This is a genomic window from Chryseobacterium sp. HMWF035 (assembly GCF_003094695.1).
Taxonomy (GTDB): Bacteria; Bacteroidota; Bacteroidia; order Flavobacteriales; family Weeksellaceae; genus Chryseobacterium; species Chryseobacterium gambrini.
In genome coordinates this window covers 1-57,671 of the sequence record NZ_QEHP01000019.1, presented here as the reverse complement: position 1 = coordinate 57,671, position 57,671 = coordinate 1, and the positions used below count along the sequence as shown (strand labels likewise).

59 protein-coding genes (1 of these 59 running past the window's edge) are annotated in these 57,671 nt (G+C 36.4%); 15 read left to right on the top strand and 44 right to left on the bottom strand.

Annotation, left to right across the window (positions count from 1 at the left end):
- From DD829_RS03650 to DD829_RS23340, 28 genes are all read right to left on the bottom strand, one after another.
- Nucleotides 1-676, bottom strand: the 5' portion of a protein-coding gene (locus DD829_RS03650; protein WP_123906797.1) for a hypothetical protein. The gene continues 410 nt to the left of window position 1, outside the view; the window shows 676 of its 1,086 coding nt (coding positions 1-676); it begins with the start codon at nt 674-676; its stop codon lies off the left edge, out of view.
- A gap of 81 nt (nt 677-757) precedes the next feature.
- The gene (locus DD829_RS03645) at nt 758-1,465 is read right to left on the bottom strand and encodes a hypothetical protein (protein WP_116547531.1); all 708 of its coding nucleotides are present in this window, start codon (nt 1,463-1,465) and stop codon (nt 758-760) included.
- Nucleotides 1,443-1,988: an RNA polymerase sigma factor gene (locus DD829_RS03640; RefSeq protein ID WP_108408611.1), complete on the bottom strand. Its 546-nt coding sequence runs from the start codon at nt 1,986-1,988 to the stop codon at nt 1,443-1,445. Before DD829_RS03640 ends, DD829_RS03645 begins: the two co-directional genes overlap by 23 nt.
- A 115-nt stretch (nt 1,989-2,103) precedes the next feature.
- Complete coding sequence (locus DD829_RS03635) at nt 2,104-3,486, bottom strand: nucleoside permease (protein WP_108408610.1); 1,383 nt, start codon at nt 3,484-3,486, stop codon at nt 2,104-2,106.
- Between the two features lie 21 nt (nt 3,487-3,507).
- Nucleotides 3,508-4,107 carry a bifunctional nuclease family protein gene (locus tag DD829_RS03630; protein ID WP_076390080.1) on the bottom strand — a complete coding sequence of 200 codons (600 nt, stop codon included), beginning with the start codon at nt 4,105-4,107 and terminating at the stop codon, nt 3,508-3,510.
- Nucleotides 4,108-4,315: 208 nt separating this feature from the next.
- Nucleotides 4,316-5,263, bottom strand: coding sequence for an electron transfer flavoprotein subunit alpha/FixB family protein (locus tag DD829_RS03625; protein WP_076390079.1), 948 nt, complete (start codon nt 5,261-5,263; stop codon nt 4,316-4,318).
- A 129-nt stretch (nt 5,264-5,392) separates the two neighbouring features.
- Nucleotides 5,393-6,139 carry an electron transfer flavoprotein subunit beta/FixA family protein gene (locus tag DD829_RS03620; RefSeq protein WP_076390078.1) on the bottom strand — a complete coding sequence of 249 codons (747 nt, stop codon included), beginning with the start codon at nt 6,137-6,139 and terminating at the stop codon, nt 5,393-5,395.
- 184 nt (nt 6,140-6,323) lie between these two features.
- Nucleotides 6,324-7,031 carry an SDR family oxidoreductase gene (locus DD829_RS03615; RefSeq protein WP_108410335.1) on the bottom strand — a complete coding sequence of 236 codons (708 nt, stop codon included), beginning with the start codon at nt 7,029-7,031 and terminating at the stop codon, nt 6,324-6,326.
- Nucleotides 7,032-7,172: 141 nt separating this feature from the next.
- Nucleotides 7,173-8,090 carry a T9SS-dependent choice-of-anchor J family protein gene (locus DD829_RS03610; RefSeq protein ID WP_116547530.1) on the bottom strand — a complete coding sequence of 306 codons (918 nt, stop codon included), beginning with the start codon at nt 8,088-8,090 and terminating at the stop codon, nt 7,173-7,175.
- A 159-nt stretch (nt 8,091-8,249) separates the two neighbouring features.
- Nucleotides 8,250-9,254 carry a T9SS type A sorting domain-containing protein gene (locus DD829_RS03605; RefSeq protein WP_108410652.1) on the bottom strand — a complete coding sequence of 335 codons (1,005 nt, stop codon included), beginning with the start codon at nt 9,252-9,254 and terminating at the stop codon, nt 8,250-8,252.
- Nucleotides 9,255-9,343: 89 nt separating this feature from the next.
- Entirely contained in the window at nt 9,344-10,723 is a 1,380-nt protein-coding gene (locus DD829_RS03600) for a dipeptidase (protein WP_116547529.1), read from the bottom strand.
- Nucleotides 10,724-11,025: 302 nt separating this feature from the next.
- Nucleotides 11,026-11,298, bottom strand: a complete 273-nt coding sequence (locus DD829_RS03595; protein WP_108410379.1) for a hypothetical protein — start codon at nt 11,296-11,298, stop codon at nt 11,026-11,028.
- A gap of 120 nt (nt 11,299-11,418) precedes the next feature.
- Complete coding sequence (locus tag DD829_RS03590; RefSeq protein WP_108410380.1) at nt 11,419-12,567, bottom strand: THUMP-like domain-containing protein; 1,149 nt, start codon at nt 12,565-12,567, stop codon at nt 11,419-11,421.
- Nucleotides 12,568-12,573: 6 nt separating this feature from the next.
- The gene (locus DD829_RS03585; RefSeq protein WP_116547528.1) at nt 12,574-13,014 is read right to left on the bottom strand and encodes a DinB family protein; all 441 of its coding nucleotides are present in this window, start codon (nt 13,012-13,014) and stop codon (nt 12,574-12,576) included.
- Between the two features lie 6 nt (nt 13,015-13,020).
- Nucleotides 13,021-13,467 (bottom strand): hypothetical protein, encoded by a 447-nt coding sequence (locus DD829_RS03580; protein WP_108411484.1) that lies wholly within the window; start codon nt 13,465-13,467, stop codon nt 13,021-13,023.
- 14 nt (nt 13,468-13,481) lie between these two features.
- On the bottom strand, nt 13,482-14,633 hold the full coding sequence (locus DD829_RS03575) for a methylmalonyl-CoA mutase family protein (protein WP_108411485.1): 1,152 nt from the start codon (nt 14,631-14,633) through the stop codon (nt 13,482-13,484).
- A gap of 173 nt (nt 14,634-14,806) precedes the next feature.
- On the bottom strand, nt 14,807-15,160 hold the full coding sequence (locus tag DD829_RS03570) for an FtsB family cell division protein (RefSeq protein WP_087710363.1): 354 nt from the start codon (nt 15,158-15,160) through the stop codon (nt 14,807-14,809).
- A gap of 2 nt (nt 15,161-15,162) precedes the next feature.
- Nucleotides 15,163-15,777, bottom strand: a complete 615-nt coding sequence (gene udk, locus DD829_RS03565) for a uridine kinase (RefSeq protein ID WP_076390068.1) — start codon at nt 15,775-15,777, stop codon at nt 15,163-15,165.
- 129 nt (nt 15,778-15,906) lie between these two features.
- Complete coding sequence (locus DD829_RS03560) at nt 15,907-17,745, bottom strand: T9SS type A sorting domain-containing protein (RefSeq protein WP_116547527.1); 1,839 nt, start codon at nt 17,743-17,745, stop codon at nt 15,907-15,909.
- A 132-nt stretch (nt 17,746-17,877) separates the two neighbouring features.
- A complete protein-coding gene (locus DD829_RS03555; RefSeq protein ID WP_087710365.1) occupies nt 17,878-18,183 on the bottom strand; it encodes an ATP-dependent Clp protease adaptor ClpS in 306 nt (101 codons plus the stop codon).
- 21 nt (nt 18,184-18,204) lie between these two features.
- On the bottom strand, nt 18,205-19,563 hold the full coding sequence (locus tag DD829_RS03550) for a hemolysin family protein (RefSeq protein ID WP_076390065.1): 1,359 nt from the start codon (nt 19,561-19,563) through the stop codon (nt 18,205-18,207).
- A 102-nt stretch (nt 19,564-19,665) separates the two neighbouring features.
- Entirely contained in the window at nt 19,666-20,529 is an 864-nt protein-coding gene (atpG, locus tag DD829_RS03545) for an ATP synthase F1 subunit gamma (protein ID WP_108409972.1), read from the bottom strand.
- 85 nt (nt 20,530-20,614) lie between these two features.
- Nucleotides 20,615-22,192, bottom strand: coding sequence for a F0F1 ATP synthase subunit alpha (atpA, locus tag DD829_RS03540; protein WP_076390063.1), 1,578 nt, complete (start codon nt 22,190-22,192; stop codon nt 20,615-20,617).
- Between the two features lie 18 nt (nt 22,193-22,210).
- A complete protein-coding gene (gene atpH / locus DD829_RS03535) occupies nt 22,211-22,750 on the bottom strand; it encodes an ATP synthase F1 subunit delta (protein ID WP_076390062.1) in 540 nt (179 codons plus the stop codon).
- Between the two features lie 2 nt (nt 22,751-22,752).
- Nucleotides 22,753-23,250, bottom strand: coding sequence for a F0F1 ATP synthase subunit B (locus DD829_RS03530; protein WP_108409973.1), 498 nt, complete (start codon nt 23,248-23,250; stop codon nt 22,753-22,755).
- Between the two features lie 86 nt (nt 23,251-23,336).
- Nucleotides 23,337-23,531, bottom strand: a complete 195-nt coding sequence (gene atpE / locus DD829_RS03525) for an ATP synthase F0 subunit C (protein WP_002979108.1) — start codon at nt 23,529-23,531, stop codon at nt 23,337-23,339.
- A gap of 50 nt (nt 23,532-23,581) precedes the next feature.
- A complete protein-coding gene (atpB, locus tag DD829_RS03520; protein ID WP_108409974.1) occupies nt 23,582-24,685 on the bottom strand; it encodes a F0F1 ATP synthase subunit A in 1,104 nt (367 codons plus the stop codon).
- Nucleotides 24,686-24,744: 59 nt separating this feature from the next.
- Complete coding sequence (locus DD829_RS23340; protein WP_123906796.1) at nt 24,745-24,972, bottom strand: hypothetical protein; 228 nt, start codon at nt 24,970-24,972, stop codon at nt 24,745-24,747.
- A gap of 339 nt (nt 24,973-25,311) precedes the next feature.
- Between DD829_RS23340 and ffh the strand changes: the two genes are divergently transcribed.
- Nucleotides 25,312-26,673, top strand: coding sequence for a signal recognition particle protein (gene ffh, locus DD829_RS03510; RefSeq protein WP_100375478.1), 1,362 nt, complete (start codon nt 25,312-25,314; stop codon nt 26,671-26,673).
- A 31-nt stretch (nt 26,674-26,704) separates the two neighbouring features.
- Entirely contained in the window at nt 26,705-26,977 is a 273-nt protein-coding gene (locus DD829_RS03505) for a TM2 domain-containing protein (RefSeq protein ID WP_108411359.1), read from the top strand.
- Nucleotides 26,978-27,055: 78 nt separating this feature from the next.
- Here the strand turns inward: DD829_RS03505 and DD829_RS03500 are convergent, their stop codons facing one another.
- From DD829_RS03500 to DD829_RS03480, 5 genes are all read right to left on the bottom strand, one after another.
- On the bottom strand, nt 27,056-27,679 hold the full coding sequence (locus DD829_RS03500; protein ID WP_116547526.1) for an OmpW family outer membrane protein: 624 nt from the start codon (nt 27,677-27,679) through the stop codon (nt 27,056-27,058).
- Between the two features lie 88 nt (nt 27,680-27,767).
- Nucleotides 27,768-28,376, bottom strand: coding sequence for an outer membrane protein (locus tag DD829_RS03495; protein ID WP_108411205.1), 609 nt, complete (start codon nt 28,374-28,376; stop codon nt 27,768-27,770).
- 211 nt (nt 28,377-28,587) lie between these two features.
- Entirely contained in the window at nt 28,588-29,097 is a 510-nt protein-coding gene (locus DD829_RS03490) for a hypothetical protein (RefSeq protein ID WP_116547534.1), read from the bottom strand.
- Between the two features lie 120 nt (nt 29,098-29,217).
- A complete protein-coding gene (locus tag DD829_RS03485) occupies nt 29,218-29,886 on the bottom strand; it encodes a porin family protein (protein ID WP_108410031.1) in 669 nt (222 codons plus the stop codon).
- A gap of 134 nt (nt 29,887-30,020) precedes the next feature.
- On the bottom strand, nt 30,021-30,980 hold the full coding sequence (locus DD829_RS03480) for a PhoH family protein (RefSeq protein WP_087710390.1): 960 nt from the start codon (nt 30,978-30,980) through the stop codon (nt 30,021-30,023).
- 135 nt (nt 30,981-31,115) lie between these two features.
- Here DD829_RS03480 and DD829_RS03475 point away from each other — a divergent pair, with 135 nt between their 5' ends.
- The 7 genes from DD829_RS03475 to rplI all read left to right on the top strand — a co-directional run bounded on the left by DD829_RS03475 (nt 31,116) and on the right by rplI (nt 37,066).
- On the top strand, nt 31,116-31,943 hold the full coding sequence (locus DD829_RS03475; RefSeq protein WP_076390051.1) for an S-adenosyl-l-methionine hydroxide adenosyltransferase family protein: 828 nt from the start codon (nt 31,116-31,118) through the stop codon (nt 31,941-31,943).
- Between the two features lie 63 nt (nt 31,944-32,006).
- Nucleotides 32,007-33,317 carry a dihydrolipoamide acetyltransferase family protein gene (locus DD829_RS03470; RefSeq protein ID WP_108409183.1) on the top strand — a complete coding sequence of 437 codons (1,311 nt, stop codon included), beginning with the start codon at nt 32,007-32,009 and terminating at the stop codon, nt 33,315-33,317.
- 235 nt (nt 33,318-33,552) lie between these two features.
- Nucleotides 33,553-34,176, top strand: coding sequence for a hypothetical protein (locus tag DD829_RS03465; RefSeq protein WP_108409182.1), 624 nt, complete (start codon nt 33,553-33,555; stop codon nt 34,174-34,176).
- 40 nt (nt 34,177-34,216) lie between these two features.
- Nucleotides 34,217-35,575 (top strand): chloride channel protein, encoded by a 1,359-nt coding sequence (locus DD829_RS03460; protein ID WP_108409181.1) that lies wholly within the window; start codon nt 34,217-34,219, stop codon nt 35,573-35,575.
- A gap of 171 nt (nt 35,576-35,746) precedes the next feature.
- Complete coding sequence (rpsF, locus tag DD829_RS03455; protein WP_066434819.1) at nt 35,747-36,088, top strand: 30S ribosomal protein S6; 342 nt, start codon at nt 35,747-35,749, stop codon at nt 36,086-36,088.
- A 31-nt stretch (nt 36,089-36,119) separates the two neighbouring features.
- Nucleotides 36,120-36,422: a 30S ribosomal protein S18 gene (gene rpsR, locus DD829_RS03450; RefSeq protein WP_002979091.1), complete on the top strand. Its 303-nt coding sequence runs from the start codon at nt 36,120-36,122 to the stop codon at nt 36,420-36,422.
- Nucleotides 36,423-36,556: 134 nt separating this feature from the next.
- Nucleotides 36,557-37,066: a 50S ribosomal protein L9 gene (rplI, locus tag DD829_RS03445; protein ID WP_108409180.1), complete on the top strand. Its 510-nt coding sequence runs from the start codon at nt 36,557-36,559 to the stop codon at nt 37,064-37,066.
- Nucleotides 37,067-37,532: 466 nt separating this feature from the next.
- On the opposite strand, the gene DD829_RS03440 is transcribed toward rplI, so the two are convergent.
- Entirely contained in the window at nt 37,533-38,336 is an 804-nt protein-coding gene (locus DD829_RS03440) for a helix-turn-helix domain-containing protein (RefSeq protein WP_108409179.1), read from the bottom strand.
- Between the two features lie 137 nt (nt 38,337-38,473).
- Between DD829_RS03440 and DD829_RS03435 the strand changes: the two genes are divergently transcribed.
- From DD829_RS03435 to DD829_RS03425, 3 genes are all read left to right on the top strand, one after another.
- Entirely contained in the window at nt 38,474-39,811 is a 1,338-nt protein-coding gene (locus DD829_RS03435) for a TolC family protein (protein ID WP_228408116.1), read from the top strand.
- Between the two features lie 4 nt (nt 39,812-39,815).
- A complete protein-coding gene (locus DD829_RS03430) occupies nt 39,816-40,862 on the top strand; it encodes an HlyD family secretion protein (RefSeq protein ID WP_108409184.1) in 1,047 nt (348 codons plus the stop codon).
- A gap of 188 nt (nt 40,863-41,050) precedes the next feature.
- Entirely contained in the window at nt 41,051-42,613 is a 1,563-nt protein-coding gene (locus DD829_RS03425; protein WP_108409178.1) for a hypothetical protein, read from the top strand.
- Nucleotides 42,614-42,645: 32 nt separating this feature from the next.
- Here DD829_RS03425 and DD829_RS03420 read toward each other — a convergent pair whose 3' ends face one another.
- Entirely contained in the window at nt 42,646-43,221 is a 576-nt protein-coding gene (locus DD829_RS03420; RefSeq protein WP_076390043.1) for a thioredoxin family protein, read from the bottom strand.
- A 79-nt stretch (nt 43,222-43,300) separates the two neighbouring features.
- Between DD829_RS03420 and DD829_RS03415 the strand changes: the two genes are divergently transcribed.
- Genes DD829_RS03415 through DD829_RS03405 form a run of 3 tightly spaced genes read left to right on the top strand, consistent with a single transcriptional unit; the run spans nt 43,301 to nt 45,758 of the window.
- Nucleotides 43,301-44,185 (top strand): lysophospholipid acyltransferase family protein, encoded by an 885-nt coding sequence (locus tag DD829_RS03415; protein WP_108409177.1) that lies wholly within the window; start codon nt 43,301-43,303, stop codon nt 44,183-44,185.
- Nucleotides 44,186-44,191: 6 nt separating this feature from the next.
- Entirely contained in the window at nt 44,192-45,178 is a 987-nt protein-coding gene (locus DD829_RS03410; protein ID WP_108409176.1) for a glycosyltransferase family 2 protein, read from the top strand.
- A gap of 25 nt (nt 45,179-45,203) precedes the next feature.
- A complete protein-coding gene (locus DD829_RS03405; RefSeq protein ID WP_108409175.1) occupies nt 45,204-45,758 on the top strand; it encodes a 3'-5' exonuclease in 555 nt (184 codons plus the stop codon).
- Between the two features lie 73 nt (nt 45,759-45,831).
- Here the strand turns inward: DD829_RS03405 and apaG are convergent, their stop codons facing one another.
- From apaG to glgB, 9 genes are all read right to left on the bottom strand, one after another.
- On the bottom strand, nt 45,832-46,206 hold the full coding sequence (gene apaG, locus DD829_RS03400) for a Co2+/Mg2+ efflux protein ApaG (protein WP_228408115.1): 375 nt from the start codon (nt 46,204-46,206) through the stop codon (nt 45,832-45,834).
- Between the two features lie 96 nt (nt 46,207-46,302).
- A complete protein-coding gene (gene odhB / locus DD829_RS03395) occupies nt 46,303-47,571 on the bottom strand; it encodes a 2-oxoglutarate dehydrogenase complex dihydrolipoyllysine-residue succinyltransferase (RefSeq protein ID WP_087710416.1) in 1,269 nt (422 codons plus the stop codon).
- A 38-nt stretch (nt 47,572-47,609) separates the two neighbouring features.
- Nucleotides 47,610-50,426 carry a 2-oxoglutarate dehydrogenase E1 component gene (locus DD829_RS03390; RefSeq protein WP_108409173.1) on the bottom strand — a complete coding sequence of 939 codons (2,817 nt, stop codon included), beginning with the start codon at nt 50,424-50,426 and terminating at the stop codon, nt 47,610-47,612.
- A 124-nt stretch (nt 50,427-50,550) separates the two neighbouring features.
- Entirely contained in the window at nt 50,551-51,591 is a 1,041-nt protein-coding gene (locus tag DD829_RS03385; RefSeq protein WP_076390036.1) for an SRPBCC domain-containing protein, read from the bottom strand.
- A gap of 214 nt (nt 51,592-51,805) precedes the next feature.
- The gene (locus tag DD829_RS03380) at nt 51,806-53,074 is read right to left on the bottom strand and encodes a glucose-1-phosphate adenylyltransferase (protein ID WP_108410496.1); all 1,269 of its coding nucleotides are present in this window, start codon (nt 53,072-53,074) and stop codon (nt 51,806-51,808) included.
- 15 nt (nt 53,075-53,089) lie between these two features.
- The gene (locus DD829_RS03375; protein ID WP_123906795.1) at nt 53,090-53,623 is read right to left on the bottom strand and encodes a hypothetical protein; all 534 of its coding nucleotides are present in this window, start codon (nt 53,621-53,623) and stop codon (nt 53,090-53,092) included.
- A gap of 3 nt (nt 53,624-53,626) precedes the next feature.
- Entirely contained in the window at nt 53,627-55,033 is a 1,407-nt protein-coding gene (locus DD829_RS03370) for a glycogen synthase (protein WP_108410498.1), read from the bottom strand.
- 28 nt (nt 55,034-55,061) lie between these two features.
- Nucleotides 55,062-55,616: a hypothetical protein gene (locus tag DD829_RS03365; RefSeq protein ID WP_116547525.1), complete on the bottom strand. Its 555-nt coding sequence runs from the start codon at nt 55,614-55,616 to the stop codon at nt 55,062-55,064.
- Nucleotides 55,616-57,565, bottom strand: a complete 1,950-nt coding sequence (gene glgB, locus DD829_RS03360) for a 1,4-alpha-glucan branching protein GlgB (protein WP_185140300.1) — start codon at nt 57,563-57,565, stop codon at nt 55,616-55,618. The genes DD829_RS03365 and glgB overlap by 1 nt, the downstream gene beginning before the upstream one ends.
- Nucleotides 57,566-57,671: the final 106 nt, after the last annotated feature.

Sequence of the window (57,671 nt, the reverse complement as noted above, 5' to 3'; positions counted from 1 at the left end):
TATTAAAATCCGAAATAGAGAGTTCATTTTTATCCTGAGTGAAAATTGTTGTTTTTTTTGGTGAGAAAGAATCTGACCGATATCCAAAACCGATACGGTAAAATACAGGAGAAACCAGAGAGCCAATCTGTCTCGTCATTCTCAATTCCATTTGTGAAGACATGGAATTTCCTGCTCGTATTCCGGATTCTTTATTGCCTATTGCAAGGGAAGAGGATGATTTTGTAAGATTCATGAAACCGAAACCGATGTTAAAATCTGTCGTGCGTAAAAGGTCTTTTTTGGTTTTATTACCGGAGGTGTTCAGCGTGAGAAGCGCATTATTTTGTGCTAAAAGTTCAATAGACTGTTTTCCGGATCTTCCCATTACAACATCTTTTACAATTCCTTTGGTTGCATTTTCCAGCTCTTCTTTCTGGCTGTTTATTTTTTCGTTGATGATTTCTTCGTATTTCATCGCGATTTCCGTTCTCTGCTTCTGCTTTTCATCAGCGCTTATTTTGTTTTCTCTGTAGTTTTTATCCAGATCATCCAGCTCCAGATTCATTTTAGACTTTTCTGAGACTACAATGCTGTCCACTTTTTTAGAATAGCTTCGTAATTCCGGTCTTACTTCCTGTGAAAAGGCGTAGGAAAAAGCAAAAAGAGCAGTCATTAAGGCAAATTTAGTTTTCATGTATTTTCTTTTATTTTTTAGACAATATTTTACCGCTGTTCATAAAAAAGAACAGTAATTTTTATTTTAAAGTATTAGAATCTATTTCGTGTCGGTGTAGACGGTTACGCCAAGAACCGTTACATTATCCACTTTCTGAAAGACTTTATTGATATTAAAAACTCCGAATTTGCGATCATCTTTTTTCGCTTCTTCTCTGGTTTTATCAAATTCTCTTCCCATAAGCAGTTCATCAGCATTAATATAGCCTGATTTTGTTTTCTTTGCTTCGGCAATCGCGGGAAAAATTATATTTTCGCTTTTAATTTTGTCGGGGTTAATGTCGATAGTTCTCTGTTGCGTAACTGCAATTTCTTCAATTGCAGGACTCGAAATTTTTTGAATTTTAACTTCTTTTTTTAAATTTAAAACCTCAGCCGAATTTGTTTCCGGATTTTTTAAAACAGCTTTTACCGTATTTTCCTGAATGTTTTTTTGTTCCTCAGAAGCGACAGATTGTTTTTCAAATTCCGGATTTATTGGATTTACCGCATTTTCAAGACGCTGTTTTACAATATAGTCGGTTTTTTGATGGTCAAAGTTATTTTTGTTTTTAAAATAAATAATTGTTCCTACAGAAATCATCAACAAGATAATGGCTGCATATTTCCACCATCCGGAAGACTGTTTTGAAGCATTTTCAGGCTTTTCATCCAGCTTCTGATCCAATCTGTCCCAAAGATTGGCGGAAGGCTTTATTTCAAGCTTCTCGTACTCGGATTTTAAATTATTTAACGTATTGTTTTTCATTTTGCTTCTGTTTTAAAAAATCTGCAATCCATTTTTTAGATTTGCTCAGCTGGCTTTTGCTGGTGCCTTCAGAAATATTCAGTATTTCTGCTATTTCATGATGCTTTTTTTCTTCAAAAACATAGAGGTTGAAAATCAATCGGTATCCATCGGGCATTTTTGAAAAAATTTCCTCCATATTAAGCTCCTCCATTTCTTCTTCCCAGTTTTCCTCAACATTTCCGATTTCGCTGATCTCAACATCCGTGTAAAGGATATTTCTGTTTTTCCTGATAAAATTAATCGAGTTATTCACTACGATTTTCCTCAGCCAGAACTGAAAGCTTTTCCATTCTCTGCATTCCTCTATTTTTGAAAAACAAGTGAAAAAAGAATTCATTAAAATATCTTCCGCATCATGAAGGTTATTCACATAAGAATTTGCTATGGCAAGCATTTTCGCCGAAAACATTTCGTACAGAGCTTTCTGCCCTCTCCGATCCTGCTTTTTTGCCAGTTTAAAATTCTCTTCTAAATTCTTCATTAATTAGTTTCTGTTTATAAGACGAGATATTTTTGAAAGGGTTGCCTGAATATCAAAAAAAATTGCACTTTTTCTGAAAGTGCAATTTAATATATTCGTTATCAATACGATAAAATTAATGTTTGATATCTGATGTCTGAATAGGGGTATGTTTGTGTCTGAACAGAACAGCAAATAAAAGAGCTAAAACCAACGCATAGGCTGCGAAAGAAAGCCAGATATTATGCCAGTCTTTTACCATTACAATAGAAGATAACGTTCCGTCCGGATTTACCGCAGAATTGAAACTCTTTTGCAGAATTCCTAAAAAAGTCTGGTTGTCCGGTGTTGTTTCAAGATAATTTGCCAGTGAAGAAGCTGTAGTAAATTTGTGGGTGAAGAATTTATCAATCGCCCAGCCTGCTGCATAACTTCCGAAAACCGCTCCGAAACCGTTCGTCATCATCATGAATAATCCCTGAGCCGAAGAACGGATCTTTTTATCGGTAGTGGTTTCCACAAAAAGCGATCCCGAAATATTGAAGAAATCGAAAGCCATCCCGTAAACTACGCATGAAAGAATGATTAAACTTAAGCCAAATCCTTCCGGAATACCATAAGCAAAGAAACCGAATCTTAAAACCCACGCAAACATTGAAATCAACATTACTTTTTTAATTCCGTATCGTTTTAAAAAGAAGGGAATCGCCAAAATGAACAGGGTTTCGGAAACCTGAGAAATGGACATAATAATGGTAGATCTTTTCACTACGAAAGAGTCTGCGTATTTCGGAAAATGTTCAAATTCGCTCAGGAATACGTCTCCGTAAGCATTGGTAAGCTGTAAAGCCGCTCCTAACAACATGGAGAACAGGAAAAACAAGGCTGTCTTGTAATCTTTGAACAGTTTAAAGGCATTTAGACCTAATTGTTCAGATAACGGAGCATCTTTGTCTATTAATTTCTGCGGAGGACATTTTGGTAATGTTAAAGCATAAATTCCTAAGAAAATGGCTACAGCTCCGGCAATGTAAAATTGTCCTTCGGTAGCTTTGTTCCCCGTAAGATTGGTAATCCACATGGCTACAATAAAACCGATGGTTCCCCAAACACGGATTGGCGGAAAGTCTTTCACAACATCCAGCTCACTGTTTTTAAGAATGGTATAAGATATTGAATTGGCTAACGCAATAGTGGGCATGTAAAAACACATCGCCACAAGCATTACCGTGAAGAAAGAACCGGGATCCGCCGAATGAGGCAGAATGAAAAGCACGATACCGTATAAAATATGTAACACTGAAAAAATCCTTTCTGCGTTCACCCAACGGTCGGCAATGATTCCGGTGATGGTCGGCATAAAAATGGAAGCAATTCCCATGGTTCCGAAAACAGCACCAAACTGCGCTCCGTCCCAATGTTTTGTACCGAACCAAAAATTAGCCATCGTAATCAGCCAAGCTCCCCAAACGAAGAACTGCAGAAAACTCAAGACGGTCAGTCGTAATTTTAAATTCATAATTAGTATAAATAATCTCTTTTAGTCAATTTTTTTCTTCCTCCTCCTGATTTCTTCCTGAATTTCAAGAGCAGTGTCATAATCTTCTTCTTTTACCGCTTCATCCAGCAATTTCTGTAATTCTTCCATTGAAATAGATTTCAGGTTATCTTCTACCTGAACCGTTTCAGAAAACGGCTGCTCTTCTTTGGAAACATCTTCCAGTTCCAGAAGAATTCCTGCTTCGTTCAGCACTTGTTGGGTGGTAAAAATAGGTGCATCAAATCGCACCGCCATGGCTACCGCATCGGAAGTTCTTGCATCTAAGATAAGCTCTTCTTCCGTAGCTTTATTTTTAAAGTTGATATTTGAGAAGAAAACGCCGTCTACAATCTGATAGATGATAACGGATACAAGTTCGTAATTTGCCGAAACGATAAATTTTGTAAATAAATCGTGTGTAAGAGGGCGAGGCGGGTGAATGTCTTTCTCAAGCCCCAAAGAAATGGATTGTGCCTCGAAATTCCCTATAACAACAGGTAATTTTATATGTGTTTCCTCATGTTCCAATAATAGTGCGTACGCCCCGGATTGTGTCTGGCTGTACGATATCCCGCGAATAATTAACTGTTTATAATCCATAGCTACAAATATAGATTAATTTTTCAAAGTTTTTTTTACTTTTTAGACAAAAATAAAAGCCCGAAATGGGCTTTTATATGCGAATTTATTGATTGGTGAATTGTGAATTTATTTTATAAGTCAATTTTGCGTTGCCGGTGAATTTTTAGTTTAAATAATAACTAAAACTGACAGACGAAGCAGGCTGATCATTCACAATTAACCTCTCTTAGCCTTTAATTGCTTTAATTTTCTCTGTTAATGCAGGGATAATTTGGAAAGCGTCTCCTACCACTCCATAATCCGCAGATTTGAAGAACGGAGCTTCAGGATCGCTGTTGATAGCCACGATTGTTTTAGAAGAGTTCACTCCCGCCAAATGCTGAATTGCTCCGGAAATACCGATTGCAATATAAAGATTGGGAGAGATTGCTTTACCGGTCTGTCCTACGTGTTCTGTATGAGGTCTCCATCCGATATCTGAAACAGGTTTTGAACAAGCTGTAGCAGCTCCTAAAACATTTGCCAGATCTTCTACCATTCCCCAGTTTTCAGGACCTTTTAACCCTCTTCCTGCAGAAACTACGATCTCTGCTTCTTTAAGGTCTAATTTTCCTGAGCTTTGCTCGTGAGAGATTACTTTGGTATCTTCATTGGCAACAGATAAATTTTTAACTTCTTCTGAACCTGAAACTGCATTTTCCTTCACTCCAAAAGCGTTTTGAGAAACCGTTACAATAACTCCGTTTCCTTCTGCTTTTGCATGCATGAAGCCTTTTCCTGAGAAAGCTCTTCTTTTCACCTGAAACGGAGAAAGGCTTTCAGGAGCTTCCAATACATTTGTGATTAAAGAATGTCCGTTCATTACTGCCAACATCGGGGCAATTGAAGAAGCATCTGTTGTGTGAGGGAAAACGATGATGTTTCCGTTTGCCACTTCACTTACCGCCTGAGCGTAAGCTTTAGCTGAGAAACTTTTAAGACCTTCGTCTTTAATGTTGATTACGTTTGATGCTCCATATTTATACAATAGATCTGAAGAATCTGTAGGGTTTACAGAGATCGCCGTTACGGTATCTCCAGCCTGATCTGCAACAGCTTTAGCATAAGAAACTGCTTCAAAAGCTGCTTTTTTGTAAACTCCGTTTATATTTTCTGCGTATACGAATACTGCCATTTTAAATTTGTTTAAGGTTTAATGTTCAAGATTCAAGGTTGCAAATTGTATTTTATGTTAATGAAATACTTTTGAGTATTTAAAACCTCAATTTTATCCTGAATCTTTTTACTTTTTACTTGGTTCTTATTAAATTACTTTTGCTTCTTCGTGAAGTAATCTTACCAATTCATCCAAATTATCCGGAGAAACCAGTTTTACAGCTGCTCTTGGCGGAACGCTGTCATAAGAAACTCCCTGAACTTTCACCTCAGAAGAAGTAGATTCAACTACCTGCAAAGGTTTTGTTCTTGCAGACATAATTCCTCTCATGTTCGGAATAATTAAGTCTTTTTCGTCTACCAATCCTTTCTGACCCGCGATTACAGCCGGTAATTTTACAGAAATGGTTTCTTTACCTCCTTCAATTTCTCTTACTGCAGTAGCTTCGCTTCCGTTTACTTCTAAACCTACAGAAGCATTTACGAAAGGCTGGTTCAATAACTGAGCGACCATTCCCGGAACAGAACCTCCGTTGTAATCGATCGATTCTTTACCGCAAAGGATTAAATCGTATCCGCCGTTTTGTGCAACTGCTGCAATTTCTTTAGCTGTAGAGAAACTGTCTTTAGGATCAAGATTTACTCTTACGGCATCGTTTGCCCCGATTGCCAAAGCTTTTCTTACGACAGGCTCTGTAGAAACATCTCCTACGTTGATTACCGTTACTGTTGCCCCCTGAGATTCCTGTAATTTTATTGCTTTTGTTAACGCAAATTCGTCAAGAGGATTAATTACCCACTGAATTCCGTTTTTGTCGAATGCAGATTTATCCGCTGTAAAGTTAATTTTGGAAGTAGTATCCGGAACACTACTTATACAAACTAATATTTTCATATGTTGTTCTTATTGTTTTAATGGTCAGATGAAACTTTTCGGTTCCATGTGTACTATTTTTTATGCTTCAATAAAATTTAAAGAAACTTTAAATTTCAGTTAAATTATGTTTCGCTAATATAAATAAAAAATATATTATGCATGCATAGTACTTATTATTTTACTATTCAATGCATTAAAGTCATTATTTAGCGGGTTTTGTCGCCCGAAATTCGATCTTACTCGGTAAAACTCTCGGGTTCATTTTTAAAATATCCAAAACCAGATTCCCCATATCTTCGGGCTGGATCTTCCATGCGTCTTTTTCCGAAGGAATATTTCCGTTGAAATGCGTGGCTACAGAACCCGGCATAATTACCGTAGATTTGATATTGTATTTTCTTAAATCGATCATTGCAGCCTGTGTGAAACCTACTACGCCAAATTTTGAGGCATTGTAGCCCGTTCCGTTTTCAAAGAAATTGGCTCCCGCCAAGCTTGAAACCGTGATGTAATATCCTTCTGTCTTTTTCAGCTCTTCCACAGAAGCTTTTAATGTATAGAAAACACCTGTTAAATTAGTTTCAATCATGTCCTTCCACTCTTCAGCAGAAAGTTCATCCACAGGCTTAAAAATTCCCAAACCGGCATTTGCAATCACAAAATCGAGTCTGCCAAATTTCTCTTTTGCCTGTTGTACCGCTTTTTCTTCGTTTTCAAGAACTTTTACATCCGATACAATTCCCAGAACGTTTTCAGAAATCTGCTTTAAATCCTGTTCAGCTTTTTCCACATCTTCTTTTTTTCTTCCCGAAAATGCAACCGAAACTCCGTTTTCAAGCAAAATTTTGGCAATTCCGAAACCGATGCCTTTGGTTCCACCTGTGATGTATGCTACTTTATTATCGATCATAATTATTGCAAATTTAAGTTCTTAAAAATAACAAAAATGCTTTAAATAAAGTAATTTTTATTGCCTAACATTTGTCAGTTTACTGGTTCAAATAAAAAAGCGCTCCGAATCGAAGCGCTTTCAAAATAATATAGAATTAATTTATTTTTTGATGAATTTCTGAGAGATTTTATTTCCTTTGGATTCAATGCTGATGATGTATGATCCGGAATTGAGATGTTTTACATTTATTTTATCTCCTTCCACTTTTACCTCAACTTTTTTACCTGCAATGTCAAAAACTTCGATATTGCTGAATTTGTCTGCCGATTTGATGGATATGTAATCTGTTGTAGGGTTTGGATATACAGATATGCTTTTTTCACTTAAAGCAACATCATTGGTTGATAATGTAGGTCTGTCAATAGAAAAAGTATCGATTCCTATAAGATCCGAATTACTTCCGCTTGGTCCTCCGTCTGTAACGTAATATCTAAAGGCAAATCTTACCGGAACAGGATTTGCTCCTACTCCCGTAACTGTAAAGCTGTATTTCGTCCATGTTTTAGGATAAACAAAACCTGATGCCAGATTTGGATTCACAGATACTCCTAAGTTGGTAAAAGATCCGACAGCGGAAGCTCCTGTTGTAGGAAGAACCGCACCGGCTGCCAATGCATATCTCAGCTCCAGACGATCGGGATAATCTACCGTTCCATCTGTCCCCTTCCTGGAATAAAAGCTCACGATATCTCCATCTTTTACGTCTATCGCATTTGTAAATAACCAGTTGCTGATTGTTCCCGCTCCTGATGTGCTTGTGTAATTTACCAATGCAAAAGAATTGCTGCCTCCTGCCTGTCCTACAGGAACAGTAGTGGTATTGCCGCTCCCGAACAGAGGATTTGTAAGAGGGGTCGCATAGGTTGCTTTTGTCCAGACCGAAGTGGTTACCGGACTGCTTTGATTAGAGGTTGTCCAATTTGTGAAAGCGGTATCAAAACCATAGCTGTAAACGTTGGTCTGCGCATTCATCGAGACCAGGCTCAGAATTGAGCCGAGTAGTAGAAGTTTTTTCATATCATTAAAATTTAGTCTTATAAATATATTAATAATATTTTAAAAACAAAACAATTATATTTAAAATATGATGCTAATACCACATTTTTAAGTAATATTTTAACTAAAAAGGCTGCATTATCAAAAATGCAGCCTTTAATGATATAAATGATTTCTTTCCTATTCTTTGATCAGTTTTTTAGTAACCACACCCTCATCTGTTTTAATTCCCAATACATAATTTCCAGTTGCCAAGCCGGAAATATTTACTTTATTACCCGTTAAAGGAAGATCGATCCTTTTTCCGGAAAGATCATAAACGTATACTGAAAGTATTTTATTTTTACCTTCAATCGTTACGATATCTTTTGCAGGATTTGGATAGATGACAATATCTTCTTTTGCTTTAGAAACTTCTTCTCTAGTTGCAAGGATTGTATTGTTAGAATAAGATAGATTAAAATTATCAATTGCCCAGTTATAAGCTACAGAATTTCCTGATGCATTAATATTATAAGTACGGTACTGCCCTACATCCAAAGCCGGAATTAGCGCATATCCTGAAGGAGGAGAAGAGAAAGTGTAACTTTCCTGTGGAGTATACCAATTCATTACTCCCGTGGTCATATTATATGCCATTCCTACATTAACCCATGTGTTTGCAGGATAGGTTGCTCCTAAAGTTTTGATACCAAAGAAACCTCTTGTTCCGGCATTGGTTAATGTGCCTCCTGCTGTCATGGTTTTTGTGGCCACGTTGTAAATAAGACTTACAATTACTCCCGGAGTTGTTGCGTCATCAAAAAGAGTTATGTATACTGAACCTGTACCGTTCGCAGATCCTGTATAAAAATTGCATGTCGCTTTGATAATATCATTTCCTGCTGTAGCATTAACTCCTACCAGCTTAACCACAGAATGGTTGTTGGGATCGCTTGTCGCTACATATCCTGAACCCGCTGTAATTTTTAATGAATTTGCATGAGCAGCATCAATAGTAGCAATCTGGTAATCTGAAGCAACACCGTTTAACAGATAATAGCCTCCCTGTCCCGCAGAAGCTCCTGTAAAGTTTGTCCCGACATTTCCTGGCGTTAAGCTGTTAAAATTCTGGCTGTCAATAACCTGTCCGTAAATACTGCCTATGGAAAGTATTCCGGAAATAAAAAGTAGAATTTTTTTCATTAGATTTCAATTAATTTATTAGCATGTTAAATATATAAAAAAATCCCTTAGAAAAAAATCTAAGGGACTCATTTATTGATTGTTAAAATTTACTTGGAATAATTCTCGAAAAATAACGGAATACTTTCAATTCCTTTATAAAAATTGAATAATCCGTAATGTTCGTTTGGAGAATGGATGGCATCAGAATCTAATCCGAAGCCCATTAAAACAGATTTTGCTCCTAAAACCTGCTCAAACATAGCTGTAATCGGGATACTGCCTCCTCCTCTGTATGGAAGTACTTCTTTTCCGAAAGCAGATTCCATTGCCTGTTTTGCCGCCAAAAATTCTTTGGTATCGGTTGGTAAAACATAAGGCATTCCTCCATGATGCGGCGTTACTTTTACTTTTACATTTTGAGGAGCAATTTTTTCAAAATATTTTGTGAATTTTTCGGTGATTTCTTCCGGAGTCTGATAAGGAACCAGACGCATTGAGATCTTGGCAAAAGCTTTTGAAGGAATTACTGTTTTTGCTCCTTCTCCGGTATAACCTCCCCAGATTCCGTTGCAATCTAACGTTGGACGGATAGATGTTCTTTCCAAAGTGGTATATCCTTTTTCTCCTTCCACACCGTTTAATCCGATAGATTTTTTGAATTCTTCAGGATTATCTTTCAGCTTGTTCATATCTGCTCTGTCTGAATCTGAAACGGTTTCCACATTATCATAGAATCCATCGATGGTAATATGTCCGTCTTCATCGATCAGATTCGCAATCATTCTAGACAGTACGTGGATCGGGTTTGGAACCGCACCTCCGTAAAGCCCTGAATGCAGGTCTCTGTTCGGACCTTCCACTTCTACTTCTACATAGCTTAATCCTCTTAAACCTGTTGTTACCGTAGGCTGTTCGTTGCTGTAAATATGGGTATCTGAGATTAAAATGCAGTCACAAGAAAGTTTTTCTTTGTTTTCATTCACCCAGTCTCCTAAACTTACAGAACCTACTTCTTCTTCTCCTTCTAAAATAAATTTAACATTGCAAGGAAGCGTATTGGTCTTCATCATCGCTTCAAAAGCTTTCAGATGCATGAAAAACTGTCCTTTATCGTCTGCTGAACCTCTTGCAAAGATGGCTCCTTCAGGATGAAGTTCTGTTTTTTCGATATACGGTTCGAATGGTGGCTTTGTCCATAGTTCCAACGGATCTGCAGGCTGAACATCATAATGTCCATATACTAAAACCGTCGGTAAATCTGTATTTAAAATTTTTTCTCCGTAAACGATAGGATATCCTTTGGTCTGGCAAACTTCCACGTTATCTGCTCCTGCATTTTTAAGGTGTTCTGCCACGACTTCCGCACATTTCAAAACATCGTTTTTATACGCAGGATCTGCAGAAATGGAAGGAATTCTCAATAATTCAAATAATTCATCCACGAAACGCTGTTTGTTTTCGCTGATGTAATTTAATGTCTCTTGCATTGTAAAATATTATTTTGCTAAAAGTAAAAAATTTGCTTCTCAGGAACAAACAAAAACGTATAATTTTCCTCAGGTCTGAAGTGTGCTGTCGAAAAATCTTAATCTGAATGGTATTTTATTCCTGAAATTAAATCACAGACTTCAGTTTAGCCGTGATTGCAGCATTTGTCTGAGCTCATTTTCTGGGTTTCGGCGCGGCTTCGCCGCGCCGAAACCCAGAAAATAGCGAGTGCGGAAAGCGCGAAACAGCTCCTAAAAAAATCTCCCACATTGCTGCGGGAGATTTTATATTGTACTTTTAATTAGTGTTCAGCTTTTGGAGCTTCTTTAGCTTCGGCAGGTTTTGCAGTTGCTGTACTGTCTGTTTTTGGCGCTTCGGCTTCGTGCTTTTCTGCAGTTGCCTCTTCTGTATGCATTGTGGCAGCTTCATGACCATGACCTTCACCTTGAGGATCATCTGAATATCTTTCTGCTCCTTCTTCAAGTTTCAAGGTATTTTTGTTCCCTCCGGCCTGAATTTTCTTACAGCTTACAGCAACAGTAGCAAGAGCTAAACATATAACTAATTTTTTCATATGTAAAATTTATTTTTTTAAGATCATTAGAATCATTTTGTCTGGATAAGCAAAAGACGATTCTTATTTTAATTTTTAATTGCCCAAAATTAAGGATTCCTATTTTTTTCGGCAACATTTTTATACTGATTTTAGTATAATTTTTCCTTTTTTGGATTGTGTAAAAATAAGATAGCTTTCCCCACCATCCTTCAGGCTGTATTTCTTTTTAATTTCTTCCGGTTTTAAAGGGTAATTTTTGGAAATAATATTGAACTGACTTTTCTTTACAATCTGCTTAGCCTCAATAATTTCCATTTCCAAAATCCTTCCGGGAAAATCATTTATCTTTTGATTTGACGTGTAAAGATGTGTATTCGGATGTAATTTTTTTAATTTGAATTTTTCTGAGATTACATTAAAAACTCCGGCTTTTAAAACCGAGTTATTGGGAATGTAGATGTATTTTTCAGGTTCACCAAATTCTGCTGCTGCACTTTCTTCACTGCCAAAATCAAAGCTGAATTCTGCTTCATGACTTTCGAGGTTTACACAACGACAGATGATTTTGTCTGAATTTTGGTTTGACAGAAATACAACGACTTCTTTAACATCGTTTTTTAAGGCGATAATATCAATCCTGAAAAGGTTGGGTAAAACAGAAACCAGATATTTGAGATCAATTAAGGGCGAGAGTTTTATCACGACCTTATTGGAGATAGAAAGTAGTTTTTCCTGAATTTCAATAATATCAGGCGAAAGATCTTCGAGTAAAAAAACTTTATTTTTATTGTGGTCTCTTCGCGCAGGATCGAGATAGATTACATCGAAAGTTTCTGTATTTTCATTTAAAAAATCTTCGAGGTTCTGGTTGACAAACTTTGCTTTTCTTCCTAAAATGTTCCAATTGTGTTCAACAATTTCCAAAAGTTCCGGATTTTGTTCCACCAAAGTTATTTCTTCGAAACTTTCTGATAAATAATAGGCATCAATTCCAAAGCCGCTGGTTAAATCGATAAACTTTTTACCTTTTAAGATCTCAGATTTATACAATGCTGTTTTTTCGGAGGAAGACTGTTCTAAATTCAGTTGTGGTGGAAAAATAATTCCTTCTTTAAGCAGAAACGGAAATTTCTTCTGTGCAACCTGCTTTCCTTTGATCTGCTGAACAATTTCCTGTATGGAAACTTCCGGAAACGGGGATCTTTTTAATAATAAAGAATGCAAATCTGCGTTTAGATTTGCATTGATAAATTTCTGAATTTCCTGATATAAAATTTCTTTTTTCAAAGTTTTTTATCTTTTATAAAAAATGTAATCCGTTAAAATAGGAGTAATTCCGCTTTGTTTCAATAACGAATTGATTTGTCCTCTGTGATAAGTGGAATGATTAATTGCCTGAAAAAGCATTTCGAAAACTGTGTTTTCAAACTTTTTTCCTCTTGAATTCTGATATTCTATTTTTTGATCAGGATCAAATTTTTCAACAATTTCAAGGCTTTTATTAAAATTTTGCTGATTGATATCCTCCAGCTCTTCAAAAGGATTAATTTGCCAGACTTCAAATGAATTTTCTCCTAAAATCCGGGAATTCCAGATTTGCTGGGCATTTAAAGTATGATTCATCAGACTGATGGTCTTTTCGTCAACTTTTTCAAGATTTTCAGCAATAGCTTTTATCATTTCTTTGTTGAAATGATACGTATATTTGAATAAATCAACAAGTTTTTCTTTCATATTAAGTTACAAATCAGATTCTTTTTTGAACAGCATTGTATCTGGTGATAATGGATCTATCTTTTCAGGATTTTTTTGCTCAGTGTCCATATAAAATAGAATTTCATCTTTTTTAGTAAACTCAATAAGTCCTTTATTAAATTCTCCACTAATAAGTTCATCCCCATTTTTAAAATAAGCAATTAAAGTAATTTTAAATGGTTTTTTAGAGAAATCTACTTCATATTTTATCTGACCAACCTTTCCTTTAAAATCACCTTCAGGAATAATAAAATTTTTCCCGTCAATATTATCACTTCCGAAGTTAAATGATATGAATCCATCTGGATAAAACGTCACAAAACCTTTTTCACCCTGATCCACTCCCATCCATTTTCCATATAAATCTTTTTCGACTTGTGAAAAACATAACCCGAAAAGCATCAAAAAGAAAATTAATAAACTTTTTTTCATGATATTTTCAAGAATTACTCAAACATTTCAGCCCAACGAACGGGTTTAATTTCTTCTTCGTTATATAATTCCTCAGCAGGCTTTTTAACATCCAGTTTTGGATATAAATTAACGCCGATCAGCTTTATTTTTCCTTCTTCTACCCACTTCTGTTCTTCCAGGGCGTGCTGATAGATTTGTTTCTGAATGATTCCTTTTTTCATAAGCTCAAGGTAACCACCTCCTTCTTCAATTTCAATAAAATAAGCCCAGGATTTTTCTGCGATCTGAAGCGTAATATCTTCTACAAAATAACTTCCGTTAGAAGCGTCTTCAAACACATTAATGATACTTTCATAAGCAAGAACAATTTGCTGCTTGAAAGAAATTTCTTCTGAATTTTCAGTGCTTTTTTCTACCAGATAATTATTGCTGAAAACGGCATCTGCTCCGCCGATCATGGCTGCTGCAAGTTCTAAAGTAGAACGGATCAGGTTGTTTTCATTATCGGAAACCGCTTTATTTCTCAGGGAAGTTTCTGCAAAAATGTATGGAATTTCGTCCAGATCGTATTCTTTTGACAATTGATTGAAAACTATTTTAAAGGCTCTCAGTTTTGCCATTTCGAAGAAGTAGTTTCCACCAACTGCTATTCTGAAGATGAGTTTGTTTACAATTTCAGAACCGTAGATTTCTACAAGTTCTTTGGTTTTTGCCAAAGCAATTCCCAATTGCTGAACAATAGAGGCTCCAGCGTTCTGATGAAGGGAAATATCTACACAAATATGTCTTCTGAACTGTTTTGCGAGTAATTCTTTGACCAACTGGTCATTAATTACAGCTTGTTTTTCATCAAAAACATCAATTAGTGAAAAGTACTGATCCTGTTCTTCGGGACTGATGTGTCCTGCCAACTCTTCATTGTTTATGAAAATTGTTTTCTGCTCGAGATTTTCTACATTTTGGTCTAAAATAAATGCAAAAACGTCTTCTTCTAAACTTTCATGATATTTTGCTACCAAATGGGTGCTTTCTTCAATTTTCGGCAGATTTACCAATGGGTTCTGCACAGCGTCGTAGAAAGGTTTTACCACAATTCCTTCCAGATTTTCTTTGGTAAGGACTGGATAAATATCGTCTGTTTTAAGCTGTTTTTTTACTAAATTTTCCCAGGCTGTATTTGACATAGTTTTTGTATGAATTTGTGAATGGTCAATAGTCAATCCGCTTTTATTCATCAATTTTTACTTGATTATAATCCTAACGCAAAGATTTTTCAATGATGATAAATGACGAACAATCATTTTTTAAAATTTACTTGCGAAGCAAAATTCATTATTGACAATTCATTAAAAAAAAATTATTTTTTCGCGTTTGCGCTGTCAACTACCAGAATAAAAATTTCTTCATCCGGCTTTTTCATGAAGTAGTTTTCTCTTGCGTATTTTTCTTTTTCAGATTTGTTGTTCATCAGCTTTTTATAAAACGCATCGTTCTTTTCGTATTCGGTTTTATAGTATTGAAGCTGTTCTTCGTATTTGCTGATTTCGCCGTTCAGTTCATTGATGACAAGAAAGGAAGTTTTATCAAAGAAAATCATCCATACCAGAAACAGACAGATTGTAATGGTATATTTATTCAAAAAATATTTCTGAATAAGTTTGAATGTTTCAGACTTGGGCTGAATGTCTTTAATAAGCTTATTATCTTTCATTTCTAGTGTTTTCTCAACGAGTTTTTAATAACGGTGGTTAAAAAATCTATCGCAACGGAATTCTGTCTCATATTCGGGATGATAAGATCCGCTTCATTTTTGGAAGGTTCAATAAATTCCTGATGCATCGGCTTCAGAGTCGTCTGATAACGGTGTAATACTTCGTTAAGATCTCTTCCTCTTTCCTGTGTATCTCTTCTGATCCTCCTGATAAGTCTTTCATCCGAATCTGCGTGTACAAAAACTTTCAGATCAAATTCCTTCAATAATTCCTTGTTGGTAAGAACGAGAATTCCTTCTACTACCAATACATTTTTAGGTTCTACGGTAACGTGATCTCCTGTTCTTCCATGCGTTACAAAGCTGTAAATCGGCTGCTCGATTGATTCGTTATTTTTTAAAGCTTTTACATGTTTTATCAGAAGGTCAAAATCGATGGATTTGGGATGGTCATAATTCAAGGCTTCTCTTTCTGCCAATGTAAGATTATGATTATCATGATAATAGTTATCCTGTGAAAGGATGTTCATTCCTTCGATGTCAAGCTGCTGAATGATCTTATCAACAACCGTAGTTTTGCCGGAGCCTGTACCTCCTGCAATTCCTATTACAAGCATTATTTTTGTTTCTTTATAGTTTTTACAAATATACTATTTTACTTGAATGCAAATAAAATAATGAAAGATGAATTTTAATCAAAAAAAATCCAATGCAAAACATCGGATTTTATATTCTTTACGGAAATTCTATTTTTTGATGAACTTTGTTGAGACTTCCAAGCCTTTTATTCTCAAAAGATAGTCTCCAATCTGTAAATGTGAAACATTGATTGTATTTTTTCCTTTGCCAATCGTAGTTTCCATTACTTTTCTGCCTTCCATATTATAGATTTCTGCCTTCTCTTCTTTATTGATTTTCATTGAAACCGTTAAAATATCTGAAACAGGATTCGGATATATGGCAATACTATTCTTTTTCTCTGCTTCATCTACTGCCAAAAGGCATGTATAAGCCGGCAAAACATACCCTGCAGCGTTAAATTCCTGCGTCATCTGAGCAATATCCGCACAGGTGAATCCAAAGGTTCCCAGCATATCGATTGCAGCCTGTCTTACGGCAATTGCAGCACTTTGCTGGTTCGTACTTGAACTGGTCATGCTTATTCCTTCCAGAAATGCTCTGTCTGTCTTTGCTTTCCCTATTTTATCATAGATTCTCATAAGAGCGGATGCCCAAATCTGCCCTCTTGTATGAATGGCTCCGGAACCGGGATATAATACGGTGTAATTGGTAATTCTTCCTGACCAATATTCGTTATGCCCGTCCCAGCTGAACATCCAGTTGTACGCAGCGGAAGATGAAGGCCACTGATTGAGACTTCTGCTGTAGGATTGCGCCCAATAGTCTCCACAGCCTTCGCTTAATCCCTGAACCTGAGATAAGCTTCCATTCGTAAGCCAGTCGTGAATGCCGTGTCCCAATTCGTGCAAAACAACATCTGCATCTTCAGCATCGTCTACTCCACCTTCTCCAAAAACAAGCTGTCCGTTGCTGTAATAAGAATTATCATCTCCATCTAAACCATGGGGATCAAACCATAAAATTCCTGCGTTTGTTAAGGGTTTACAATCAATATTCAATGTCTGGTTAATATAACGCAGGCTATTATCAATATGCCAGTAAGCATTGACCGCTTCAAATCCCTGATCGTTTCTGTTAAATAAAAACTGATTGGTTGACTGTGTAAAAAGTCCCGTCGATGGCGTTTCGAGATCTTTTATTTCTGCATAAGAACCTTTTAACTTGTAAACTCCCGCTGTTAAATCCAATTCAGGGATTGTAACTAAAGTTCTGGCAGCATCTAAACTTGCATTTGTTGCGTCGTTATTATCTACATATTGTCCTGCATAGGCAACCTGCATTTTAGAAAGCGGATCCGGATTGAAAATATAACCAGTTCCGGAAACCAAAACTTTTTTAGCTTTGGTATTCTTTTTATTGGATTTCTTTTCAGGATTTTTTTCTTTTTCTTTATAGTAATATGCCACATCTTTCACACTTATGACTTCTCCAGTCTGTGCATCTATAATTGTTTCCCAGCTTCCCGGATTTTCGAAAGAACTCGTGAGAACACGATAGACTAATTTCGTATCTCCGGAATCTGTAAGGTATACATAAAGTTTTGTCTCTTCATGGGTAATTCTTCCTTTCGTATGGGAAGCCTGATGAGCCTTTGCAAGTGCATCTGACGAGGCAAAAGACGGAATAACATTAATTTCTTTAATATCTTTTTTAAAACTTTCTGCAGAAGTATAGGATATTCCTCCGTTTTTATTGAAATGAACAACAAGTTCGGACTGAAAAACCGGAATTTCTTTCATCAGCTGTTGAAAACGCAATGTTTCTCCTGAACTGCTTTTCCTTACAAAGTTTAATTTAAACTGGCTGAAATTCTGAACTCCAAGATTGCTTGAATTTTCCGTAATCCACTTTCTGGCGGATGATTCCAAAGATGATTCCTGACCCATTAACGCTGAACAAGATAAAATGCAGCCAAGAACCAATGAATTAATTTTTAGTTTCATGTAATGTTTTTATAATTTGATTGAGCAATATAACAAATATTCACAAAAACATGAATAAATTCTTAAAAAAATATTAAAAAAATTAAAATTAGATATAAAAAAAGCTCCGACAATAGTCAGAGCTGATAATTTTTATACGATTTCGCTTGTTAATTCCCTTGAAAGCAGTTTTTCATGCATAGGTTTCAAAAGATCCATTGAGCCTGTTTTTACCGTGCATTTCCCTTTAAAATGAACAAGAATTGTACATTGCTCGGCTTGCTCTAGGGTGTGTTTGCAAATCTCGATCAGACAATCAATAACATAATCAAATGTATGAACGTCATCGTTATGCAAAACCAATTTATAGACTTCATCGGTCTCATCCAATACGAGAACTTCTTCTTCGTACTGACGTTTCGGATCTTCGTAATCTTTTATACTGTTATAAAAAATCATGTTTAAATTGTTTACAATAGATTAAACTTCTCCTATTTTTTCGGCAAGATCACTAATGCTGTTGGGTTCTTCATATACCAACTCTACAAGCTCTACACTTTTATTGTTCATTTTAAGAATCTTGAAATGATAATTTTCCAGATCAAATTCCTGATTTTCTTCCGGAATATCTTCTAAAGCATGAAGAATAAAACCTGCGAGTGTATTGTACTCACTCTCTTCAGAAAGCGGTAATTTTTTAGGAATAAATTCATTAATTTCATCCAAAGGCTGTGTTGCCTGAACCCAATAGGTATTCTCCCCGATTTTATCTACAATTTTCTCTTCATCATCTTCTTCATCCTGAATTTCTCCTACCAATTCCTCTAAAATATCTTCAAGGGTAATAATTCCTTCTGTTCCTCCGAATTCATCGATAACAATCGCCAAATGCTGTTTTTTCTGCTGGAAAATTTTCAATAGGTCTGAAATCTTTTTACTTCCCACCACGAAAAATGCGTCACGCATCAATTCTTTCAGATCATCATGATTCAATTCTCCTTTTCTTTTAACGAATTCTCTGATGATTTCTTTTGTATACAGGATACCAATTACATTATCAATAGAATCTACATACACCGGAATACGGGAATAACCGCTATCCATGATCGTGTTAATAATTTCATTGACATCTTCCTTAAAATCTATCGATGTAATATTCTGACGCGGAACCATGATCTGTTTTGCAGAATGATCTGTAAAATCAAATGCATTTTTAATGATCTCATAATTTTCCTCTTCAATTTCTCCGCTGTCGGCGCTTTGTTTTACCAAAAGCTGAAGCTCTTCCGTAGAGTGAATCTCATGTTCTGAAGCCGGATGAATTTTTACCAGTCTTAAAAATGTATTAGACATTAAATTCATCAACCAGATAAAAGGCTTGAAAACCGTATAAAAAACTCTTAACGGAATTGCAGTCGCCATTGTAGTAGATTCTGATTTTCTGATGGCAATGGATTTCGGAATAAGCTCTCCGAAAACAATGTGCATGATCGTAATGAGCACAAAACTTGTAATTACTGAAATTGAAGTGATGGTTGCCTGACTAAGATCAATACTAAGAGAATGGAAAATATTTTCTACAATATGGTGCAATGCGCTTTCTCCTACCCAACCTAAAGCCAGAGAAGCCAACGTAATACCAAGCTGTGTAGCCGAAAGATATTCATCAAGATGCTTGATGATATGCTCTGCCTGCTTTGCCATGGAGTTCCCCTCTGCGGCTTTTATCTGAATTTGGGAATAACGAACTTTAACAATTGAAAATTCTGCGGCTACAAAAAAGCCATTAAGTAAAACAAGTAATAAGGCCAGCAAAAGCCTGACTATGTCCGAGTCCATTTAGAAATTATATAAATTTAGTTCTACAAATATATACAAAATAAAAATAACAAAAAAAGCATCGTGATTTACGATGCTTTAATATTGTGTTAAAATAATTCTTTACGAATTTTTCAAGGCTTCTGCTCCGGAAACGATCTCTAAGATTTCGTTTGTAATGGCAGCCTGTCTTGCTTTGTTGTAGAAGATGACCAAATCGTTCTTCAAAGCCTGCGCGTTGTCTGTTGCTTTGTGCATCGCCGTCATTCTCGCTCCGTGTTCAGAAGCTACTGAATCCAGGATTGCTTTGAAAACCTGAGTTTTGATTGACTTAGGAATAAGGTTATCTAAGATTTCTTCTCTGTTTGGCTCAAAGATATAATCTGTTTCTACCTGAGATTCTGTATTTTCAGGCATTGAGATCGGAAGAAGCTGTTCTGTAGTTACTTCCTGAGTCGCTGCATTAACGAATTTATTATAAATTAAATAAACTTCATCAAATTTACCTTCTTTGAAGCTGCCCATTACTGCTTCTGCAATGTGAGCTACCGCATCGAAGTTCAGGTTATCATACACAGCACTTTCGTTTGCATACACCGTACGCGTTCTTCTTACAGCATCAAAAGCTTTTTTACCAACAGAAAGAACATCCACCTCGTATTGAGATTTGTTTTGAAACTGTGCATTCAGTTCCTTAACGATGGAAGAGTTAAAAGCTCCGGCAAGACCTCTGTTTGAAGTAATAGCGATGAAAAGTATTCTTTTTACTTCTCTTTTCTGAGCGTAAACAGAAATCTGATCAGGATCTGAACTGGAATTTACATTCTGGATAAGTTCCTGTAATTTCTCAGAATAAGGTCTTAACATTACGATTGCATCCTGTGCTTTTTTAAGTTTCGCAGCGGAAACCATTTTCATAGCACGGGTAATTTGCATCGTAGATGAAATTGACGTAATTCTGCCTCGTATTTCTTTTAAGTTTGCCATATTGGGTTAGTTGTTGGTTGTCGGTTGTTGGTTGCTAGTTTTAGAAAATTCTGTCAACTATCAACCAAAAACCATCAACTAATTTTTAGTTATATTTAGCAGCTAGATCGTTAGCAGCCTGCTTAAGAACACTTGTAATTGAATCATCAATTTTTCCAGCTTTAATGGCAGCCATTGTATCCGGATGCTTAGATCTTAGGAATTCGATGTATTCTATCTGGAATTCTTTTACTTTTCTGATAGGAACGTTTCTCAATAAGTTCTCTGTTCCTGCATAGATCATTGCAACCTGACTGTCTACCGGAAGTGGAGAGTTTACCGGCTGCTTAAGGATTTCCACGTTTCTTTCTCCTTTAGAGATTACCGCTAATGTAGCAGCATCAAGGTCTGAACCGAACTTAGCAAACGCTTCTAATTCTTTATACTGAGCCTGGTCTAATTTAAGCGTACCAGAAACTTTTTTCATTGATTTGATCTGAGCGTTACCTCCTACTCTGGATACAGAGATACCTACGTTAATCGCAGGACGAACCCCAGAGTTGAATAGATCAGACTCCAAGAAAATCTGTCCGTCTGTAATAGAGATTACGTTTGTAGGAATATACGCAGAAACGTCACCCGCCTGAGTTTCAATAATTGGAAGTGCCGTTAATGAACCTCCTCCTTTTACGATTGGTCTTAAAGACTCTGGTAAATCGTTCATCTGTCTTGCGATATTGTCATCCGCAATTACTTTCGCAGCTCTTTCCAATAATCTTGAGTGAAGATAGAAAACGTCTCCAGGATATGCCTCACGACCCGGTGGTCTTCTTAAAAGTAGAGAAAGCTCACGGTAAGCAACTGCCTGTTTGGATAAATCATCATAAACGATCAAAGCCGGTCTTCCGGTGTCTCTGAAGAACTCACCGATCGCCGCTCCTGCCATTGCAGAATATACCTGCATAGGAACCGGATCTGATGCGTTAGCCGCAACGATTACCGTATATGCTAAAGCTCCTTTATCCGAAAGTGTTTTAACGATTTGTGCTACAGTAGACGCTTTCTGTCCGATAGCAACATATATACAATATACAGGGTTACCTGCATCAAAGAATTCTTTTTGGTTGATGATCGTATCGATTGCAACAGTAGTTTTACCTGTCTGTCTGTCACCGATGATAAGCTCTCTCTGTCCTCTTCCTACAGGGATCATAGAGTCGATTGCAACGATACCTGACTGTAAAGGTTCAGTTACCGGCTGTCTGTAAATAACTCCGGGAGCTTTTCTTTCCAATGGCATTTCGTATAAATCCCCAGTAATAGGACCTTTACCATCGATAGGGTTACCAAGAGTATCTACTACTCTTCCTAACATACCTTCTCCTACTTTAATAGAAGAGATTCTGTTTGTTCTTCTTACTGTATCTCCTTCTTTTACTAATTTACTTTCACCAAGTAGCGCAACACCTACGTTGTCTTCTTCAAGGTTTAGTACAATACCTTCTACATCACTAGAAAATTTCACCAACTCTCCGTATTGTACGTTTTCTAACCCGTATACACGAGCAATACCATCACCGATGGTTAAAACTGTACCTACTTCCTCAACGTTTGATTGAGTATCGAAGTTGGCCAATTGCTGTTTTAAGATCGCAGATACTTCTGCCGGATTTATTTCTGCCATTGTATGGTTGTTTTTTTCTTAATTTAAATGAAAATCTTTTTTAATACTGTTAAGTTTAGACTTCACAGAAGCATCGATCTGCTGGTCTCCAACTCTTAAAATGTAACCTCCTAAAATTTCAGGTTTTACGTTAATCTGCAAATCAAAATTTGCATTGGTATTAACAAGATTGGAATTTCTTAAAATCTGATCTAGGTTTTCTTTGGAAAGCTGAGTTGCCGAGGTAACAGTTACTCTCTGTACTCCACTAATATCTTCAACTTTGTTAATAAATTCCTGAGCAATATTTTTCAACTGGTTTTCACGACCGTGTCTGATTACCAAAGTAATCAAGTTCTGTGAAGAAGCTGACAAACCTTTGAAAATCTCTTTTGCTACTTCTATTTTCTTTTTAGAATCGATGTATGGGGTAAGGAAGAATTTCTTTAAGTCCTGAGACTCATTCATCAACTTTACTACATCTTTCATTTCAGAAAATACAGTAGCCGTTTGACCTGACTCATTTGTAAAATCAAGTAAACCTTGTGCGTATCTTTTAGCTACTTTAGATGTAAGCATTCTTAGTTAAGGTTTGATTTGTTTAAATAATTCTGAACTAATTCGTTTTGAGCTTCGCTGTTGTCTAATTTCTGTTTCAGGATAGATTCTGCGATGTTTACAGATAAAGTACCAATCTGAGTTTTGATATCTGCCATTGCAGCATTTTTCTCAGCATTGATGGTTTGCTTAGCTGCTTCAATCATTTTATCTCCTTCTACTTTAGCAACATCTTTAGCTTCACCTACGATTTTATCTCTGATTTCTCTTGCTTCTTTAAGGATGGCATCTCTTTCGATTTTAGCCTCACGAATAATTCTTTCGTTATCCTCTTTTAAAGTTTCCATCTCTTTTCTTGCCAAAGTAGCCTGATTAAGAGCGTCAACAATAGAAGTTTCTCTATCATTAATAGATTTTAAAATAGGTTTCCAAGCGAATTTACCTAACAAGAATAACAATGCCAGAAAGATAACAGACTGGATAATAAATAATCCTGATGAAAACTGATGAATTAATTCCATTATATAAATGTATAAATAATTATTACTTTTTTTCTTAAATAACCACTATCTGTAACCAACCGTTACGGATAGTGGTTTAGTTTTAATTAGTTTACCGCGAATAGAGCAGCAAACGCAACACCTTCTACAAGTGCAGCTGCAATAAGCATAGCTGTTTGGATTTTTCCAGATTGTTCAGGTTGTCTAGCGATAGCTTCAAGAGCAGCAGCTCCGATTTTACCAAGACCGATACCTACACCTAGTACTACGATACCAGCACCTACAATTTTAGGGATTTCCATAATATATAATTTTAAAAATTTGTTTCTGATAATTAATTTAAACTTTCAAATTAGTGAGCAGCATGGTGTTCATGCTCATGCTCCTGTACTGCCATTCCAATGAACAAAGCAGATAACATTGTAAAAATATAAGCCTGTAAGAATGCAACCAACACTTCTAACAAATAAATTACTAATGTTAAGAAAGGGAATGCAACTCCTGCCACTACGTTTTTAAATACATAGATTAATCCGATCAAACTCATTACTACAATGTGTCCAGCAGTCATGTTGGCAAAAAGTCGGATCATTAAAGCGAAAGGCTTCGTAATTGTTCCTAACAGTTCGATAGGCAACATGATTAATTTCATTGGAACCGGAACTCCAGGCATCCAGAAGATATGTTTCCAATAATCTTTATTAGCAGAGAATGTCGTAATCAAGTAAGTAAGGATAGCCAAGAAGAATGTCATAGTAATATTTCCTGTAACATTAATTCCGAATGGCATTAATCCTAATACGTTCAAAAATAAAATAAAAAAGAATACAGTTAAAAGATAACCAATAAATCTTTTATACTTGTGTCCGATGTTTGGTATAGCAATTTCATCTCTTACAAAAATCACCAACGGCTCTAAAAATCTCGCAACACCTGTAGGAACAGCAGATTTTTTATAAGACTTAGCCATTCCAGTGAATAATAACATTATGAAGATTGCTGTTAATAAAATAATAAGTACACTTTTAGTAATTGATAAATCTAAAACTTTCTCTGATGTTACGTGACCTTCAGCATCTTCTGCTAAATTCCCCTGCGCATCAGTCTTATAAATTTTTTCGTGGTGCAATTTATAGAAAGATCCATCAACCTCTGTAGTTTCTCCATGCATGAATCCTTCTTTAGCATTACTCATGAAAGCATGAAAACCGTTATCGTAAAAAATAACCGGAAGAGGAAAACCAATGTGATGACCTTCTTTATCCACCATCAATGTAAAATCATGAGCATCCAATAAGTGATGATCGATATACTCCTTGTTTTCTTTACTTACTTTATCTTTCTCAGAAAGCTCTGTAGTAGCAGAACCTGCTTCAGCAGTAGCTTCACCATGCTGTGCAGATACTAAGTTTAATACAAAAATACTGTAGAATAAAACTGCGAATTTCTTAAACATTGATAGGTTTTTTTCGTTGTGCAAAAATATAATAATTTTTCTAGTTTCAATAAATATTTTTACTGTTTTTTGTCATAATTGATGAGCTTAATGGCATAGTACGTAAGCAGTGTTGTCAGGACAAAATACGGCAATATAAAATGAAATTTATACCCAGGAATAACTTCAAAGTTCAGTTTTTTTCTAATTAAATACATTAATCCGAACTTCAAAAGAATTAATCCGATCACAGATAACCCTAAAAACTCTGGTGCCACTCTGTTTATTAAAACAATTAGTGTAATCATCATCATAAACATTACGCTCAAAAAAAGATAAAACTTAACAATTATGATTTCATCAAGATGGAAAACAAATTTCCATAATGAGAAATGAATCAAAAATGTTAAAAAAAACAATATCGTAACCAGAATATTGGGATTAGCTTTCATTCTAAATTTAATTTTCACCTAACAGTTATTAGGTTAATTTTAACTGAACACAAAAATAGACTTTTTCTATCGGATTTTATCATAATTTGACTTTTATCATATCTTAAAATTTATTCCTTATATATAATTACGTGTAAGACCATTTTATATCCTAAAAATTTCCTTATTTTTGCAAACCTATAATTTACAATACATATGTTTAATAGTTTACAGGATAAATTAGACAAAGCGCTGCATAATATTTCAGGACGTGGAAAAATCACGGAAATCAACGTTGCGGAAACCGTAAAAGAAATTCGTAGAGCATTGGTGGATGCCGATGTTAATTATAAAGTTGCAAAAGATCTTACCAAAAGAGTTCAGGATAAAGCTTTAGGACAGGACGTTCTTACATCGCTTACTCCGGGACAGCTGATGACGAAAATCGTTCACGATGAGCTGGTAGATCTGATGGGTGGTTCTCAGGAAGGTATTAATCTTTCAGGAAAGCCTTCTGTAATTCTTATTGCAGGACTTCAGGGTTCGGGTAAAACTACTTTCTCCGGAAAACTGGCGAATTATTTAAAAACAAAAAGAAATAAAAAACCTCTTTTGGTTGCGTGTGACGTTTATCGTCCGGCTGCGATCGATCAGCTTAAAGTTTTAGGCGGACAGATCGGGGTTCCGGTTTTCACGGAAGAAGGTTCTACAAATCCTTCCACAATTGCTGAAAACGCGATCAATTTTGCAAAATCAAACGGTCATGATGTTGTAATTGTGGATACTGCAGGTCGTTTGGCGATTGATGAGCAGATGATGAACGAAATTAAATCGGTTCATTATTTTATCAAGCCGAACGAAACGTTATTTGTTGTTGACTCAATGACCGGTCAGGATGCGGTAAATACGGCTAAAGCATTTAACGATGCTTTGAATTTTGACGGAGTTGTTTTAACCAAATTAGACGGTGATACTCGTGGTGGAGCTGCTTTAACGATCCGTTCTGTTGTTGAAAAGCCGATTAAATTTATTTCTACAGGAGAGAAAATGGAAGCTTTAGATCTTTTCTACCCGGAAAGAATGGCAGACAGAATCTTAGGAATGGGAGATGTTGTTTCCTTGGTAGAAAGAGCTCAGGAACAGTTTGATGAAGAGGAAGCGAAAAAACTTCACAAGAAAATCGCTAAAAACGAATTTGGTTTTGATGATTTCTTAAAGCAAATCAACCAGATTAAAAAGATGGGTAATATGAAGGATTTGATGGGAATGATTCCGGGCGTTGGAAAGGCGATCAAAGATGTTGAGATCAGCGATGATGCATTCAAGCATATCGAAGCGATCATCTACTCTATGACTCCTGAAGAAAGAAGAAAACCTTCCATCATCAACACGCAGAGAAAAAACAGAATTGCAAAAGGTGCAGGAAGAAAAATTGAGGATGTTAACCAATTGATGAAGCAATTCGATCAGATGGGTAAAATGATGAAAATGATGCAGGGTCCTCAAGGAAAGCAGATGATGCAGATGATGAGCAAAATGCCAAATATGCCTGGAATGGGCGGAATGTTCGGCAAATAAAACACAAAAAAACGATTAAAAAATAATTATTATGGAACTCAACGAAAAACAAGGGAACTACAATCAACCTTACAAATCAGAGAAAAAAGTTGTTGCAGGAATTTTAGGAATCTTACTTGGAACTTTTGCAATTCACAAATTCTATCTTGGATATACTAAAGCAGGAATTATTCAGTTAGTTTTAGGACTTGTATCTTGCGGTATTGTAGGTATTGTAGGATTTATTGAAGGGATCATTTACCTTACAAAATCTGATGAAGAATTTGACAGAACTTATGTTCAAAACCAAAAAGAATGGTTCTAAGACTTTAAGTTTTACAAATACAAAATCCGGCTCATATCTGAACCGGATTTTTTATTTATCCTAATGAAAGAAATTGAATTATTTATCAGATTTCTGAGCTTTAGCTTTGATGAAATAAGAGAAACCTACGTTTACCCCAAAAGTATTTACTCTGTTCTTAAATTCAGTACCGAAATAAGTTTCTTTGTTCGAGAACTGATCGAAAGACACCCCTAAGTTAATCCCTAAAGACTGAGTTGCCATATAAGTAACTCCTCCTTTCACTTTCCAAGCTAAACCGTCAGCAGTAAAATCTGTTGAAGTTCCTGAAATAGTTTCTTTTGTTTTGCTCGAAGCATAACCGATACCTGCTCCCAAGAAAGGAACTACTTTGCTGCTGTTTGCGAAGTAATAAGTAGCAGTCGGCATTACAGAAAAGCTGGAAACAGTATTCTTGTCACCGTTATCTTTTGTTGTAACATTAGTAAATCCTAAATCGATTCCAACAGCCAATTTATCAATTACGAAATAACCTACAGATGGAGTAACAGCGAAAGTGCTTACTTTAGTCCCGTCAAAAGTCTGTCCGTTCACCTTTGTTTTAGTTTCCATGTTGTTGAAACCAATTCCTGTATTTCCGCTGATTACCCAGTCTCCTTTAGTCATTTGAGCATTTGACAAACCAAAAAGTGCAACAGCACCCGCCAGTAATAATTTTTTCATAGTTATAAAATTTAGTTTTAAGTTTATTTTTAAAGATTAAAAAGCCCTAAGTAAAACTCAGGACTTTTTAGTTTATATGCTTTGTTTATTATTTTGCAAAAACATATTTTACACCGATTCCAACAGAAGCCAAATCAAGACCGAAGTTGTAGTTATCCACACTTTTAGCATTCTTGTATTTGAAGTTGCTGTATCCGAATTCTCCGATTGTAGCTTCGATAGTCCAGTTTTTGTTTAAGAAATAATCTAAACCTGGCTTCACAGCAACACCGAAAGAATTGAATTTCTCTTCTGTCGTGTTTGTTACATTTAAAGTAGTATTCTCAAGCTTATCTTTTCCGAAAGCCATTGGTACTGAAAGCTGACCGAAGATGTAGAATTTCTCACCTAAAGTCCAGTACTTTCTTGCAAAAGGTTCTACAACAAATGCAGAAACAGTGCTTTTAGTAGTAGTAAGAGCACCTTCATTTTTTGCTACGCTTGAAGCATAACCTACACCAACTCCAACTGCTACGTTTGTTCCAACGAAATGTCCGATGGTAGGAACTAATGTTAAATCACTAGTTTTAATATTTGTATTGTTATCTTCGCTAGCCGCAAAGTTTAAAGTTCCAGACACATATGTAGTTCCTTTAGCGATTTGCGCGTTAGATAAACCGAAAAGTGCGATAGCACCCGCTAATAATACCTTTTTCATTTTTTAATAATTTTAATACTTTCTGACAGCAAATTTACAGTGACCATGCTGAATATTAAAATTTGTTAATGTGATTAATATCATCGGTATTTTTTAGCAATTTTCAACAATAAAAGCTATTAAATAAAGGCTTTTAGCGTTTTCACAATTTTTTGAATAAAAAAACTCCAATTTTGCAATCGGAGTTCATTATAGTTGATTTTAAAAAATTTTACTTCAGGAAGAAATTTACCCCGAAATTAACCGCTCCGAAGTTAAATCGGTCGTCACCGTACCAATAGGGACCACGACCTTTATATTTACTGCTTACACTCTGAAATCCTAAATACAGCTCTGTATTTTTCATCTGATACCCTACTCTCGGCGCAACGTAAAGTCCGCTGTTGATATAGTTTCTGGTAGAAATTCCTGCTCCGAGATCCAATCCTACGAACAACGGAATCTTGTTAAATCTGTATTTTCCGGAAACCGCAACAGGAACAAACCCGAAATCGTCTACATTATCTTTTCCGAAAAAATGAGAATATCCTGTAGTAGCACCAATGTCAAGACCTTTTGTAATATTCCACATATAAGCTGCGTCTAATCCAAGAGTTACACTCGCCGCATCTGCCGCATCTCCAAGCGGTGCACCCACATGAGCTCCCAACCTGAAACCTTCCTGAGCCTGCGTAAGACCTCCCAAAAACGCAAAAGCACCTAACAATAATAGTTTTTTCATTTTAATAATTTTAAATTTTGAATAGAGAATTTTCCGATAATAAAAACGGGGTAGCATTTTATACAGAAAAAAAGCCGTACAAATTCTGTACCGCTTTAATTTTTTTATGAGAATAAATTCTTAGTTCCCTCCGAATTTAAATCCTACACCCACTTGAGCAAAGCTATTGGTTACTTTACCACCGCTTCCATCATTAGAAAGATTAGAAACACCTAAGCTATATCTTGCATCAAAGAACAATCCGTTCTCTAACATATATTCTACACCAACAAAAGGTGCAATATTTAAAGATTTAGTTTGTTTCTTAATATCTACTTCGCCACTGCTTTCGCTATCAGTTACATCTACACTGATAAGATCTGAACCGATTACAGTTTTTTGTTTAGCTGAAAGAATAACTCCAAAATTTGCTCCTGCTGCTACAGAAAACCCCTCTGTAATAAAATATTTTGCAGACACTGGGAATAAAAGAGTTCCATAAGTAACTTTTGTCTGTTCGCCAACAAATACTACTCCTGCGTTTATTCCATCAATTTTTTCTTTAGCTCCAAGAGGTGAATATAAAACTTCAGCCTGGAAACCAAAATTATCATTGATTTTATATTCTGCCATACCTCCAATATAAAATGTATATTTGGGATCCATGTTTCTTTTTTCCAGATCATCTTGCTTTTCATCAACCTTAATTGTTGACATAGCAAAACCTGCTTTAGGTCCGAATCTGAATTCCTGAGCTTTTGCGCTCAATCCCATAACAGCGATTGCTGTCAAAAGAAATAATTTCTTCATAGTTAATAGTTTTTTTATTAATCAGCCGCAAAAATAACACTTTTTTTTAAATATCAAAATGATTACGTGTTTAAAAAATAAAAAACAGATCAACACCTGTTAATCTGCTTTTCAATTATATTATGATAAATTGTTTAATCGTTTCGCTGTCTTTTTTCCTCATCATTGTAGGCAAGAATAATTTTTCTTACAACAGGGTGTCTTACTACATCCTCTTCTGTTAAATGAACAAAACCGATTTCTTTTACATCCTTTAGAATTCTCATCGCTTCCTTTAATCCGGATTGCTGTTTCGGAGGCAAATCCACCTGACTCGGATCTCCGGTGATGATAAATTTAGCATTCATCCCCATTCTCGTTAAAAACATTTTCATTTGGGAGTGGGTCGTATTTTGGGCTTCATCCAGAATTACAAACGCATCATCCAAAGTTCGCCCTCTCATAAAAGCTAACGGAGCCACTTCAATCACTTTCTTTTCAATAAAGCCTTCCAGCTTTTCGTGCGGAATCATATCACGCAGTGCATCATACAAAGGCTGTAAATACGGATCAAGCTTTTCCTTAAGATCACCCGGTAAAAATCCTAAGCTCTCCCCTGCTTCAACCGCAGGTCTTGTTAAAACAATTCTTTTAACCGTTTTATCTCTCAAAGCTTTTGCTGCCAAAGCCACACTTGTATACGTTTTTCCTGTTCCGGCAGGTCCGATGGCAAAAACCATATCTTTTTTCTCAGTTTCTTTAACTAATTTTTTAAGATTGGTGGTTTTGGCTTTGATGATTTTGCCATTAACACCTTTTACAATAATATCCTGATCGAAAACAAGCTGTTTTTCGTTTTCATCTTTAATATTCAGAAGATTTTCAACATCTTTCAGGTCTATAGAATTGTTTTTTGAAATAAAATTGACAATATCATCGAGCTTTTTCTTAAAAATGTCCAAAGCTTCCTGATTGCCCATCGCAAATATATAATGATCTCTTCCAGTGATTTTAAGAGTGGGAAAAGTAGATTTTATAAGGTTGAAAAATTGGTTGTTTACTCCGTAGAAGATTTTCGCATCGATATCCTCAAGATCATATGTCAATTCAAACATGCAGTATTATTATTAATTTTAGATTTTAAATTTAAAGCTTTTTTTGAAATTTATATCAAATTCTTTTCCATAATTTTTCGGGCATTCCTTTTATTTTAGATAAATTTGCATTTCTATCATTCTATACAACCATCAATGTCAATTATAACCCTCACTTCAGATTTCGGAAATTTGGATTACAGAGTCGCCGCTGTAAAAGGGAGCATTCTTTCTCTGAATCAGAAGGTTAATATTGTTGATATTAGTCACGAAATACAGGCATTTAACCTTATACAGACCTCTTACATCGTAAGAAATGCGTACAAACACTTTCCGAAAGGTACAATTCATATTGTTTCCGTAGACAGTTTTCACAACAGAAACAGGAAAAATATTTTATATAAATCCGACGGACATTACTTTCTGGCGGCAGATAACGGCGTTTTAAGTTTGATATTTTTTGATATTAAACCTGAAGCGATCTACGAAATCACTTTGAACAACCGTTTCGACGATATCGTTAATTTTACTTCTACAGATGTTTTTGTTCCGGCAGCCGTCCATTTGGCAAACGGAGGACTTCCCGAAGTGATCGGAAGAAAAATAGACTCTGCAAAACAGCTTCTGTTTCCAAAACCTGTTTATAATGAATCTGAAAAAATGATTATCGGAGAAGTTACGTACATTGATAATTTCGGAAATATAATATCAAATATTAACAAAGATCTTTTCGAAACCATCTCAAAAGGATACGAAAGTTTCACGATAAAATTCAGAAACTTAGCACTTTCAAGAGTCTTTTCGAGTCATACGGAAGTGGTTTCGGACTGGGAAAGAGAAACAGAATTTCATGGGCAGTCTGCTGCAATCTTCAATGACAGTCAGCTTTTGGAGCTTACCATCTACAAAGGAAGCAGAAAAAACGGGGCAAAATCCCTGTTTGGGCTTAACGTGGGCGAAAATATTTACATTGAATTTTTCTAAAATTTAATATTTCATAAAAAAATCGATTTTTTTTATATATTTGTCAAAATCTAAAAATTAAAAATGGCAGAATACAAATTATTGCTTCCGTCCATGGGAGAAGGTGTTATGGAAGCGACAATTATCTCCTGGTTGTTCAACGAAGGTGATAGCGTAAAAGAGGATGATTCCGTAGTAGAAATTGCAACAGATAAGGTAGATTCAGACGTTCCGACACCCGTTTCGGGGAAAATCGTAAAGATTTTGAAACAGAAAGACGAAGTTGCAAAAGTAGGCGAAGCCATTGCTATTTTAGAAATTGAAGGAGAAGGCGGAAACACTGCTTCTGAAGAAGTAAAAACGGAAACTCCGGCGGCTGCTCCGGACGCGGAAACCTTAAAAACCATTGAGGAACCTTTAAAAGTAGCTGCTTCAACAGAGTTTTCGGGAGATCTTTATCTTTCACCGCTTGTAAAATCTATCGCACAGCAGGAAAATATTTCTGAAACCGAACTGAAAACCATCAAAGGAAGCGGTCTGGAAGGAAGAATTACCAAAGAAGATATTTTAGCGTACGTTAAAAACAGAGGAAACCAGCCAGTTCAGCAGGCAGCTCCGGTACAAACTCCATCTGCTCCACAACCGGTTGCAACTTCGGCTCCGGCTGCTACGATTACGGCTGCTGCAGGTGATGAGATCATTCCAATGGACAGAATGAGAAAAATCATCGCTGAAAACATGGTAAAAGCGAAGCAGATTGCTCCTCACGTTACCTCTTTCATTGAAACAGACGTTACCAACGTTGTAAAATGGAGAAATAAAAACAAATCTCTTTTTGAAAAACGTGAAGGTGAAAAACTGACGTTCATGCCGATTTTCGTGAAAGCAGTTGTGAAGGCGATTCAGGATTTCCCTATGATCAACGTGTCGATCAGCGGTGAAAATATCATCAAAAAGAAAAACATCAACATCGGTATGGCAACAGCTTTACCGGACGGAAATCTTATCGTTCCTGTTATTAAAAACGCAGATCAGTTATCACTTTCAGGATTGGCAAAAGCAATCAACGATTTAGCGTACAGAGCAAGAAACAAAAAATTAAGACCTGAAGACACTCAGGGTGCAACATATACAATTTCTAACGTAGGAAGCTTCGGAAACTTAATGGGAACCCCGATTATTCCTCAACCTCAGGTTGCAATTTTAGCAATCGGAGCTATCGTTAAAAAGCCTGCCGTTCTTGAAACGCCGGACGGAGATGTAATTGCAATCAGAAACTTAATGTTCATGTCTCACTCATATGACCACAGAGTTGTAGACGGTTCTTTGGGAGGAATGATGCTTAAACATGTTCATGATTACCTTGAAAACTGGGATCTGAATACAGAAATATAATTATAAATGATGAATGATAAGTGATGTAATTGTCATATTAAGCTTATCGAAACATCTTTACAATATAAAACCTTCGATTTTTTTCGGAGGTTTTTTGTTTTATTCAGTAATTTTATAGTCATAAGATTTGCTTGAATCTTCATATATACAATAAAAAATTAAATGAGATACAGGATAGACTTTCGGAATTAAACTTAAAATCCGTTTAATCAGAAATACAATAAATAATTCAAAAATGGAACTCGATTTTAGAAAACTAAACGTTAAAAAACTTTTCGATTTTTCAAAAGAAGAAGAAAATCTGATATTTGAGGTTTATGACAAACTTTTTGAACTCTACGATATCGCCGTTATTGAAATTAAAGCCTCCCCTTTTCATGAATTTAATTCCGGTGAAGGAATACCGCTTTTCACTCCCAAAATAGGCTATTTCATTACGGATGAAAACAAGCAGAATTCTTTTTATCTTTTCATCGTCAGTAAAATTGGAACAACTGTAAAAGGAGCGTACACAACAACTTCTTACGACAGTCTGCAAATCTGGGGAATGAAAAAATTAAGCAGTGATTTTGGGTTCATTTCAGTCAGCAGAAAGAAATGGGCAGATAAAATCGCAGGAATATTCAGTAGCTTTACTGTTAATTTTAAAGACCGTGATTTTAAAGATTTTTATGTTTTGGGAAGTGATCCTTTAAAAACCCAATCCTTTTTAAACTCAGGAAGAAAGGAAATTCTAAAATCATTTCCTGATGAAGATTTTAAGCTGGAAATTAAAAACGACTTATTAAGCTTCGCCTTGCCTAAAGAACTTTCTGTACAAAACGCTTTATGGGTGGCAAAATTTTTAGAAGAAATATAAATTCCTTATTTTTATCATCAATCTTGCTACCAACAATTAAATGCTGAAAATAATAGTCATCATCCGGAGATCTCTTAAAAAATCTTTCGATAACATTAGAAATGAACAACTGAAGTACAATCTGCTTCAGGCAATTCCTTTCTGGATCGGTTCTGTGATTACGGGATTTGTAGCGGTGATGTATGCAAAGATTTTTGCATGGGGCGAAAATCTCCTGCATTTTATTCTGGATTGGCATTCGTGGATGATCTTCATAATTGCTCCGATTGGTTTTGTTGTCTCGTGGTGGCTCGTAAAAGAATTTGCCCCGAATGCAAAAGGAAGCGGAATTCCGCAGGTGATGGCAGCTGTAGAACTAGCCAATCCAAAAGAACACAGAAAAATCAGAAGTTTATTAAGTTTAAAAATTATTGTTTTTAAAATCCTTTCCTCTTTGGTTTTGGTTATCGGAGGCGGTGCAGTCGGTCGCGAAGGTCCTACGATTCAGATTGCGGGTTCCGTATTCAGAAAAGTAAACGAATATCTTCCGGAATGGTGGCCGAAAATTTCCAAGAAAAATATGATCATGACGGGTGCTGCAGCGGGACTTGCAGCGGCTTTCAATACACCTTTAGGCGGAATTGTATTCGCCGTGGAAGAACTTTCCAAAACCCATATCAATTATTTTAAAACCGCTCTGTTTACCGCAGTTATCATTGCGGGTTTAACGGCGCAGACTTTGGCGGGTTCTTACCTGTATTTGGGATATCCGAAAACAAATGACGTTCCTTTAATGGTCATGTTTCCCATCATTTTAGTGGGCGGAATTGCCGGAATTTTAGCCAGTCAACTCTCCGTAATCATGCTTAAAATGAATGACTGGAAGAAAAGAAAACTTAAAACAGACCGTGCGAACGTAGCATTTTTAATTTTCTGCGCTCTGATCATCGCTTCTATAGCCTTTTTCATCAACAGAGAAATATTAGGCTCCGGAAAAGAAATCATGGAACGCGTTCTTTTTACTTCAGAAAAACATGAAGACTGGTACGTTCCGGTTTTAAGAATGTTGGGTCCTGCCCTTTCCTTCACTTCCGGCGGCGCAGGAGGAATTTTTGCCCCTGCTTTAACAGCCGGAGCAAGTATTGGTTCTGTAATTTCAGGATTTATTCATTTAAGCCCGAATGAAACCAATGTTGTTGTTTTGGCAGGAATGGTTGCTTTTTTAACCGGAATTACAAGAGCGCCTTTTACATCGGCAATCATTGTTCTGGAAATGACCGACAGACATTCTTTAATATTTCATCTTATGTTAGCCGGAATGGTGTCTTCCATTGCCTCCATTTTGGTAAGCCGACATTCTTTATACGATGTCATAAAAGTGAATTTTTTAACGGAGATCAGAAAAGACGATAGTATTTAGAGTTCAGGGTTTGAGGTTTAAAGTTCATTTATAAAAAACAACAATCAAAAACCGTGAACTGATAACAATTCACCACCAATAATTTTTCAGAAACATTCGCTTTCGTATTGCATATTACAAATATATTCTCTACTTTTGCACCTCGAAATAATTAACAAATTTTTTAACATTATGAACAATTACGAAACTGTTTTCATTTTAACTCCCGTTCTATCTGAAGCTCAGGTGGAGGAAGCAGTGAACAAGTATGTAGATCTTATCAAAGAAAAGAACTGCGAAATCGTTGCTAAAGAAAACTGGGGATTAAAAAAATTAGCTTACCCGATCCAATTGAAAAAGAACGGATTCTACACTTTAATCGAGTTTAAAGGTGAAGGTTCTGTAGTTGCTGATTTAGAATTGGCATTCAAGCGTGACGAGAGAGTAATCCGTTACCTTACTACAAAACTAGACAAACACGCTGTTGACTATGCTGTAACTAGAAGAGCAAAAGTAAAAGCAGCTAAAGCTTAATTATTAACCCTATTTTTTAAAAAGACAAGACATGGCAATAGACGAAATGGCTAAACAAGCCTCAGCTGGAGGAGAATCTGAAGTAAAATTCCTTACTCCGCTTGATATCAATACAAAATCTGAAAAGAAATATTGTAGATTCAAAAAATACGGAATTAAGCACGTAGATTATAAAGATGCTGATTTCTTATTACAGTTCGTAAACGAGCAAGGTAAAATCTTACCAAGAAGATACACAGGAACTTCTTTAAAATACCAAAGAAAAGTTTCTGCTGCAATCAAAAGAGCAAGACACTTGGCGTTACTACCATACGTAGCTGACTTATTGAAATAAAAAAAAATTGCAATTAGCCATTAGCTTCTCGCTTTTGGCTTTTTGTTGCTGAATTAATTTATAAATTCTAACGATGTGAAGAGTAAGCCGGAATATAAACCCCGGAACTCCAAACTCTAAAACGGACAACAACAATGAACATTATTCTAAAAAAAGACGTAGAAAACTTAGGTCTTGAATTCGACACAGTAAGCGTAAAGCCTGGTTATGCAAGAAACTTCTTAATTCCTCAAGGGTATGCTTTATTAGCTACTCCTAAAAACATCGCAGCTTTAGAAGCTACTTTGGAGGCTAGAAAAGAAGAAGAAGCTAAATTGGTTGCTGCTGCAAACGCTGTAGTAGAGCAATTAAAGAAAACTTCTATCACAATTCCTGCAAAAGTAGGTACTGGTGATAAATTATTCGGTTCTATCAACAATGCAGATTTAGCTGCAGCTCTAGGAAAAGCAGGTGTATCTGTAGACAAAAAATACATCAAAATTCCTGGAAACACAATCAAGAGAACAGGTAAATTCTCAGCTCTTGTTAGACTTCACAGAAACGTTGAGTACAACTACGAATTCGATGTTGTATCTGATGCTCCGGTTGAAGCTCCAAAAGCAGCTCCTGCTAAAAAAGAAGAAGCACCTTCTGAAGAAGCTTAATCAAGACGAGATTTTCTCAACATATAAACCACTTCAACTGAAGTGGTTTTTTTGTGTCATTGCGAACAGACTGAGGGTCTGCGAACGCAGTTCTAAAGCGACGAAGCAATCTTTCACAACAATTTATCATTACATCAGCAGATTTGTCATTTCGACGAAGGAGAAATCTACCCTCAAACAAAACATCTCTATATTTTTCAGGAGCTATTTCCCGCTTTCCATTGCAATCTTTTTTTTCAAAAAAGGATTTTCATTACAATCGGGGCTAAAATTCCCCTCATCAATAAATACTGATACGTTTTCACAGCACTTACTTCTCCGAAAATAAAGAATGAAGCAGAAATTTAATTAATGTTTTCATGAAAAAAATTTATGTCATTAGTATTTAGAAAAAACACAAAAACCCTCCAACTCTCAAACCCTACAACTCTAAAACTCTATAACCCAAAAACTCTCCAACCCAAAATCACTCCTCTCCCTTCAGCTTCTGCAGATAATCCGTCGGAGCAACCCCGATCACTTTCTTAAAAATATTACTGAAAGAAGACAAACTATTGTATCCCACCATCATCGCGATCTCATACATATTGTACTTCCCTTCCAGCATCAGTTCCAGAGAACGGGTAATTCTCAGCGCACGTAAAAAACGGACGTAATTCATGCCCAGAATTTCCTTAAACTTTCGGGAAAGCGTTCTTGTACTCATCCCGAATTCTTTTGCCGTAGATTCTATGCTTAAAGGCTTTTCCAGATTCGCATGAATGTACTGTGCCACCTTCAGAAGCATTTCGTCATTCGGAAAAGGATGCTGAACCGGAAATGCCTGTTTTTTATCCCTTTTTTCAGGTAAAATTCCTTTTAATGCTTTAAGAAAATCATATTTTACTCCATCATTCTTTGTGATTTTCCCATCCCAGTCTTTGGTATACAAAATCATCTCCCGAAGAAGATGACTTACCGAATAAATATTAATTTCATCAAAAAAGCCATTTTCATTCTCTTCTTTTTTAAAATAAAAATTATACAGATCTACTTTCGGACTGGTAGAGAAAATATAATGCGGTGTTCCGGCAGGAATCCACATAAAACATCTTGCCGGTAAATACCAGTGTTTCAGATCGGTGAAAATATGCACGATTCCGCCTTCTGCATAAACCAACTGAGCCGAACTGTGATAATGGATTTCGGTTTTCACCTTTCCGGTAAGCACATGATAAACGTAAAATTCCGAATCTGCTTCTTCTACTGCTTTAAAATGACTTTCGTTCATTCAATAAAGGTAAAGAGAAAATTTCAATATGGCGCAAATGAGCAAATCTTTTTCTGTTTTCACAAATCATGTCGGAAGCTGCACCGCGTAAATTTGCAGAGTCAAAAACAATTCAGCAAAAAATCTTAACTATATTTATGAAAATGATATCATACGCAAACAGATATCAGTGGTTTGCGTTGTGCCTATTACTTGTGAGTAATTTATTACAGGCACAGATAACCGATTATCAACACCTTAGTCTGCAAAAAGCAATAGAGATCGGATTAATTCAAAACAAAAAAATAAAAATCAGCCATTTAAAAGATGAAATGTCCGAAACCAGAGAGAAAGATCTGAAAATGGAAAAGCTTCCCGATGTAGAATTTCACACAAGCTATAATCAGGTAACCAATCTTTTTCAGCATGAAGACGGCGTGTTTGAAAAAGCCACAAAATACAATATCATCAATGGAATGTACGATTTTACGCTTTCGGCTTCCATTCCTGTTTATATGGGCGGAAAAATTAAAAATACCGAAAAAAAAGCCGCCATTGATACCGAAATTTCATCTCTTAAAACCCATCTGAATGAAAGACAGTTAAAGATGGAAATTATGACCGCTTTTCTCCAGATTCATCATTTAAAAGAACAGCAGCGTTTAATTAATGATAAAATGAAAGAAGATTCCGTAAACATCAAACAGGTAAAAGCTCTGAAAGCAAACGGTGTGGTTACGGTAAACGAAGTTCTGAGAACCTCTTTACAGCTCTCTAACCATAAAATGAGCCGGACAGAACTGGATAATGATATTCAGATTTCAGAACACAAGCTGAAAACGATGCTTTCCCTTCCGGAAAATCAGGAAATGCATGTGGAAACGGAAGATTTAATTTCTGAAAACGCAGAAATCCCTTACATCAATGAATTAACGGAAACCGCTTTATATAAAAACGAATTGGTAGAAATTGCCAATAAAAATCTCACTCTGAAAGAACTGGATCAGAAAATTACCAAAGCGAATTATTTACCGAAAATTACCGCAGGCGGAGAATACTTTTTAAAATATCCCAACATGATGTTTTTTCCGCCTGAACCTTATGCGTACCGTTTGGGAATGATCGGTATCAATCTTACCTACCCCATCGAAAATCTTTATAAAAACAAATACAAAATGCAGGAAGCAAAAGAAAATATAACTCTTGCCCAATTGCAGATCGAAGAAAATGAAGAAAATATCCGGCATGAAGTGTATGAAGCTTTCAAAAAATTCGAAGAAACGGAAGAAAAGGTAAAAATCGCAGAAGAAGCCATTAATCAGGCAAAAGAAAATTACAGGATCGTGAAGACCAAATATGCGAATAAGCTAAGTTTAATCACCGAACTCATTGATGCAGACAATGCCTATCTGGAAGCGCAATCCAACCTTATTTCCGTAAAAATTAACCGACAACTAAAATATTACCAACTCCAGTACACGATTGGAAATTTATAAAACTATGGCGAAGAGACAATTAACACAAAAGGAAAAAAGAATCAATAAAATCATCAGCGTTTTGGCGTGGATTCTTATCATCAGCGGAATAACAGGAATGTTAAGCTTCTATCTTTTTTCGAGAAAAAATGTAACGACCAACGATGCGCAGATCGAACAGTACATTACACCGGTTTCCAGCAAAGTTTCGGGGTTTATAAAAACAATAAAATTCAGTGAAAACCAGTTTGTGCATAAAGGCGACACTTTACTTATCATCGACAACCGCGAATTTATCAATCAGGTAAAAATAGCGGAAGCCGGTCTCCATGCCAATTCAGATAATATCAATACCATCGAAAGCGGAGTGAATACGAAAGAAAGTGACACTAAAATTATTGATGCAAAAATTGCTTCCGCCAAAATCGACATCTGGAAAACCGAACAGGATTTTAAACGATATAAAAATTTAGTGGATGAAGATGCTGCAACCGATCAGCAGTTTGAAAATGCAAAAGCTTTGTACGAACAAGCAAAAGCGAGTCTATCAGCTTTAGAACAGCAAAAAAACGCGGTAAAAGCAGGCGTTAGTGAGCAAAAAACGAAAATCGCTCCGGTAAAAAGCCAGGTACAGCAAAGTTCTGCCAATCTTAACAATGCGAAGCTTTTTCTTTCTTATACTTTTGTTACCGCGCCCTACGACGGTTGGGTAGGAAAGAAAACCATTCAGGAAGGACAGCTCATCAAAGAAGGTCAGGCTTTGGTTCAGATCGTAAGCAAAGAAAAATGGATCATTGCCAATTATAAAGAAACGCAGTTGGGACAAATCGATCAGGAAAAAGAAGTCACTATCACCGCAGATGCGTATCCTGATGTGGAATTTAAAGGAAAAATCGTTTCGGTTTCTCCAGCTTCAGGCTCCCAGTTTTCTTTGATAAAGCCGGATAATGCAACAGGAAATTTTGTAAAAATAGAGCAGCGATTTCCGGTAAAAATCATTCTCGATAAAAATCAAAACAATGAAAAATTGCTTTCCGGAATGAACGTTCTGGTGAGTGCGAGGAAGATTTAGAGTTTGAATATTTGAGAGTGAGAGAGTGAGAGGGTTTGAGTTTTTTTTAGTGTTTTCATTTTTCTCGGATTTTTAATTAACCAATCAATTATTTTTAGCGAAAAGGCAGAATACAATTTTGCCATCTTACCTTTTTTTTACAATTTTCTGTCTTTTCGCAATTTTTTATTTTTTTTATTCAATTAATCATGCATCACAATTCAGTTTATCATCGATGGGTTCCGCAGTGGCTGAAACTTCCGCTTCTTATTCTCGCGCTTTTTCCGCATCTGATGCTGCTGTCGCTTCTGCATTCCAACAGTGCTTTTACGGCTTCTTTCATGGATGCAGATTCCGATGATATACAATATTTAATGATCCTGATGTACGGAACATTTGTGGTCACGCTTTTGGTGATACAGCGTTTTATGGCATATTTCAGCGTAAAATATTATACTTTGCTGATGTCTTCCGCTTCCATTCTCATTCTTTACGGACTTTCTGTTACGCATGATTATCATATAATTCTTGTCATCCGTTTTCTGGAAGGAATTTTCGGAGTTCTGGAAGGCGCTATATTTCTCCCGCTTATTGTGGCTGAATTAAAGACAAAACACGCCAAAGAAATTGCCTACCTTTTTATGTACACCATTATTCTTACGGGCGGAACATTGACCACTTCCCTGCTGAAATCAAGCATAGAAAACTACGATTTCCGCCACATGATTCTCATGATGGTCTATTTTCACGTTTTCGTTCTGGTAATGGCTTTTGCTATTTTCAATAAGAACAGATTTTTCCCGAAAAAACCTTTGTATCAACTTGATATTACAAGCTGGTTTTTGCTTTGGGGATGTCTTCAGGCAGGAGGTTACGCGCTGATCTATGGAAAAAGACTGATGTGGTTTGAATCTGATCGTATTGTATTCTGTTTTTTACTGTTCCTGATTTTTGGAGGATTATTCATGCTGAAACAGAGAAATCAGCCGCGCTCGTTTTTTCATTTTGAAGTTTTCAGCTCAAAAAATGTAATTGTAGGCGTTATTCTTTTCTTTATCTTTTATATTCTCAGAGCTTCCATCAACAATGTATACAGCGTGATGGCTGTTGTCTGGAAATGGCAGTGGGATTATATTGTGGAAGTTCAGTACTGGAACGTTGCAGGAAGTCTTCTGGGCGTTTTTCTGTCCGCATTGTGCATCACGAAAGGTGCTTCTTCAAGGCTTGTATTTTTTACCGGATTTTTAATTTTAGCCATAGACAGCGCATGGTTTACCTACACTTTTTATCCGGATACAACGCTTCAGACGATTTGTCCGCCCTTGTTTCTTCAGGGAGTCGGACAAGGCTTGCTTTTTACTCCGCTTGTGTTCTTTTTAATCGCAGGAATGCCGGAACAGTACGTTTCCAATGCGACCGCAGTAGGAACTGCCACAAGATTCTGGACAACGGCAATCGGCTATGCGTTGATGCAGAATCTGATGCTTTTTTTAACGCTAAAACATTCCGATTCTTTAAGCTCGGAATTTGTAAGCACAAACCCGATTTTCGCGTCGCAATGGAGCCAGATTTTTGGAAATACCATTTCGAAACTTCCGGTAAATGACTCTTTGTCTGTCACTGCCGGAATCTTTAAGTCAAAAATAAATTCACAGGCAATTCTGCTTTCCAATATGGAGATTTTTACAGGATTGTTCTGGCTGGCTTTAATTACCGCAGTAATTATTTTACTGTATCATCCGGTGAAAATTGTGGTAAGGAATATTATTTAAATAAAAAAACCGGGAGAAATTCCCGGTTATGATTATGATTTTGGAGACCAGACGTTGAAAAACTCTTTTACTTTTTCAAGGCTGTATCCTTTTCCTTCCTCTAAAACGTCGCTTTGCTGAACGTGGATCATTTTACCATTCTGATCCAGAACGATGAAAACCGGATATCCGAATTTCGTTCCCGGATCGCCGTATTTCGCAAATATCTTTTCGTTTTTGTTTTCCGGAGAATAATTCAGGTGGTAATATACATAATTATCGTCCACTAGTTTTTTCAGTTCCGGAGTGGTCTGTACATACTGATTGAATCTTAAACACCAGATGCACCAGTTTCCTCCTGCCTGAATCATGATGTTTTTCTTCTCCTTTTTCGCTTTTGCAATAAGATTCTGTATATCTTTTTCTGCATCCGCTTTCGGATCATAAGGTTTTGGAAGCTTTGCCTTCTCTTCTGCCGCTTTTTTCTTGGCATCCAGTTCGGCATGATCTGTCTTTACCAATAACGCCTTTTCTTCTTTGCTTTTGTCTTCCTGTCTTATGGTATTGGTATTCTGGGAGAAAGCGATAGAGCTTAACCCCATAAATGCTATTAATGATAATTTTTTCATACGTTAAAAATAAAAAAATAATACTATTTGTAAGCAAAAATAGAACCATAATTTTATTATACGTAAATTTGCATGTTTTATGAATTTCCTTATCAAAATATTATACCTGATCTCCAAACTTCCCCTGAAAGTTTTGTATGTATTTTCAGACATTATTTTCTTTCTGAATCATTATATCGTCGGCTACAGAAAAAATGTAATTACCCAAAACCTGAAGAATTCTTTTCCAAAAAAAACGGATGAAGAAATTGCAGAGATCCGGAAGAAATTCTATCTCAACTTTTCCGATTATCTTGTAGAAACGGTAAAATCTTTCAGTATTTCCGAAACAGAATCTCGGGTAAGAATGCAGCACATCAATCAGGAAGTTTTTCATGAGGCAAAAGCGGAAGGAAAAAATGTGATTATGCTTGCGGGACATGTTTTCAACTGGGAATGGATCAATGCACTGGCAAAAGTAATTCCGCAGGATCACTGCCATCCTGTTTACAGAAAAGTGAACAGTGATTTCTGGGAAAACCAGATGAAAAAAGTCCGTAATAAATTCGGGAATGAAGCACTGGAAGCGAATGAAGTAATCATGCACATTTTCAGATCCAAAAGCAAAGGCAGTTCTGCTTATATGTTTGTGGCAGACCAGACTCCCCACTTTTCCCACGTTAATTACGGTTTAGAATTTTTAAACCAGAGAACTCCGGTTTTTATCGGGTATGATAAACTGGCAACAAGAATGGATCTGGCGTTCATTTACTGTGAAATGAAGAAGGTAAAACGCGGTTATTATCAGGTTAATTATCACAGAATTTATCCGGACGGAGAAAAATTTGTGGAAAATGAAGTGGTGAAAAAATTCCATAGACTATTGGAAAACACGTTGAATAAAAGACCCGATAACTATCTTTGGTCGCACAGAAAATGGAAATATCAGGATTCTATAAAAACTTTTGATTCAGAAAAAATTTAATTTCTCATGTCGAAAAAATTAGCAGTCGTTATTTTAAACTGGAACGGAAAAAGCTGGCTGGAAAAATTTCTTCCCAATGTGGTTCAGTTTTCTCAAAATGCTGATATTTATGTAGTTGATAATCTTTCCACCGATGATTCTGTCGATTTTCTTCAAAAGAATTTTCCTTCGGTACAGATTATTGAAAACAATAAAAATTACGGCTTTGCAGGAGGCTACAATGAAGGTTTAAAAGAAATTAAAAATGAATTGTACTGTCTTCTGAATTCCGATGTGGAGGTTACCGAAAACTGGATCGATCCTGTTTTGGAACTCTTTGAAAAAGATTCTTCCATTGCCGCGGTTCAGCCAAAAATCCTTTCCTACAAAAATAAAAACTACTTCGAATTTGCGGGTGCAGGAGGCGGATTAATCGATAATTTAGGTTATCCGTATTGCAGAGGAAGAGTTTTTGATGATCTGGAAGAAGATAAAGGGCAGTATGATGATGAAACGGAAATTTTCTGGGCTTCAGGATGCTGTTTATTTATTCGAAGCAAAGATTTTTGGGAGCAGAAAGGTTTTGATGAACGGTTTTTTGCACATCAGGAAGAAATTGATCTTTGCTGGAGACTGATTAATTCGGGAAAGAAAATTTTTTATATCGGAAAATCAAAAGTATATCATGTTGGCGGAGGAACTTTAAACAAGCAAAGTGCACAGAAAACCTATTTAAACATTCGAAATAATTTTTCGATGTTATTAAAGAATCTGCCTTTTCCAAAATTAATCTGGCTGATTTTTTTCAGATTGTGCCTTGACGGAGCTGGCTCATTTTATTTTGCCTATAAAAATGGAATTTCCCATTTTTGGGCAGTTTTAAGAGGACATTTCGGATTTTACGCACAGATTCCCGGCACTTTAAAACGCCGTCACAAACATCAGAAAACAGATTATTACCAAGCCAAATGGCTTGTTTTCAAACACTTTTTAGGCGGTAAAAAGAAAATTTAAACCCTTAAAACTATAAACTTTATTTATGGATTTCTGCGCAATAGATTTTGAAACGGCAACTCACGAGCGAAATTCCGCGTGTGAGCTTGGAATCTGTGTTGTGCAGGATTCAAAAATAATTGAGACCAAAACATGGCTCATCAAACCACCTAGTTTTCCTTATTTCAGTCCTTTTAATGTGGATGTTCACGGTATTCTTCCGGATGATGTGAAAGATGCTCCTACTTTTGACGAAATCTGGTATGAAGTGGAGGAAATGATGTATGGAACGTTAATGATTGCCCATAACGCAGCGTTTGACGCAGGTGTTCTTCGCGGATGCCTGAATCATTATGGAATGTTCACTCCAAAACTCAACTACCTGTGCAGTATTCAGTTAGCTAAAAAATCATGGAATTATCTTCCGAGATATGGATTAAAACATCTTGCTGAATACCACCAGATCAGTTTTAACCATCACAGAGCGGGTGACGATGCAGAGGTTTGTGCTAAAATATCTTTACTGGCTTTTGAAAAACTGTTTCTCACAAGCAATGAAGAGGTGAATGATCTGATGAAATTAAAAATAAAAAAACTTTAATCTTTTTGCTATTCTTTCGAATTAAAACAGCCAAATTCCAGAATGCAGAATTTAATTTCCAGATTTTGGAATTTTAATTGCTTAAAACTTCTGATAAAAGATTGAATTTAGGAATATCAATTTCAAAGCTTTCCTGCGTTTCCACATTTTTTACAAGGTATTTTCCGCTCATATTTCCCACTCCGGAACGAAGCATCACATTGGAGAAATAAGCGAAATTTTCGCCTGTAGGAATCTCAGGAGTCAAGCCGATTACGCCATCCCCGATGATCTCTGTATATCCGAAGCCTACGTCGAAGATCAGCCATTTTCTTTTAAGAATTTTTATCGGAAAACTTCCTTCGTTTTCAATAACGATGTTGTATTTAAAAACGTGTCTGTTTTCGGACGGATAACTGTTTTTGCTATCATATTCAGGTATTACTGAAACTTTGATATTGGAGGTCATTTTAGAAAACATCATCTTAGTATTTATTACAAGAGATACAAAAATCTCGCCTTTTTGAGGCGAGATTTGTATTTATACTATAATTTTTATCAATAATTATAATCCAAGACCTTTTCTTTCGTCTCCGTTCATTAAGATACCAACCGGATTGTCGATTGCTTCTTTTACTGCAACTAAGAATCCTACAGACTCTTTTCCGTCGATAATTCTGTGGTCATAAGACATCGCAACGTACATCATCGGACGAATTACCACCTGTCCGTCAACCGCAACCGGTCTCTGGATAATGTTGTGCATCCCTAAGATTGCAGATTGAGGAGGGTTAATGATAGGTGTAGACATCATAGATCCGAAAGTTCCACCGTTTGTAATGGTGAACGTTCCGCCTGTCATTTCATCAACAGTGATTTTTCCGTCTCTTACTTTGGTTGCTAAATCTTTGATGTTGGCTTCAACACTTGCAAAAGACATATTTTCAGCATTTCTCAATACAGGAACCATTAATCCTTTCGGACCTGAAACCGCAATTGAAATATCGCAGAAATCATAGTTTACTTTGAAATCTCCGTCGATAGATGCGTTTACATCAGGATACATCTGTAAAGCTCTTGTTACCGCTTTTGTAAAGAAAGACATGAAACCAAGTCCTACTCCGTGTCTCTGAGCAAATTCTTCTTTATATAATTTTCTTAATCTGAAGATTTCAGACATGTCAACTTCATTGAAAGTTGTTAACATTGCCGTTTCATTCTTCACAGAAACTAATCTCTGAGCGATTTTTCTTCTAAGAACTGAAAGTTTAGTCGTAGTTGTAGATCTGGAACCTGTAGCGGTAACAGGGTTTCCTCCCAATGCAGGAACTGCAGCCAGTTCAGCGTCTGATTTAGTAATTCTTCCGTCTCTTCCGCTTCCTGAAACCTGTGAAGCATCCATTCCTTTTTCGTCAAGAATTTTTTTAGCAGCAGGAGAAGGAGCACCTGTTGCGTAAGTCTGCGTAGCAGCAGCTACAGGCTGAGCAGCAGGTTGTGGAGCTGGAGCTTCCTGTTTAGCAGGTTCAGCCGCTTTAGGAGCCTCTTCCTGTTTTGGAGCTTCAGCAGCAGGAGCAGCGCTTCCTGAAGGTTTTGCAGCATCCATATCGATTAAACAAACCACCTGTCCTACTTGTACAACGTCACCTTCTTCAGCTTTCAGAGTGATTACACCACTTTGTTCAGCAGGCAATTCAAGAGTAGCTTTATCTGAATCTACTTCAGCGATGGGTTGATCTTTTTCTACATAATCACCATCTTTTACAAGCCAAGTTGCGATTTCAACTTCTGTAATTGATTCGCCCGGTGAAGGAACTTTCATTTCTAAAACTGACATATCGTATTTTTTATTTTTTTATTGATTATTATTTTTAATTAAGCGGTTACAGGTCTTTTTACCGGAGCATCGTTTCTGTCGAATACTCTGTTGATTACTGCATTCTGATTTTTCTCAAACATTTTGTGACTTCCCGGAGCCGGAGCACCACTTGGAACCGGAGCAATAACGTTGATTCCTGTTTCTCTGAAGTTTCTTAGGATATAAGACCATGCTCCCATATTTTCCGGTTCTTCCTGAGCCCAAACCAATTCTTTTCTGTTTGAATATTTTTCGAAGATTGCTTCGATAGCATCTGTCTGAAGCGGATATAACTGCTCGAATCTTACCAGTGCAATATTTTCAGCGTTTAATTCTTCTTTTTTAGCTAATAATTCGAAGTATAATTTACCTGAACAAAGTACTAATTTTTCTACTTTTTTAGGATCTGCAGAAGGATCGTCTAAAACCGGCTGGAAACCTCCGTTAGCGAAATCTTCAAGCGGAGAAACCACTTTCGGATGTCTTAACAATGATTTAGGGCTCATTACAATTAATGGCTTTCTGAATGCCCATTTCAACTGTCTTCTTAACAGGTGGAAGTAGTTAGCAGGGGAAGTAATGTTTGCAACCACCATGTTTTCGTTTGCACAAAGGGTTAAAAATCTTTCCAGTCTTGCCGAAGAGTGTTCTGCTCCCTGTCCTTCTGAACCGTGAGGCAATAACATCACCAAACCGTCCTGAATTTTCCATTTTTCTTCTGCGGCTGCAAGATACTGGTCTACGATAATCTGCGCACCGTTCACGAAATCTCCGAACTGCGCTTCCCAAATCGTTAAAGTATTAGGAGAAGCCATGGCATAACCGTAATCAAAACCAAGAACTCCGTACTCGGAAAGGTGAGAGTTGAATACATCAAATCTGCTTTCAGAAACCTGTCTTAACGGGATATATTCTTCTTCGGTATCTTCTGTTTTTACAACTGCGTGTCTGTGAGAGAATGTTCCTCTTTCCACATCTTCACCGGAAATTCTTACATTGTGGCCTTCAACAAGAAGCGTTGCATAAGCCAGCCATTCTCCAAGAGCCCAGTCTAAAGAGTTCCCTTCAATCGCTTTTAATCTGTTTTCGAAAAGTCTTGTAATTTTATTTAAGAACTTTTTATCTGCCGGAAGTGTAGACATTTTAACAGCCAGTTCTTTCAGCTTTTCAAGGTCATATTTTGTATCAACAGGCTCCTGAACTGCTCCTCTTTTCCCAATCGGATAATTCGTCCAGTCATCTGCCATGAAAACATCCATTACGTTCTTTTCAATTTCTTTGGAAGCATCAAAATCTTTATCTAAAAGTGCTTTGAATTCTGTTTCCATTTTAGCGATCACATCATTGGATGTTACGTTGTCTTTCAGTAATTTATCTTTATAAATTTCTCTCGGATTCGGGTGCTTGGAAATTGTTTTGTATAAATTAGGCTGTGTAAATCTTGGTTCATCCCCTTCGTTATGACCATATTTTCTGTATCCTAACAAATCGATATACACGTCTTTTCCAAACTTCGCTCTGAAATCAGCCGCAAAATGGATCGCATGAACCACCGCTTCTGCATCATCTGCATTCACATGCATTACAGGAGATTCTGTAACTTTAGCAACGTCTGTACAGTATGTAGAAGATCTCGCATCCATATAATTTGTTGTAAACGAAACCTGGTTGTTTACCACGATATGAACCGTCCCTCCTGTTTTATAACCTTCTAAAGTCATCATCTGCGCAACTTCGTAAGCAATACCTTGCCCCGCAATCGCTCCGTCACCATGAATAATGATTGGTAAAACTTTAGAATAATCTTTGTATTTATCGTCCACTTTTGCACGGCAGATTCCTTCTACAAGGGCTGCAACCGTTTCAAGGTGAGACGGGTTCGGTGTTAGATTAATAGAAACTTCTTCTCCTGAAGCTGTTTTGATTTTTTTGGATGAACCTAAGTGGTATTTTACGTCTCCTGAGAATACATCTTCTTCAAATTCTTTTCCTTCAAATTCTGAGAAAATCTGCTTGTAAGATTTACCGAAAATATTGGTTAAAACATTTAATCTTCCTCTGTGCGCCATTCCTAAAACCACTTCATCTACGCCCAACTGAGAAGATCTTGAGATCAACTGATCCAAAGCAGGAATTAAAGTTTCACCACCTTCCAATGAGAATCTTTTCTGCCCTACAAATTTGGTGTGAAGGTAATTTTCAAACGCTACCGCCTGATTTAATTTTAATAAAATCTCCGTTTTTTCGTTGGCTGAAAGATTCGGGTGGTTTTCATTTACCTGAAGCCACTGCTTGATGAAATCTTTTTCTTCAACATTGTTGATGTGCATATATTCTACACCGATAGAATCACAGTAAATGTTTTCTAAGTGGGTGATGAGATCCTGTAGTGTTGCAGGACCTTTCATTCCTGTTTCAACCGCACAGTTGAATTTTGTGTTTAAATCTGACTTATCCAGACCGAAATTTTCGATGTCCAAAGTCGGCGTATAATGTCTTCTTTCTCTTACCGGGTTTGTTTTGGTAAACAAATGTCCTCTCGTCCTGTACGCCTCAATAAGGTTTACAACCTTGAATTCTTTTTTGATGTGCTCAGGAACTTCACCGTTTGATGCCGCCTGAGTTGCCTGCTGTACTACAACAGGAGCTGAAGCTGCCGGAGCCTGAATATATTGAACGTTATCATCGTCTCCGTAGTTCTCCAAAGCAAAATCGAAGCCCTGAAAGAAGGCTTTCCAAGATGGTTCCAAAGAATCCGGATATTTTAAGTACTGTTGGTATAAATCCTCAATTAACTGAGAATGAGCTGCGTTTAGGAATGAAAATCTGTCCATTATTACAGTTTATCTGTTATTAAAATTTGTTTGTAGAATTAAGCTTCAAATTTAATAAAAAAAACCGATTCTGAACAGCCTTTAAAGTATTAAAAAAACTATAAAAGAAATAAATCTGCAGAATTTACTTAAATACTGATAATGAGAGTTTCATATTGACATCCTGATCTTCCGTCGGGCGTTCGAGAAAAGTCTGACGAATATCATTAAAACGCATCTCGTCTTTCTTGGCTTTCTGGATTAATTGTTGTATAGCCTTTACTCTTCCTGCATAGTTTCCTTTGTAATACATCACATAGTTCTGGGTTGGATTAATGGTTCTGAAACTGAAGTTATTATCTGTAACCCCAAACTTTTTAGACAGAGGAATCCCCAGAAAATAGGATACTTCTTTGTCTTTGTAATTATCTGCGTCTGTAATGAGCATCGGGAAACCGAATTCATCATCTTTTTTGCCCAGATCCATCGTGGTGTAATTATAAATTTTGTTATAATTCATCACAATATTTTTGTAAAGGGCATCTTTTTTGTTGGAAGTACTTACGTTTATTCCCAGCAATAATTTTTCTTCTTCATTTTCAACCATCAGACTGTCGTATTTTATTGAAGCCATCTGATTGTCTTTTTCCACTTTATTTCCTAAAACATTTTTAAGATTTGCCATACTTTTATTGATGTTTTCGGCAAAACGGTCTTCGGTCCAGAAATTTTCAACTCTTCTTAAAACAGAAAGTTTCGGGGTATGAACAACCCATGTAATTTTGGTTTTTTCAGCGGACACCGCTTTAAATTTAACGTCGACAACAGTCGGGCTTTCATTTTTTTCTTCAAAAAGCTGATATCTTAGAGATTTATTCGGGTTTTCGTAACGGATAAACATTTCGCCATCCGTATCGTTCTTAGGATCTACATAGCTGATGGAACTTCCCTGTCCTTCATACGGCGTATAATAATCGATATCAATAGACTGAGAACTTGTAAAGAAATTATTCCATCGCGTAAAATGCTGCAGGTTATTGAACTGTAAAAAGACTTTTTCCAAAGGATAATCGATCTCCTTTTCTATTTTGAAATCTTTGCTTTCATCCACAAAATAATACATCGAAGCCGAATAAGCTCCGATCAGCAAGACAATAATTACCGCTATGATTTTAAAAAAACGCATTGTACAAAAATATAGAAAATAACAAGAGTGACCAATATACTGATCACTCTGTTTTAATTATTTTGGGATGGAAGATAGAGGAAGTGATGTCGGAAGTTTAGTTATGATGGTTTAGTTTTGAAAATTATCTTCACCAAAAACCATATTTATCATTAAAATTAATTTAAGTTAAACTTCAATATTTTCCCTCTTCCAGCTTCAAACATCCAGTCTTTTAACCAATATGAGTTCCCGGCTTGATAACCGCTCCTTTTTTCACCACGATAATTCCGTCCTGTACAGAATGTGTTCCGTAATCTCCGTCCTGAATATGTTTTCCACCAATAATTCTCACATTATCGCCGATGTAGCAGTTTTTATCCAAAATGGCTTTCTCAATATAGCAATACTTCCCGATTCCCATGTTCGGCTGTCCGTTTCTGTCATTCTTCACAATTTCTGTGGTATCCTGATAAAAATCGGCTCCCATCACATAAGAATTTACAATCGTACTTCCTTTGTCTATTCTGGTTCTGTTTCCGATGACAGAATTTTCAATTTTATCTGCCAGAATGATGCATCCGTCGCCAAAAACAGCTTTGCTTACATAAGAACCGTTTACTTTTGATGGCGGAAGCATTCTTGCGCGTGTAAAGACAGGCGAAGAGGAAAATAAATTGAACTTAGGAAAATCCTGACAAAGATCGAGATTGGCTTCGTAGAAGGATTCAATGGTTCCGATATCCGTCCAGTACCCTTCATACTGATAGCTTAATGTTGTGTATTTTCCGATGGAATTCGGAATGATATCCTTTCCGAAATCATCTCCTGCTCCTTCATCAAACATCTTTTTCAAAATGCTTTTCGTGAAGATATAAATTCCCATGGAAGCCAGATATTCTTTTCCGGCGTGTTTATTTTCTTCCGAAACTTCAGATTTTAATCCTTCTAAAAGATCATACCCCGGTTTTTCCACAAACGAAGTGATATTGCCTTCGTCATCGGAACTTAAAATTCCGAAACCTGTAGCGTCTTTTGCATTCACCGGAATGGTGGCAATGGTTACATCGCCGCCTTTTTCAATATGAAAATTCAGCATTTCCCTAAAATCCATCTGGTACAACTGGTCTCCTGAAAGAATCAGGATATAATCATAATCATACTTTTCAAGGTGCTTCATCGACTGGCGAACTGCATCTGCGGTTCCCTGATACCAACTGTCGTTTTCAACGTTCTGTTCCGCAGCCAAAATATCTACAAAACCTTTGCTGAAAATATCAAAATGATAAGAATTTTTGATATGGGAATTTAATGAAGCTGAATTGAACTGCGTTAGAACCAGAATTTTATTTAATCCTGAATTTAAACAGTTGGAAATAGGAATATCCACCAATCTGTATTTTCCCGCGATGGGTACAGCCGGTTTGGATCTTGAATACGTAAGTGGGAACAATCTGGTTCCTCTACCTCCTCCTAAAACAATGGAAATTACATTGCGATTCATAGTTTATCTTGCGTTTTATTTTATTAGGTTTACTGTTCTGTTTTTTAAATCTACATTTACTGTAAATGCAATCCCTTCTTCAGGATATATTTTGTTAATATTTACTTTATAAAATTCCGGTCTGCCCAACTCTTCAGCATCTTTATCCAGATCATCAATTTCAATCTTATGCTTAGCCAGTTCTTTTCTGAATACTTTATTGGTGATTAAAACATCCATGATGTCCACTTGTTTCATCGTATAATCTTGAATATCCTTATCATATAAATCTTTCCAGTTCTTGCCATATCTTTTTTGAAGAGCTAGATTTGTTTTTTTATTTTCAGATCTTACACTGTCCATCAATTCTTGGGTAACTTCACATCCTGCAACTCTTACTGTTTTTATTTTCCATTTTTTGTTAACTACTTTTTCGATTTCTTCTCTCTGAAAATCTGGAAGTCCATAAGTTAAAAACCAATAGTATCCGTCTTTATGGATCATCGTTTCCTCTTTTTGATGACAGGAAAAAACGATCATTAATAAAAATAGAAAATACAGCTTTTTCACGATTTAATTCTTATATAAAGCTATGTATTTTTCGGCTGATTTTTCCCATGCAAAGTCAAAATTCATATTAGCAAGGATTAAATTTTCCATTTCACCTTTTTTATTGTAAACCAATAAGGCTCTGTTCATTGCATGGATAATATCGTCTACTCCCGGAAACGTAAAATTAATTCCCGCTCCACCTGTGGAAACATCTTCCACCGTGTCTCTTAATCCTCCTGTATACCGCACAATCGGAACGGTTCCGTATCTCATGGAATACATCTGGTTAAGACCGCATGGTTCCACTCTCGACGGCATGAGCAAAAAGTCCGCTGAAGCGTATATTTTATGGGAAAGATGTTCCTTATATCCAAGATCCAGAGCGAAATTGCTGTAAACGTAATCGTACTCTTTCAGTTTATTTTCAATATAAGAATTTCCGGATCCCAGAATCATGATATTTAAAGCACCATAACTCTGCTTAATGCTTTTCCAGACCACATCGGGAAGAAAATCTGCTCCTTTCTCTGTGGCAAATCTTCCGATGAAGGCAAACAACGGAAGTTCCGGCTTCAAGCCGTATTCTTTACAAAGTCTTTCTTTATTCTTTTTCTTCTGGGCAATGGCATTTTTAACATTAAAATTAAAATCCAGCATCGGATCGGTTTCCGGATTCCAGACTTCCGTGTCAATTCCGTTAATGATTCCGTAGGCTTTCCCGAATTCATCACGAACAAGGCTTTCCAGACCTCTGAAACTTACAAAAAGTTCTTCAAGATACCCCTGTGAAACCGTTGTAAAAGCATTGGCACATTTAATCATACTTGCCAAAGGATTGATGACTCCGTTCCAGTCCAGCAATCCCCATTTATACTGATCGAATGACGGCATATAATTCGCCATTTCCCAGCTCATCATTCCCTGATATTCACCATTGTGGATTGTTCCTATGGTTTTTATGCCTTTTAAGAATGAAAATTCAGGACAATGCTCAATCATGAAAGGAACTAACCCTGTGTGATAATCATGACAATGCAAAACATCCGGTCGAATACCCATCGCACTCAGCCAATGAAGCGCTCCGTGCTGAAAAGCTAAAAACTGAAAACTTTCATCCGAATATCCGTAAGGATTATCTCGATCCAAAAGCCCCGGAATTCTTACCATAAAAAGCTCAAAGCCCAAAGCATTGGTTTTTTCCTTTAAAACCTGTACCTGAAGCATACTTGGACCCTGGTGAATGAAGCCATCAAAAACTATGTCAAACTCATGATCATGCACGAAAGATTTGTTGTACCAAGGCATAACCACCTTCGCATCAATATCTTTAATTTTATTCTGATATTTTGGTAAAGCTCCCACCACATCTGCCAAACCGCCTACTTTTGCCACCGGATAACATTCCGTACTTAGATGATAAATGATCATTTTTTCTCTCTCGTTTATTATTTATATCTTAATTAAAATCTTCGATATTCGGGGATTTATAAATCTCAAATACAAAAAAAGATCTGTTTTCTGTAAACTCTTCTTTGATTATAATGTTTACATCATCTGACCGAAAAGCCATAAAGCTGTATTTATCTATATTATTCGCATCAAATTGGGAAGAAGGATCAAATTCAAAACGCTTTCTTTTGAATTCCGTGAAACTCTCCTCTTCTGTATTGTCTTCCATTATTTCCCATTCCGTTTCTTCAACCTGCTGTTTGCTGATAAACTTAAACTCAAAATCCTTTACTGTTCTAAGATAATCTATGATTTCCAGAGTTTTATTTTTATCTTCAATGAAATCAATCTGACAAATCTTATTTCTTAGAAACTCTATTTTATATTTTTCAATTTTAAAAGTAAAAAAATATAAATCTCCATTGAATTTTCCATCGCTTACAGGAGCATTAATTCCGGCTTTCGAAAACGACTCCAGAGTTTCACTGTCGAAATCCGTCCTTATAATGACATCCTTAAGACTTTTATAGTCTTTTCCTAAAATTTCTAATAACTGAATCATTACTTTTTATGTTGTTTGATTCTGTTATGCTTATTGTACTTTTTGTCTTTTCTTTTCAAAATAATTCCTGAAAGCGGCGGCAGACTTACGCTGATGGATTTCTGGTGATTCTTGTATTCCTCATACTGTTCACTGAAAATTTCAGGTTTATAACCGCTTCCCGAATACCGTTCATCATCAGAATTGAAAATAATCTCCCAATGACTCGCTGCATTCACCCCAATTTTATAATCCAGAACTTCAGGCTTCAGATTGAGAATCACCATAAAAACATCATCTTTTTTCTTTCCTTTCCTCAAATAGACATATACAGAATTTTCCAAATCATCTGCTTCCACCCATTCAAAGCCTTCCCTGCTGAACTGATTTTCATAGAAAGCCGTTTCATATCTGTAAAGGTGATTAAGATCTTTCACTAATGTCTGCAAACCTTTATGAACAGGATATTCCAGCAAATGCCAATCCAGACTCTGCTTAAAATTCCATTCACTGGTCTGCCCGAATTCATCGCCCATAAAAAGCAGTTTTGCTCCGGGATGCGTAAACATATATACATACAAAGCGCGAAGATTGGCAAATTTCTGCCATTCATCGCCTTTCATTTTATAGATCAGACTTGCTTTTCCGTGTACCACTTCGTCATGCGACAAAGGCATCATGTAATTTTCATTATACATATACATGGAAGCGAAAGTTAATTTATGGTGATGAAACTTTCTGTTTTCATGTTCTTCTTTAAAATAATCCAGCGTATCGTGCATCCATCCCATCATCCATTTCATTCCGAAACCCACTCCTCCGTCATGAACAGGCTTTGTAAGCATAGGAAAATCTGAACTTTCTTCTGCAATGGTAATGATATTGTCTCCGAACTCTTTATAAACAGCCGTATTAAAATCCTGCAAAAAAGCTTTTGCTTCGAGATTTACATTTCCTCCGTAAATGTTCGGTTCCCATTCTCCTTCATTTCGAGAATAGTCGAGGTGAAGCATGGAAGTTACCGCATCTACACGCAATCCGTCTGCATGATACCGTTCCAGCCAGAACATCGCATTGGAAATCAGAAAAGATTTCACTTCACTTCTTCCGTAGTTGAAAATGTATGATTTCCAGTCAGGATGAAAGCCTTTTCTGGGATCTTCATGTTCGTACAGGTAAGAACCGTCAAATCTGTGCAAACCGTTTGCATCACCCGGAAAATGTGAAGGAACCCAGTCTAAAATCACACCGATTCCGTTTTGGTGAAGCTCATCAATCAAAGACATTAAATCCTGTGGCGAACCGAAACGTGAAGTCGCTGCGTAAAAACCTGTAATCTGATATCCCCAACTCGGATCGTAAGGATATTCCATCACCGGCATAAATTCTACGTGGGTAAAGCCCATTTCTTTAATATAAGGAACGAGTTTTTTCCCGATATCGCGGTAATTCAGAAACTTTTTCGGATCGTCTCCTTCTCTTACCCATGATCCCAAATGGAGCTCATAAACCGACAAAGGAGCATTTAACGTATTTTTTTCCCAGCGGTTTTCCAGCCAGTCTTTATCTTTCCATTCGTACCATGTGGTGGAAACCAATGAGGCAGCCTGAAGATTCTGTTCCCAGCTTAGAGCGTAAGGATCACTTTTTTCTAAAATTTCTCCGCGAGGCGTTTCTATAGCATATTTATACAAAGTTCCCCACGTTAAACCTGCAATGAAGCCTTCCCAGATTCCGGATTCGTCCCATCTCGGAAACAGGATGTGGTCTTTATGGTTCCAGTTGTTGAAATTCCCGATTACCGAAACTTTCTTGGCATTGGGAGCCCAGACTGAGAAATAAACTCCTTTTACTCCATCTTTTTCAGCGGAATGTGCGCCGAATTTATCGTACAGCTTGTAATGCTTACCTTCTTTAAAAAGATAAACATCCTGATCCGTAAAAAGAGTATATGTTTTAACCGAATTCATCACGGTTTTGATTTAATTTTTATATTTTTCTTGAAACTACAAAAAATATCTGCAATAATCATTAATAAATTTTGAATAAATTATTATGTTAAACTCTTTGCAGTAC

What these genes read in the sequence shown, in the direction of transcription:
- DD829_RS03645 (WP_116547531.1), bottom strand. Translation starts at nt 1,465, where the DNA reads ATGAAAAACAATACGTTAAATAATTTAAAATCCGAGTACGAGAAGCTT.
- DD829_RS03640 (WP_108408611.1), bottom strand. Translation starts at nt 1,988, where the DNA reads ATGAAGAATTTAGAAGAGAATTTTAAACTGGCAAAAAAGCAGGATCGG.
- DD829_RS03635 (WP_108408610.1), bottom strand. Translation starts at nt 3,486, where the DNA reads ATGAATTTAAAATTACGACTGACCGTCTTGAGTTTTCTGCAGTTCTTC.
- DD829_RS03630 (WP_076390080.1), bottom strand. Translation starts at nt 4,107, where the DNA reads ATGGATTATAAACAGTTAATTATTCGCGGGATATCGTACAGCCAGACA.
- DD829_RS03625 (WP_076390079.1), bottom strand. Translation starts at nt 5,263, where the DNA reads ATGGCAGTATTCGTATACGCAGAAAATATAAACGGAGTTTACAAAAAA.
- DD829_RS03620 (WP_076390078.1), bottom strand. Translation starts at nt 6,139, where the DNA reads ATGAAAATATTAGTTTGTATAAGTAGTGTTCCGGATACTACTTCCAAA.
- DD829_RS03615 (WP_108410335.1), bottom strand. Translation starts at nt 7,031, where the DNA reads ATGATCGATAATAAAGTAGCATACATCACAGGTGGAACCAAAGGCATC.
- DD829_RS03610 (WP_116547530.1), bottom strand. Translation starts at nt 8,090, where the DNA reads ATGAAAAAACTTCTACTACTCGGCTCAATTCTGAGCCTGGTCTCGATG.
- DD829_RS03605 (WP_108410652.1), bottom strand. Translation starts at nt 9,254, where the DNA reads ATGAAAAAAATTCTACTTTTTATTTCCGGAATACTTTCCATAGGCAGT.
- DD829_RS03600 (WP_116547529.1), bottom strand. Translation starts at nt 10,723, where the DNA reads ATGCAAGAGACATTAAATTACATCAGCGAAAACAAACAGCGTTTCGTG.
- DD829_RS03595 (WP_108410379.1), bottom strand. Translation starts at nt 11,298, where the DNA reads ATGAAAAAATTAGTTATATGTTTAGCTCTTGCTACTGTTGCTGTAAGC.
- DD829_RS03585 (WP_116547528.1), bottom strand. Translation starts at nt 13,014, where the DNA reads ATGAAAGAAAAACTTGTTGATTTATTCAAATATACGTATCATTTCAAC.
- DD829_RS03580 (WP_108411484.1), bottom strand. Translation starts at nt 13,467, where the DNA reads ATGAAAAAAAGTTTATTAATTTTCTTTTTGATGCTTTTCGGGTTATGT.
- DD829_RS03575 (WP_108411485.1), bottom strand. Translation starts at nt 14,633, where the DNA reads ATGTCAAATACAGCCTGGGAAAATTTAGTAAAAAAACAGCTTAAAACA.
- DD829_RS03570 (WP_087710363.1), bottom strand. Translation starts at nt 15,160, where the DNA reads ATGAAAGATAATAAGCTTATTAAAGACATTCAGCCCAAGTCTGAAACA.
- udk (WP_076390068.1), bottom strand. Translation starts at nt 15,777, where the DNA reads ATGCTTGTAATAGGAATTGCAGGAGGTACAGGCTCCGGCAAAACTACG.
- DD829_RS03560 (WP_116547527.1), bottom strand. Translation starts at nt 17,745, where the DNA reads ATGAAACTAAAAATTAATTCATTGGTTCTTGGCTGCATTTTATCTTGT.
- DD829_RS03555 (WP_087710365.1), bottom strand. Translation starts at nt 18,183, where the DNA reads ATGATTTTTTATAACAGTATAAAAGATTACGAAGATCCGAAACGTCAG.
- DD829_RS03550 (WP_076390065.1), bottom strand. Translation starts at nt 19,563, where the DNA reads ATGGACTCGGACATAGTCAGGCTTTTGCTGGCCTTATTACTTGTTTTA.
- atpG (WP_108409972.1), bottom strand. Translation starts at nt 20,529, where the DNA reads ATGGCAAACTTAAAAGAAATACGAGGCAGAATTACGTCAATTTCATCT.
- atpA (WP_076390063.1), bottom strand. Translation starts at nt 22,192, where the DNA reads ATGGCAGAAATAAATCCGGCAGAAGTATCTGCGATCTTAAAACAGCAA.
- atpH (WP_076390062.1), bottom strand. Translation starts at nt 22,750, where the DNA reads ATGCTTACATCTAAAGTAGCTAAAAGATACGCACAAGGTTTACTTGAT.
- DD829_RS03530 (WP_108409973.1), bottom strand. Translation starts at nt 23,250, where the DNA reads ATGGAATTAATTCATCAGTTTTCATCAGGATTATTTATTATCCAGTCT.
- atpE (WP_002979108.1), bottom strand. Translation starts at nt 23,531, where the DNA reads ATGGAAATCCCTAAAATTGTAGGTGCTGGTATCGTAGTACTAGGTGTA.
- atpB (WP_108409974.1), bottom strand. Translation starts at nt 24,685, where the DNA reads ATGTTTAAGAAATTCGCAGTTTTATTCTACAGTATTTTTGTATTAAAC.
- DD829_RS23340 (WP_123906796.1), bottom strand. Translation starts at nt 24,972, where the DNA reads ATGATTACACTAATTGTTTTAATAAACAGAGTGGCACCAGAGTTTTTA.
- ffh (WP_100375478.1), top strand. Translation starts at nt 25,312, where the DNA reads ATGTTTAATAGTTTACAGGATAAATTAGACAAAGCGCTGCATAATATT.
- DD829_RS03505 (WP_108411359.1), top strand. Translation starts at nt 26,705, where the DNA reads ATGGAACTCAACGAAAAACAAGGGAACTACAATCAACCTTACAAATCA.
- DD829_RS03500 (WP_116547526.1), bottom strand. Translation starts at nt 27,679, where the DNA reads ATGAAAAAATTATTACTGGCGGGTGCTGTTGCACTTTTTGGTTTGTCA.
- DD829_RS03495 (WP_108411205.1), bottom strand. Translation starts at nt 28,376, where the DNA reads ATGAAAAAGGTATTATTAGCGGGTGCTATCGCACTTTTCGGTTTATCT.
- DD829_RS03490 (WP_116547534.1), bottom strand. Translation starts at nt 29,097, where the DNA reads ATGAAAAAACTATTATTGTTAGGTGCTTTTGCGTTTTTGGGAGGTCTT.
- DD829_RS03485 (WP_108410031.1), bottom strand. Translation starts at nt 29,886, where the DNA reads ATGAAGAAATTATTTCTTTTGACAGCAATCGCTGTTATGGGATTGAGC.
- DD829_RS03480 (WP_087710390.1), bottom strand. Translation starts at nt 30,980, where the DNA reads ATGTTTGAATTGACATATGATCTTGAGGATATCGATGCGAAAATCTTC.
- DD829_RS03475 (WP_076390051.1), top strand. Translation starts at nt 31,116, where the DNA reads ATGTCAATTATAACCCTCACTTCAGATTTCGGAAATTTGGATTACAGA.
- DD829_RS03470 (WP_108409183.1), top strand. Translation starts at nt 32,007, where the DNA reads ATGGCAGAATACAAATTATTGCTTCCGTCCATGGGAGAAGGTGTTATG.
- DD829_RS03465 (WP_108409182.1), top strand. Translation starts at nt 33,553, where the DNA reads ATGGAACTCGATTTTAGAAAACTAAACGTTAAAAAACTTTTCGATTTT.
- DD829_RS03460 (WP_108409181.1), top strand. Translation starts at nt 34,217, where the DNA reads ATGCTGAAAATAATAGTCATCATCCGGAGATCTCTTAAAAAATCTTTC.
- rpsF (WP_066434819.1), top strand. Translation starts at nt 35,747, where the DNA reads ATGAACAATTACGAAACTGTTTTCATTTTAACTCCCGTTCTATCTGAA.
- rpsR (WP_002979091.1), top strand. Translation starts at nt 36,120, where the DNA reads ATGGCAATAGACGAAATGGCTAAACAAGCCTCAGCTGGAGGAGAATCT.
- rplI (WP_108409180.1), top strand. Translation starts at nt 36,557, where the DNA reads ATGAACATTATTCTAAAAAAAGACGTAGAAAACTTAGGTCTTGAATTC.
- DD829_RS03440 (WP_108409179.1), bottom strand. Translation starts at nt 38,336, where the DNA reads ATGAACGAAAGTCATTTTAAAGCAGTAGAAGAAGCAGATTCGGAATTT.
- DD829_RS03435 (WP_228408116.1), top strand. Translation starts at nt 38,474, where the DNA reads ATGAAAATGATATCATACGCAAACAGATATCAGTGGTTTGCGTTGTGC.
- DD829_RS03430 (WP_108409184.1), top strand. Translation starts at nt 39,816, where the DNA reads ATGGCGAAGAGACAATTAACACAAAAGGAAAAAAGAATCAATAAAATC.
- DD829_RS03425 (WP_108409178.1), top strand. Translation starts at nt 41,051, where the DNA reads ATGCATCACAATTCAGTTTATCATCGATGGGTTCCGCAGTGGCTGAAA.
- DD829_RS03420 (WP_076390043.1), bottom strand. Translation starts at nt 43,221, where the DNA reads ATGAAAAAATTATCATTAATAGCATTTATGGGGTTAAGCTCTATCGCT.
- DD829_RS03415 (WP_108409177.1), top strand. Translation starts at nt 43,301, where the DNA reads ATGAATTTCCTTATCAAAATATTATACCTGATCTCCAAACTTCCCCTG.
- DD829_RS03410 (WP_108409176.1), top strand. Translation starts at nt 44,192, where the DNA reads ATGTCGAAAAAATTAGCAGTCGTTATTTTAAACTGGAACGGAAAAAGC.
- DD829_RS03405 (WP_108409175.1), top strand. Translation starts at nt 45,204, where the DNA reads ATGGATTTCTGCGCAATAGATTTTGAAACGGCAACTCACGAGCGAAAT.
- apaG (WP_228408115.1), bottom strand. Translation starts at nt 46,206, where the DNA reads ATGACCTCCAATATCAAAGTTTCAGTAATACCTGAATATGATAGCAAA.
- odhB (WP_087710416.1), bottom strand. Translation starts at nt 47,571, where the DNA reads ATGTCAGTTTTAGAAATGAAAGTTCCTTCACCGGGCGAATCAATTACA.
- DD829_RS03390 (WP_108409173.1), bottom strand. Translation starts at nt 50,426, where the DNA reads ATGGACAGATTTTCATTCCTAAACGCAGCTCATTCTCAGTTAATTGAG.
- DD829_RS03385 (WP_076390036.1), bottom strand. Translation starts at nt 51,591, where the DNA reads ATGCGTTTTTTTAAAATCATAGCGGTAATTATTGTCTTGCTGATCGGA.
- DD829_RS03380 (WP_108410496.1), bottom strand. Translation starts at nt 53,074, where the DNA reads ATGAATCGCAATGTAATTTCCATTGTTTTAGGAGGAGGTAGAGGAACC.
- DD829_RS03370 (WP_108410498.1), bottom strand. Translation starts at nt 55,033, where the DNA reads ATGATCATTTATCATCTAAGTACGGAATGTTATCCGGTGGCAAAAGTA.
- DD829_RS03365 (WP_116547525.1), bottom strand. Translation starts at nt 55,616, where the DNA reads ATGATTCAGTTATTAGAAATTTTAGGAAAAGACTATAAAAGTCTTAAG.
- glgB (WP_185140300.1), bottom strand. Translation starts at nt 57,565, where the DNA reads ATGAATTCGGTTAAAACATATACTCTTTTTACGGATCAGGATGTTTAT.